Annotated in this window: 40 protein-coding genes, 1 tRNA gene and 1 other RNA gene; 23 read left to right on the top strand and 19 right to left on the bottom strand. The window is 57.3% G+C overall.

Annotated elements, in window-relative coordinates; translation table 11 throughout:
• On the top strand, positions 1–668 hold a 668-nt coding region (locus tag KHU33_RS13005), incomplete at its 5' end, for a porin (protein WP_211463502.1).
• Between the two features lie 74 nt (positions 669–742).
• Here the strand turns inward: KHU33_RS13005 and KHU33_RS13000 are convergent.
• Positions 743–829: transfer RNA gene (locus KHU33_RS13000), tRNA-Leu, on the bottom strand.
• A 99-nt stretch (positions 830–928) separates the two neighbouring features.
• A complete protein-coding gene (locus tag KHU33_RS12995) occupies positions 929–2,647 on the bottom strand; it encodes an ArnT family glycosyltransferase (RefSeq protein ID WP_211463500.1) in 1,719 nt (572 codons plus the stop codon).
• A gap of 64 nt (positions 2,648–2,711) precedes the next feature.
• Here KHU33_RS12995 and KHU33_RS12990 point away from each other — a divergent pair, with 64 nt between their 5' ends.
• On the top strand, positions 2,712–2,873 hold the full coding sequence (locus tag KHU33_RS12990; protein WP_211463498.1) for a hypothetical protein: 162 nt from the start codon (positions 2,712–2,714) through the stop codon (positions 2,871–2,873).
• 8 nt (positions 2,874–2,881) lie between these two features.
• Here the strand turns inward: KHU33_RS12990 and KHU33_RS12985 are convergent, their stop codons facing one another.
• The 4 genes from KHU33_RS12985 to trxA form a co-directional block, all read right to left on the bottom strand.
• Positions 2,882–3,151: a type B 50S ribosomal protein L31 gene (locus tag KHU33_RS12985; RefSeq protein WP_144742400.1), complete on the bottom strand. Its 270-nt coding sequence runs from the start codon at positions 3,149–3,151 to the stop codon at positions 2,882–2,884.
• Positions 3,152–3,318: 167 nt separating this feature from the next.
• The gene (gene tcuC / locus KHU33_RS12980) at positions 3,319–4,605 is read right to left on the bottom strand and encodes an MFS transporter (protein ID WP_211463496.1); all 1,287 of its coding nucleotides are present in this window, start codon (positions 4,603–4,605) and stop codon (positions 3,319–3,321) included.
• Positions 4,606–4,787: 182 nt separating this feature from the next.
• A complete protein-coding gene (gene rho / locus KHU33_RS12975; RefSeq protein WP_061532391.1) occupies positions 4,788–6,050 on the bottom strand; it encodes a transcription termination factor Rho in 1,263 nt (420 codons plus the stop codon).
• A 104-nt stretch (positions 6,051–6,154) separates the two neighbouring features.
• Positions 6,155–6,481 (bottom strand): thioredoxin TrxA, encoded by a 327-nt coding sequence (gene trxA, locus KHU33_RS12970; RefSeq protein ID WP_211463494.1) that lies wholly within the window; start codon positions 6,479–6,481, stop codon positions 6,155–6,157.
• A 326-nt stretch (positions 6,482–6,807) separates the two neighbouring features.
• Here trxA and KHU33_RS12965 point away from each other — a divergent pair, with 326 nt between their 5' ends.
• Both KHU33_RS12965 and KHU33_RS12960 read left to right on the top strand, forming a co-directional pair.
• The gene (locus tag KHU33_RS12965; protein WP_211463492.1) at positions 6,808–9,579 is read left to right on the top strand and encodes a PD-(D/E)XK nuclease family protein; all 2,772 of its coding nucleotides are present in this window, start codon (positions 6,808–6,810) and stop codon (positions 9,577–9,579) included.
• Positions 9,576–12,884 (top strand): UvrD-helicase domain-containing protein, encoded by a 3,309-nt coding sequence (locus KHU33_RS12960; RefSeq protein WP_211463490.1) that lies wholly within the window; start codon positions 9,576–9,578, stop codon positions 12,882–12,884. Before KHU33_RS12965 ends, KHU33_RS12960 begins: the two co-directional genes overlap by 4 nt.
• 64 nt (positions 12,885–12,948) lie before the next feature.
• On the opposite strand, the gene KHU33_RS12955 is transcribed toward KHU33_RS12960, so the two are convergent.
• The 4 genes from KHU33_RS12955 to KHU33_RS12940 form a co-directional block, all read right to left on the bottom strand.
• Complete coding sequence (locus tag KHU33_RS12955) at positions 12,949–13,692, bottom strand: amino acid ABC transporter permease (RefSeq protein WP_211463488.1); 744 nt, start codon at positions 13,690–13,692, stop codon at positions 12,949–12,951.
• 165 nt (positions 13,693–13,857) lie between these two features.
• Complete coding sequence (locus KHU33_RS12950; protein ID WP_211463486.1) at positions 13,858–14,652, bottom strand: basic amino acid ABC transporter substrate-binding protein; 795 nt, start codon at positions 14,650–14,652, stop codon at positions 13,858–13,860.
• 45 nt (positions 14,653–14,697) lie between these two features.
• Positions 14,698–15,483 carry a basic amino acid ABC transporter substrate-binding protein gene (locus tag KHU33_RS12945; protein WP_211463478.1) on the bottom strand — a complete coding sequence of 262 codons (786 nt, stop codon included), beginning with the start codon at positions 15,481–15,483 and terminating at the stop codon, positions 14,698–14,700.
• Between the two features lie 15 nt (positions 15,484–15,498).
• On the bottom strand, positions 15,499–16,278 hold the full coding sequence (locus KHU33_RS12940; RefSeq protein WP_211463476.1) for a basic amino acid ABC transporter substrate-binding protein: 780 nt from the start codon (positions 16,276–16,278) through the stop codon (positions 15,499–15,501).
• A 486-nt stretch (positions 16,279–16,764) separates the two neighbouring features.
• Between KHU33_RS12940 and KHU33_RS12935 the strand changes: the two genes are divergently transcribed.
• The 7 genes from KHU33_RS12935 (at position 16,765) to KHU33_RS12905 (ending at position 24,208) form a co-directional block, all read left to right on the top strand.
• Entirely contained in the window at positions 16,765–17,535 is a 771-nt protein-coding gene (locus KHU33_RS12935) for an enoyl-CoA hydratase/isomerase family protein (RefSeq protein WP_211463474.1), read from the top strand.
• Positions 17,536–17,599: 64 nt separating this feature from the next.
• Entirely contained in the window at positions 17,600–18,661 is a 1,062-nt protein-coding gene (locus KHU33_RS12930; RefSeq protein WP_211463472.1) for an ABC transporter substrate-binding protein, read from the top strand.
• Between the two features lie 12 nt (positions 18,662–18,673).
• Positions 18,674–19,726: an ABC transporter ATP-binding protein gene (locus tag KHU33_RS12925; RefSeq protein ID WP_211463470.1), complete on the top strand. Its 1,053-nt coding sequence runs from the start codon at positions 18,674–18,676 to the stop codon at positions 19,724–19,726.
• Between the two features lie 14 nt (positions 19,727–19,740).
• Positions 19,741–21,465: an ABC transporter permease subunit gene (locus tag KHU33_RS12920; protein ID WP_211463468.1), complete on the top strand. Its 1,725-nt coding sequence runs from the start codon at positions 19,741–19,743 to the stop codon at positions 21,463–21,465.
• Between the two features lie 38 nt (positions 21,466–21,503).
• Positions 21,504–23,099, top strand: a complete 1,596-nt coding sequence (locus KHU33_RS12915; RefSeq protein WP_211463460.1) for an AMP-binding protein — start codon at positions 21,504–21,506, stop codon at positions 23,097–23,099.
• A gap of 128 nt (positions 23,100–23,227) precedes the next feature.
• A complete protein-coding gene (locus KHU33_RS12910) occupies positions 23,228–24,040 on the top strand; it encodes an IclR family transcriptional regulator (protein WP_211463510.1) in 813 nt (270 codons plus the stop codon).
• A 3-nt stretch (positions 24,041–24,043) separates the two neighbouring features.
• The gene (locus tag KHU33_RS12905) at positions 24,044–24,208 is read left to right on the top strand and encodes an NAD(P)-binding domain-containing protein (RefSeq protein ID WP_230414238.1); all 165 of its coding nucleotides are present in this window, start codon (positions 24,044–24,046) and stop codon (positions 24,206–24,208) included.
• Positions 24,209–24,232: 24 nt separating this feature from the next.
• Here the strand turns inward: KHU33_RS12905 and KHU33_RS12900 are convergent, their stop codons facing one another.
• Positions 24,233–25,306, bottom strand: a complete 1,074-nt coding sequence (locus tag KHU33_RS12900) for a substrate-binding domain-containing protein (protein ID WP_211463458.1) — start codon at positions 25,304–25,306, stop codon at positions 24,233–24,235.
• A gap of 155 nt (positions 25,307–25,461) precedes the next feature.
• Between KHU33_RS12900 and KHU33_RS12895 the strand changes: the two genes are divergently transcribed.
• The 6 genes from KHU33_RS12895 to KHU33_RS12870 all read left to right on the top strand — a co-directional run bounded on the left by KHU33_RS12895 (position 25,462) and on the right by KHU33_RS12870 (position 33,436).
• The gene (locus KHU33_RS12895) at positions 25,462–27,099 is read left to right on the top strand and encodes an OFA family MFS transporter (protein ID WP_211463456.1); all 1,638 of its coding nucleotides are present in this window, start codon (positions 25,462–25,464) and stop codon (positions 27,097–27,099) included.
• 227 nt (positions 27,100–27,326) lie between these two features.
• Entirely contained in the window at positions 27,327–27,848 is a 522-nt protein-coding gene (locus KHU33_RS12890; protein ID WP_407928279.1) for a formate dehydrogenase subunit gamma, read from the top strand.
• Positions 27,845–29,398, top strand: a complete 1,554-nt coding sequence (locus tag KHU33_RS12885) for a formate dehydrogenase beta subunit (RefSeq protein WP_211463454.1) — start codon at positions 27,845–27,847, stop codon at positions 29,396–29,398. Before KHU33_RS12890 ends, KHU33_RS12885 begins: the two co-directional genes overlap by 4 nt.
• A gap of 54 nt (positions 29,399–29,452) precedes the next feature.
• Positions 29,453–32,320: a formate dehydrogenase subunit alpha gene (gene fdhF, locus KHU33_RS12880; protein WP_211463452.1), complete on the top strand. Its 2,868-nt coding sequence runs from the start codon at positions 29,453–29,455 to the stop codon at positions 32,318–32,320.
• A 17-nt stretch (positions 32,321–32,337) separates the two neighbouring features.
• Entirely contained in the window at positions 32,338–33,153 is an 816-nt protein-coding gene (gene fdhD / locus KHU33_RS12875) for a formate dehydrogenase accessory sulfurtransferase FdhD (protein ID WP_211463450.1), read from the top strand.
• A 58-nt stretch (positions 33,154–33,211) separates the two neighbouring features.
• Entirely contained in the window at positions 33,212–33,436 is a 225-nt protein-coding gene (locus tag KHU33_RS12870) for a formate dehydrogenase subunit delta (RefSeq protein WP_211463448.1), read from the top strand.
• Positions 33,437–33,449: 13 nt separating this feature from the next.
• Here KHU33_RS12870 and KHU33_RS12865 read toward each other — a convergent pair whose 3' ends face one another.
• Entirely contained in the window at positions 33,450–34,655 is a 1,206-nt protein-coding gene (locus KHU33_RS12865; RefSeq protein ID WP_211463446.1) for a lactonase family protein, read from the bottom strand.
• Positions 34,656–34,889: 234 nt separating this feature from the next.
• Between KHU33_RS12865 and KHU33_RS12860 the strand changes: the two genes are divergently transcribed.
• The 5 genes from KHU33_RS12860 (at position 34,890) to KHU33_RS12840 (ending at position 37,108) form a co-directional block, all read left to right on the top strand.
• Complete coding sequence (locus KHU33_RS12860) at positions 34,890–35,399, top strand: FUSC family protein (RefSeq protein ID WP_211463444.1); 510 nt, start codon at positions 34,890–34,892, stop codon at positions 35,397–35,399.
• Between the two features lie 342 nt (positions 35,400–35,741).
• Positions 35,742–35,969 carry a DUF904 domain-containing protein gene (locus KHU33_RS12855; RefSeq protein WP_211463442.1) on the top strand — a complete coding sequence of 76 codons (228 nt, stop codon included), beginning with the start codon at positions 35,742–35,744 and terminating at the stop codon, positions 35,967–35,969.
• Positions 35,966–36,277: a cell division protein ZapA gene (locus KHU33_RS12850; RefSeq protein ID WP_211463441.1), complete on the top strand. Its 312-nt coding sequence runs from the start codon at positions 35,966–35,968 to the stop codon at positions 36,275–36,277. The genes KHU33_RS12855 and KHU33_RS12850 overlap by 4 nt, the downstream gene beginning before the upstream one ends.
• 89 nt (positions 36,278–36,366) lie before the next feature.
• Positions 36,367–36,547: non-coding RNA, 6S RNA (gene ssrS / locus KHU33_RS12845), on the top strand.
• Between the two features lie 96 nt (positions 36,548–36,643).
• A complete protein-coding gene (locus tag KHU33_RS12840) occupies positions 36,644–37,108 on the top strand; it encodes an EVE domain-containing protein (protein WP_211463439.1) in 465 nt (154 codons plus the stop codon).
• On the opposite strand, the gene KHU33_RS12835 is transcribed toward KHU33_RS12840, so the two are convergent.
• From KHU33_RS12835 to KHU33_RS12820, 4 genes are all read right to left on the bottom strand, one after another.
• Entirely contained in the window at positions 37,095–38,684 is a 1,590-nt protein-coding gene (locus KHU33_RS12835) for a malonate--CoA ligase (protein ID WP_211463437.1), read from the bottom strand. The two genes, KHU33_RS12840 and KHU33_RS12835, sit on opposite strands and share 14 nt — an antisense overlap.
• A gap of 82 nt (positions 38,685–38,766) precedes the next feature.
• A complete protein-coding gene (gene lgt, locus KHU33_RS12830) occupies positions 38,767–39,600 on the bottom strand; it encodes a prolipoprotein diacylglyceryl transferase (protein WP_211463435.1) in 834 nt (277 codons plus the stop codon).
• Positions 39,601–39,606: 6 nt separating this feature from the next.
• On the bottom strand, positions 39,607–40,497 hold the full coding sequence (locus tag KHU33_RS12825; protein WP_211463433.1) for a LysR substrate-binding domain-containing protein: 891 nt from the start codon (positions 40,495–40,497) through the stop codon (positions 39,607–39,609).
• Positions 40,498–40,602: 105 nt separating this feature from the next.
• Positions 40,603–40,893: a TIGR04438 family Trp-rich protein gene (locus KHU33_RS12820; RefSeq protein WP_230414237.1), complete on the bottom strand. Its 291-nt coding sequence runs from the start codon at positions 40,891–40,893 to the stop codon at positions 40,603–40,605.
• Between the two features lie 124 nt (positions 40,894–41,017).
• Between KHU33_RS12820 and KHU33_RS12815 the strand changes: the two genes are divergently transcribed.
• The gene (locus tag KHU33_RS12815; RefSeq protein WP_211463431.1) at positions 41,018–41,329 is read left to right on the top strand and encodes a c-type cytochrome; all 312 of its coding nucleotides are present in this window, start codon (positions 41,018–41,020) and stop codon (positions 41,327–41,329) included.
• Positions 41,330–41,623: 294 nt separating this feature from the next.
• Here the strand turns inward: KHU33_RS12815 and KHU33_RS12810 are convergent, their stop codons facing one another.
• The 3 genes from KHU33_RS12810 to KHU33_RS12800 all read right to left on the bottom strand — a co-directional run.
• A complete protein-coding gene (locus tag KHU33_RS12810; protein WP_211463429.1) occupies positions 41,624–43,270 on the bottom strand; it encodes a tetratricopeptide repeat protein in 1,647 nt (548 codons plus the stop codon).
• Positions 43,267–44,796 carry a tetratricopeptide repeat protein gene (locus tag KHU33_RS12805; RefSeq protein WP_211463421.1) on the bottom strand — a complete coding sequence of 510 codons (1,530 nt, stop codon included), beginning with the start codon at positions 44,794–44,796 and terminating at the stop codon, positions 43,267–43,269. The genes KHU33_RS12810 and KHU33_RS12805 overlap by 4 nt, the downstream gene beginning before the upstream one ends.
• Positions 44,797–44,872: 76 nt before the next feature.
• A partial coding sequence (locus tag KHU33_RS12800) for a phospholipase D-like domain-containing protein (RefSeq protein WP_211463419.1) occupies positions 44,873–46,722 on the bottom strand: 1,850 nt, incomplete at its 5' end.

The raw sequence follows: 46,722 nt of genomic DNA, 5'->3' as shown, positions 1-46,722 counted from the left end.
CCAATGAGCCGTTTGGCTGGGCCAATGTCTACGAATCGGGCTTCATCTACGACAACTACACCGGCGGCAACCGCTGGGATAATTCCTTGATGTATCAGCACAAGGCTGGGCCGCTCTCTGGCTCGCTGATGTACGGCTTCGGCGAGCAGGCCGGCGCCAACCGCAATGGCAGCAAAGCGGGCGGCAGCCTCGCGTATGAGTTTGGACAGGCAAGCGTCAGCGCCGGCTACCAGCAGACGCACGACATCAACGGCGTGGCCGATCACAAGGTATGGAGCGCTGGCGGCTTCTATCCGATAGGCGCGCTAAAGCTCTTTCTGAGTTATCTCAATCACCGCAGCAAGCTGACGCCGCAAAAAAACGATGTCTGGGCGACCGGCGCTTCCTATGCGGCGACGCCGGCGGTAGAGCTGTATGGCGGCTTTTACTATGACCGCCAGCGTGCACAATCGGGCAGCAAACGCACCGTAGTCAGCATGTTCAACTACAAGCTGTCGAAGCGCAGCAATGTCTATCTGCAAGCCGATTACAGCAAGATCGATGCAGGCTATGCCAGCAACGTCTTTGACGTTTATGCCTTCCCAATCAGCAAAGACGCCAGCGGCGCCACGACCGATTTCATCAAGTCGCGCAGCAGCGTGATGGTCGGCATGCGTCACCAGTTCTGATCTCGGTTTGCATTCGAAATTAATTGCACGGAGCAAAACAAAAAGGCCTCCATTTCTGGAAGCCTTATGTCTGTTGGTGCCGAGAGCCGGAATCGAACCGGCACGCTGTCTCCAGCGCGGGATTTTGAGTCCCGTGCGTCTACCTATTCCGCCATCTCGGCAACGCGTCCGCTATTATGACTGATTTCTTAGGTGCGATCAATAGCCTTTGTGTATGAATTCGTTTTTCTCTGAGTACATCGCCTGCCATCAGGCTAGGACTAATTACCGACCCGCTGGTACAGGCGGAAGCGCTCATCGCGGTCCGAAGGCCGGCGGCCGGTCCACAGCAGTTTCCACTCGCCTTTGAATTCGCGCCAGATCGCATCGTCGGATTTGACCGAGATATTGTCTTGATACAGCAGGAAATCGCAATGCGGCTGACCGTATGCCGCAAACGGGATGTCGCCGAAATAGGCAAACGATGCGCGCTGCGCCGGGCCGACGTTGGTGTCCACGCATTGTTTGACGGCTGGCAAGTGTTGATGGATTTGCGCGGCTACGCCGGCGTAGCTCTTGCTGTAGTTGAACCATGGCAGCCACAGCGTCGCCAGTAGCAACCAGCACAGAATTACACCACCGGAGGACAGCACAATGGCACGCCATAGTACCGTGGGCCGGCGCGACAGGCGCCAGTTCACCAGCAATATCCAGAATACCGAGCCGAGTAGCGCAATCACCAGCGCGATCAGATTGAACTCCGGCTTGAAACCGGGCGCCAGCTTGTAGACGTTCTTGGCGAGTTGCGCCGGCCAACCGCTTTCCTTGGCGATCCAGGCCAGCCAGAAAAATGCGGCGCAAGCGGTCAGGGTCATTACCGAGAACCAGTCGACCGCATTGATGGCGCCGCGTTTCATGGTCGGCAAACCGAATGCAGCCAGGATTGCAAGCGGCGGCAGCAAAGGCAGCAAGATGTATTCTTCCGGATGCGGATTCAGCAACAGCATGATCGTCAGGCTGATGAAAAATGCCAGCGGCAAGGCAATATGCAGCGTCGAGCGCTGTTCGCGCCAAGCATACACGGCCCAGCCGGCGAACGGCCAGGCTGGCCAGGCAAACCAGATGCCGTATTTAAAGTAATACGATAATGCGGTCCAGGTAGGCCAGCTGAGTTGCCGCAGATTGAAATCTTCCCAAACCGTGAAACGATTCATGCCATTTGGCAGGAATGCGCAACTGGCGGCAAACCAGACAGCAGCAACTGCAATTGTCACGGGCAAGGTGATCAGCAGCAGATCCCTGGCAATGGCTTTTTCCCGCATCAAGGCTAACACTAGCAGACCGCTCAGCAAAGCCAGTGGTAGCACCCAGCCGCGCGTCAGGATCAACAGACCAAAGGTCAGCCCAAGCAACGCCGCGCTGCGCAGGCTGCGTGCTTCAAACAGCCGCACCGCTGCATAAATGGCGAAAGCCGCCAGTGAAATCTGCAGGCTCTTGGCGATAGGCTCATGGCTTGGCAGTAATAGGCCAAGGCTGCCGAGATAAATCAGAAATGCGCTATCCGCCAGAGTGCGACCGAAATCCCTTGGTTCGGGCTGGCCGCCGAATGCCAGCCGTAAAGGCTGTGCCTCGGCGCGCCGCCCCAACAAGTAGGTGGCGTACCAGACCGACAGCGAGCCGACCAGGAAAAATCCTACTGCTGACAATCGGCCGGCGAGCGGATCGCCCAGCAGCCAGCCGAATAATTTGATGCAAATCGCGCCTATCCAGTAAGTCAGCGGGCTTTCGCCGGGCATGGGCAGGCCGACGATGTTCGGCGCCAGCCAGTCGGCGATGCCGCCATGCGCCATGGTCCAGGCGATGCCGAAGCTGGAAGCGTCTTCATTTTTCCAAGGATCGCGCCCGATCAGGCCGGGCAGGATATACAGCAATCCAAGCGCCCACAGGCCCCAGCGTGGCAGTGCGCTGGTGGCGGAGGCGGGAAGGCGGACGGGCTTCATCACAATGGCGTTTGTTCAATGTTGAATTGCTGGGTATTGTGCCGGATAGCAGGGTACTTCGCTATTGCTGAGCGTAGTTTTTGTGCTTGATATTCTCAAGCAAACACACATTCTTTTACGATTTATCAAAGAGCTGGCGGCAATGCGGCGCCGGGCGCAGGATTCTGCCTATGCTGCCAATCCCGATAAACAAAAAAAGGCAGCCGCAGCTGCCTTTTTAAACTGACGATCGAATTAAGTATTTGCGATCGAAGTCTTGGAGCCGACAGCGCCGAATTTCTTACGGAACTTGTCAACGCGGCCAGCGGTGTCGACGATTTTGTGTTGACCGGTGTAGAACGGATGCGATTCCGACGAAACTTCAATCTTCACCAAAGGATATTCTTTACCTTCGTGCGTGATGTTTTCGCGAGTCTGGATAGTTGAACGAGTGATGAACTTGAAATCGTTCGATACGTCGTGGAACAGAACTTCGCGGTAATTTGGGTGAATGCCGTCTTTCATAATTGCCTCAATTGAGTGGTAGCCAATCAATCACTTCGTCGGTCGTCTTGCTTCTTGACCCGATTGTCGATCACTTGCCGGGGGTGGAAAACCGTAAATTATACAATAAAATCGGCCGCTAACTGGAAAAAATGAATGAAATCAGTGCCTTGGGGCCGATTCCGGTTTTATGCCGGTACAGGCTTTTGATTGCCGGCTTTACGGTGCAAATATAATGTTGCAAATAGGCCACATACTGCCGCAGCAGTCATCCACATGCCAGGCGCGCCCTTGTCGCCGGTGTATTCAATCAGGCCGGTGGCGATGGCTGGCGTAAAGCCGCCAAAAATCGCGGTTGCCAGGCTGTAAGCCAGGGAAAAGCCGGCAGTGCGCACTTCGACCGGCATGATTTCGGTCAGAGCCACCACCATCGCGCCGTTATAGCTGGCGTACAGGAATGACAGCCAGAGTTCGACCATCAGCATCTTTTGGAAGGTCGGATCGGCTACCAGCCACGACAAGGCCGGATAGGCGGTGAGGATGGTGAGGACGGTAAATGCCAGCAGCAGCGGCTTGCGGCCGATGCGGTCGGACAGGGCGCCCATCACCGGCAGCCAGATGAAGTTCGAAATGCCGACGCAGAAGGTAACCACCAGCGCGTCAATGGTGCTGAGTTTCAATACGCTCTTGCCGAAAGTCGGCGTGTAGACGGTGATCAGATAGAACGAGACAGTCGTCATCGAGACCAGCATCATGCCGGCAATCACCAAGCCCCAGTTATCGACCATGGAGCGCAGGATTTCACGCACAGCGGGTTTGTGCTTGCGCGCCATGAACTCCTCGGTTTCCTGCAGCGAGCGGCGAATCACAAACAGCACCGGCACAATCATGCAGCCGACAAAGAACGGAATGCGCCAGCCCCAGTCGGCGATTTGCGCAGGCTGCAGCCACACTTGCAGGCCGAAACCGAGGGCTGCGGCGACAATGATTGCGACCTGCTGACTGGCCGATTGCCAACTAACGTAGAAGCCTTTATTGCCCGGCGTTGCCATTTCCGACAGATAGACCGAGACGCCGCCCAACTCAACTCCCGCCGAAAAGCCTTGCAGCAGGCGGCCGATCAATACCAGCAGTGGCGCTGCATAGCCGATGCTGGCGTAACCAGGGACGAAGGCAATCAGCATGGTGCCGAGCGCCATCAGCGCCAGGGTGGTGATCAGGCCCTTGCGGCGGCCGACCCGGTCGACATACGCGCCCAGGATGATGGCGCCTAAAGGGCGCATCAGAAAGCCTGCGCCGAAAGTCATGAAAGTCAGCATCAGCGAGGCAAATTCATCGCCGGCCGGGAAAAAGGTTTTTGAAATGTAGGTCGCGTAAAAGCCGAACAGGAAAAAATCGAACATCTCCATGAAGTTACCGCTGGTAACCCGCAGAACTGTGCCGAATTTCGATGGGCTGGATTGAGTTGTCGCCATGATGTGCCGTTGCGAAAAATGGAGGTTCGCAAGGATAGCATTTAACCAGTGCGCTTGTTGATCCAGCGGTTTCCAGTAGCCGATGCCAGCCTGCATACGAAAAAAAGTCCGATCCATTTGCATGGATCAGACTTTTTCGGTTGCCGGTTGAGATGGTCGTCAGCCGGCATATGCAACTTTGATCAGCCGCCGCGTCGCATCATGTCGAAGAATTCGGCGTTGTTCTTGGTTGACTTCATCTTGTCGAGGATGAACTCCATCGCTTCGATTTCATCCATGCTGTACAGCAGCTTGCGCAGCACCCAGATTTTTTGCAGCTGATCAGGCTTGATCAGCAATTCTTCGCGGCGGGTGCCGGATTTGTTCAGGTTGATCGCTGGGTACACGCGCTTCTCGGCGAGGCGGCGTTCCAGATGTACTTCCATGTTGCCGGTACCCTTGAACTCTTCGTAGATCACGTCATCCATGCGGCTGCCGGTTTCGATCAGGGCGGTAGCGATGATGGTCAGCGAACCGCCTTCTTCGATGTTACGGGCGGCGCCGAAGAAACGCTTCGGACGTTGCAGCGCGTTAGCATCGACACCACCGGTCAGCACCTTGCCGGAAGCCGGAATCACGGTGTTGTAAGCGCGCGCCAGACGGGTAATCGAATCCAGCAGGATCACCACGTCCTTTTTCATTTCCACCAGGCGCTTGGCTTTTTCCAGCACCATTTCGGCAACCTGGACGTGACGCGTAGCCGGTTCGTCGAAAGTGGAGGCAACCACTTCGCCGCGCACCGAGCGCTGCATTTCGGTCACTTCTTCCGGACGTTCGTCGATCAGCAGCACGATCATCACGGTGTCAGGATGGTTGGTCGTGATGGCATGCGCAATGTGTTGCAGCATGACCGATTTACCCGACTTCGGCGAAGCTACCAGCAGACCGCGCTGGCCCTTGCCGATAGGCGCGATCATGTCGATGATGCGGCCGGTGATGTTTTCTTCGCCGCGCATGTCGCGTTCCAGCGGCAGCGGCTTGTTCGGGTGCAGCGGCGTCAGGTTTTCAAACAGGATGCGGTGTTTCGACGCTTCCGGCGATTCGCCGTTGACCTTGTCGACCTTGACCAATGCGAAATAGCGTTCGCCGTCTTTCGGCGTACGCACTTCACCTTCGATCGAATCGCCGGTATGCAGGTTGAAGCGGCGGATTTGCGAAGGCGAGATATAAATGTCGTCGGTGGACGCCATGTAGCTGGCGTCGGGCGAGCGCAGGAAGCCAAAGCCGTCAGGCAGGACTTCGAGGGCGCCATCGCCAAAAATCTGTTCTCCTGATTTCGCGCGCTTTTTCAGGATCGCGAACATCAGTTCTTGTTTGCGCAAACGCGCTGCGTTATCGATGTCCAGGCCGATTGCCATTTCTAGCAGGGCGGAGACGTGTAACGCCTTTAATTCAGATAAATGCATAGGTATGAGTGTCCCGGGATGGGAAATATTGGGTGGGGGAGGGAACTGCGTGGTGTAGTTAGTAAAACACAAGCGGCGATGCGGGCGCACCGCCGCGGTTGTTATTAGATATTGCTGTCGATGAACGACGTCAGCTGACCCTTGGCCAGCGCACCGACTTTTTGTGCCGCAGGAACGCCGTTCTTGAACAGGATCAGGGTAGGAATGCCGCGGATGCCGTGCTTGGCAGGTACTGCCTGGTTGGCGTCAACGTCCAGCTTGACGATCTGCAGCTTGTCGCCGTATTCCTTGGCAACTTCTTCCAGGATCGGGGCAATCATCTTGCATGGACCGCACCATTCGGCCCAGAAATCGACTAGGACCGGTTTGTCGGATTTGAGTACATCTGCGTCAAAAGATGCGTCGGTAGTATGTTTAATATGTTCGCTCATGGTTTCCTCAGTGTGAGGGAAAAAGAATCAATGTGTGCCAAGACGACTTACCATTCCTGCTTGGTGGTTGCCAGCGGCGTTCCCTATTCTATTGAATAACTGGGGATGCCGTGCGCGAATTCAAGTTTCTGTGGGTGCGGTAAGAGGTGTTGCGGCGGGATATTCGCTAAATCATAACCGATTTTAATAAAAAGTGTGGCTCATGTAATTATTTTGATCTTGTTTTTTCAGGGCCTCGCATAAAATGACAGGTAATCTGTTGCAAAAATGCGAGATCGTCCATTCCCGGCGCAGAACAGCCGGACCCGTTCCCCTCAGTGAGCCACATGCCATTAGAGTCCATACAAATTGTGCCTTCTGCCAACTTCTGGCCGGATGCAGCACGCGCCTTGCTGGCCACCTGCCGTCGAGCCAGCGGTGATCCGGGGCAGCGTGATTTTGCACATTGGCGTGTGATGCTGCCAACCTTCGCCCATGCGCAGCCGTTGAAAGCGGCCATGAGCGCGGAGCTAGGTGGAATTTTCATACCACCGCAATTCTTTACCTTGTCAGGCTGGCTGGCGACCTTGCCGCCGCTGCCCAATGTGTTGCCGGCCAGCGAGCGCTTGATGCGCTTGTATGCCGAATTGCGCCAGCACGGCTGGCTGAAAAAATTATTTACCGCGCGCCGCAATACCGATCTGCTGCCGCTGGCGCAAACACTGTTAGCGTTATCAGACGAGTTGACGCAAGCCTTGCTGCCGGCGTTGCATGCCGGCGGTGCAGGCGATCCTGCCGGCGATCCGGAGCAACGCTGGCAAAGCGCGCTGGAACAGCTGTCGCCGGATGCGCGCAAATTATTGTCGGATGAAACGCAACTGGTGTGGTCGATCTGGAAAAGCCAGCTGGATGCCGACGATGCGATCGCGGCGCGCTTCGCGCAAATGCAGCAGGTGGCGGCAAGCGCCGGCCAGCCGATGGGTTGGATCAGTTCGGTCGCACCAGAGCCGTTGGAACAAGCTTTTCTCGACGCCTACGCCAGGCGTCAGCAAGTGCTGACGATCACGCTCGATTGGCGTGCGCAAGCACTGCAACCGACCTATGCGCAGGCCTGGCCGGAAATGGTGGAAGCGGTGAAAGCGGTGGAAGCGTCGACCGATGAAGAGAGCCGCGATGTCACCGCTGCCGATCATGCGTTGCCGGCGGAGCTGGCACTTTGTGCAGCCGGCAGCGTCGAGGACGAAGCGGTGCAAGGCGCGCAAATGGTGATCGACTGGCTGCAGTCAGGCAAAACCAATCTGGCGATTGTGGCGCAGGATCGGGTTGTGGCGCGGCGCATTCGCGCCTTGCTGGAGCGCGCGCAGATTCATGTGGCCGACGAAACCGGCTGGAAATTGTCGACCACGCGTGCGGCGTCTGCCATCGCCGCCTGGTTCGATGTGGTCACCGCGCGCGGCGAAACCACGGCCCTGCTCGATTTGCTGAAATCGCCGTTTGTATTGAACGAAGCGCCCAGCGATCTGCTGCACGATGCGCAGGATAGTGTCGCCAACAAGTCGGCGCTGGTGATGAAAATAGAGTTGCTGCTGCGGCGCGCCAATGTGCTGGGTGAATGGCGCACCGTGATCAATGCCTTGAATCCGGCGCCGGCAGAGCAAAAGACGGTGAGCTTGCTGGCACAGCAGGCAGCACTGTTCAGCGGCCGCAAGAATCTGCGCGACTGGATCGCCACCACTGCATCGGCACTCGATACCTTAGGCGTCAGCTCGGCGCTCAGCGCGGATTCGGCTGGTCAGCAGATCTTGCAGATGTTGCAGAATATTGCGCCGCCGGGTAACGATTTTGCGGCGTTATTTTCCTTTTCGGAATGGCGCGCGCTGGTTAATCTGCAGCTCGACGATACCAGCTTCATCAGCGCCATCGATGATCGCCGGGTGGTGATGCTGCCGCTGAACGGCGCACGCTTGCGCAGTTTCGATGCGGTGCTGATGGTCGGCGCCGACGCCGATCACCTGCCGTCGCAGCCGCAAGAGACGCTGTTCTTTGCCAATACCGTGCGGCGCGAACTGGGGCTGGCGACACGCGAAAGCCGCCAGCGCCAGCAATTGCGCGACGTGGTCGAACTGCTGGCGATGAATCCGCGGGTGGTGTTGTCCTGGCAGGCGCACAAGGATGGCGAACCGAATCCGGTCAGCCCCTGGATCCAGCGTTTGCAACTGACCTTGGCGCGCGCTGCCGCACCCGCGTTGGAAGAACGGCGGGCGACGATTGCTGCGCGCAGCTTGCAAGCCACACCGTCGCTGATGCCTGCGCCGGCGGCGCCGCAGCTGACGCCAACCCGCCTGACGGCCAGCGCCTACAACAGTTTTATCGCCTGTCCGTATCAGTTTTTTGCCAGACGCATGTTGGGTTTGGCCTCGTTGGATGAATTATCCGACTTGCCGGAAAAGCGCGACTACGGCGGCTGGCTGCATGAAATCCTGGAGACTTATCACGAAACCCTGCGCGACCAGCCATGCCCGGCGGATCAGCGGGAATCGTTGCTGATCGATATTTCGAAAAAAATATTCGGCAACGTCATCGCCAAAAATGCCGCAGCTCTCGGTTATTACTCGCGCTGGCAGAAAGTGATCGCTGCGTATGTGGTCTGGGCCAATGAACACGAAGCCCAGGGCTGGCGTTTCGTATTCGGCGAACAGGCTTATGAAAAAACGATGCCGATACCAGCGCTGGATCGCGAGCTGACGCTGCATGGCCGGATTGACCGGATCGACGAGAACTACGCCGGCGCACGCGCGGTGCTTGACTACAAGACCAACAACCTGGTCGCGCTGAATAAAAAACTGAAAGACCATGAAGATCATCAACTGGCGTTCTACGGTTTGTTGTCAGACCGCCCGGTTGCGGCGGCGCACTACGTGGCCTTGGAAACCACCAAAGACAAGGTCGGCGACGTGAGCGCACCCGACTATGACGAAGCGCAGCGCGCTCTGGCCGCGCAGATTACCGTCAATGTGCAAGCAATTGCGCGCGGTGTCGGCCTGCCCGCCAACGGTGTTGCATCGGTTTGCCAGTATTGCGATGTACGTGGCTTGTGTCGCAAGGGAGCGTGGGAATGAACGAAGCCATTCAAACTCCCGTACCGAGCGCTTACCGGATGAACGGCGCGGTAGTCGACGCCCAAAGTTTTACCAATGCCGCCTGCGATCCCCAGCATTCGGTGGTAGTGGAAGCCTGCGCCGGCAGCGGCAAAACCTGGTTGCTGGTGGCGCGCATGTTGCGCCTGTTGCTGGCCGGCGCCGCGCCGTCGGAGTTGCTGGCGATTACCTTCACCCGCAAGGCTGCACAAGAAATGCGCGAACGGCTGCTGGAGTTGCTGCACGACCTGGCCTTGCAACCGGATGCAAAGGTCCGCAACCTGCTATTGGAGCGCGGCATCGCGCCGCAAGAACTGATGCAAGTGCTGCCGTCTGCGCGCAACCTGTATGAACGGGTGCTGGCCAGTCCGCAAAGTCTGTCCATCGATACCTTCCATAGCTGGTTCGCCCGCCTGCTGCAAATTGCACCGCTGGCTTCCGGCGTGCCGCACGGCTACGCATTGACGGAAAAGACCAGCGAATTGCTGGCTGACGCTTATCTGCGTTTCATGCAATCGCTGAATGAAGAAGAGAACGATCAGATCAAGCAGGATTTGCTGGCGCTGTATCAGCTGGCCGGCGATTTCAGCACCAGAAAATTGCTGAATGCTTTCATCGATAAGCGTGCCGAATGGTGGGCCGTGATCCAGCAGGGCGTGGATGCGCCGTTGGAATGGCTGCGCGAACTGTGTGGCGAAGATGCTGAAGTCGACGCCCGCCTGTCCTTGTGGGACGATGAGAAATTCCTGTCTCAAATCAAGCAAATCGCCTGGTTGCTGGGACAGGGCTCGGCGACCAACCAGAAGCGCGCAACCGCGATTGAAATGGCGCTGACGGCAGGCGCAGCGGCGGAAAATTTCGACGCTCTCTGTCATCAGTTTTTTGACGATGCAGGAAAACCGCGTAGCAACGGCAAGGCCAAGGATTTACTGAAAGTGCTGGAAAACAGCCTGGGCGGCAATGCCCTCGATGCCTTCGACGCGCAATTCGTGGCGACCGGCGAAGCGCTCAAGTTGCTGCGCAAACGCAGCCACGAACGCACCGTGCTCAGTTTGAACCAGCATCTGTTCAGTATCGGCAACGCCTATCTGGAGTGTTATCAAGCGCTCAAGGCAGAGCAGCGCGTGTTCGATTTCGCAGATCTGGAATGGCAGGCCTATCGCTTGCTGACCAATCCCGACAGCGCCGCCTATCTGCAAAGTCGGCTCGACAGCCGCTACAAACATATCCTGCTGGATGAATTTCAAGACACCAACCCGCTGCAATGGAGCATCGTGCGGGCCTGGCTGAGCGCCTACGGCGAAGACGCCGGCCAGCCCAGCGTGTTTGTGGTGGGCGATCCGAAGCAATCGATTTACCGCTTTCGCCGCGCCGAGCCGCGGGTGTTCGAAGCTGCGCGCAAGTTATTGCAAGAGCAGGGCGCGACGGTATTGCAAGCCAATCAGACCAGGCGCAACGCCAGCGCGATTGTGGAAGTATTGAACGTCAGCTTCTGCGCCAACCCGCTGTTTTCCGCGCAAACCACCTTGGGCGAAGTTGGCGGCGAGGTCTGGCGTTTGCCTTTGATCCAGCAAGTGGATGACGAGGCAGAAGAACCAGCGCAGGGTTTGCGTAATCCATTGACGACTGCGCGTGAAGAGTCGGAAGATGCGCGCCGCCGCGATGAAGGCAAGCAGCTGGCGCAAGCTTTGTGGCGCGCCCGGCAAGAACTCACGGTGCGCCAGGAACATGGCAGCCGCGTGTTGCGCTGGTCGGATGTGATGCTGCTGGTAAAAAAGCGCAGCCATCTGGGCGCCTACGAAAGCGCGTTGCGCGAGGCCGGCATACCGTTCATGTCCGACAAGCGCGGCGGTTTGCTGGAGTCGCTGGAAATTTCCGATCTGATTGCCTTGCTGACATTCCTGATCACGCCGGACGACGCGCGCGCATTGGGCCATGTGTTGAAATCGCCGATCTTCGGCGCCAGCGACGACGATCTGATCGCCCTGGCGCAACGCAGCGAGCGCGGCTGGTGGGCGCGCTTGCGAGCTGCTTCGGCGGATCAAAGCGCCGCACCCGCGCTGCAACGCGCAACTGTATTGCTGGAAGAATGGCTGCAAGCAGCGCCGCGTTTGGCGGTGCACGATCTGCTCGACGTGATTTTGCATCGCGGGCAATTGCTGGCGCGTTACGCACAAGCGGCGACGCCTTTGTCGCGCAGCCAGGCCATCGGCAACATAGAAACCTTCGTCGAGCTGGCGCTGAACATGGATGCCGGCCGCTATCCCAGCTTGCCGAAATTTATCGATGCCTTGCGCGGCTTGCAAAACGCCGCCGGCGGCGACGCCCCTGACGAAGCCAGCATCGACGCCGCCACCGATGCGGTGCGAATCCTGACGGTACATAGCGCCAAAGGGCTGGAAGCGCCGGTAGTGGTGCTGCTCGATGCGAATCACAGCAAGCCGGCACGCGACGATTACGGCATCCTGTGCGACTGGCCGCAGGATGCGGAGGCGCCGCAGCATTTTTCCGCTTTCGGCAGCAGCGCTGAGCGCGGCGCCGCGCGCGATCGCTTGTTTGAGGCGGAAGAAGGTTTCAAGACACAAGAGGATTGGAACTTGCTGTACGTTGCCGCTACTCGCGCCAAACAATTGCTGATCATTAGCGGGGTGGCCGGCAGGAGCGGCGGCATCACGGATGACAGCTGGTATGCGCGGCTTGAACAGGTGCCTGAAGCCGGCTTCGATACCGTCGCGGAACATGCCGCCGCTGCCGACGGCGCACAAATATTTGAGCAAGAGATCTTTGATCCCCCGCAATTGCCGCCGCCGGCGGTCGCCGTTGCCGCGACTTTCAATAGCCAGGCGATAGCTGAGGGCATCGCTTTGCACGGCTTGCTGGAAAGAGTGACCCAGCATGGGCAATGGCCGGTAATGCTGCCGGACGCCGCGACGATTGCGCGCTGGCTGCCCTGTCCGCCAGCGTTGGCGAAACTGGTCAGGCAACAAGCGCAGACCATTCTGGCGCAAGCCGAACTGGAGCATTTCTTTAATCCGGCCATGCACCTGCACGCCCGCAATGAAATGGAAATTATCGTTGGCGGTACTGTGCTGCGTTTCGACCGGGTGGTGATCTTCGAGGACGAGGTGTGGATCCTGGATTACAAGCGCAATCTGCTCGACAGCGAGCGTGCGGCTTATACCGCGCAGTTGCGCAGTTATCGGCAGGCGGCGCAGGCGGTGTTCGCGGATAAACGCCTACGCACGGCTCTGCTGACTGTAGATGGGCGTTTGTCGGAAGTCGACTAGATATTAAAAAACCCTTATTTCCTGAATGAAAATAAGGGTTTCTCAGATGATGGCTAGCGTGCAATCAACGATGGTGCGGCGCCGCGTATTTTTTTTCCAGCCGCCCAACCAGCGTCGCCAGGATCATGGTCATGGCGAAATAGACCACCGAAATCGTGATGTACGGTTCCCAGTAACGCGAATAGGCGCCGGCCACGGTCCTTGCCGCGTAAGCCAGCTCGGCCAGGCCGATGGCCGATACCAGCGACGAATCCTTGAGCAGGGTGATGGCTTCGTTGCCGAGCGGCGGCAGCATGCGGCGAAACGCTTGCGGCAGCACCACGTAACGCATGGTCAGCTTATAACCCATGCCGAGGCTGGATGCAGCATACGTCTGGCCGCGATCGATCGACTGGATGCCGGCACGGAAAATCTCTGAAATGTAGGCGCCGGCATTCAACGACAAAGCCACGATACCGGAGATGAACGCGCCGTAATCCTGCTTGATGGTGCGCGCCAGCTCGCCGGAGATCAGCAGGCCGTTGTCTTGATGGATCAGCACCGGCATCACGGCAAAGTGGATCAGCAGGATCTGTACGAACAGCGGCGTGCCGCGAAAGAACGCGACATAGAAGCTGGCCAGCCCCTTCAACGCGCGGAACGGCCATTTCCATGGCCCGTGCTTGACGTCGGCCAGACGCAGCATGCCCAGCAACAAGCCCAGGATGGTGCCGATGACGATACTGATCACGGCGACCTGCAGCGTCATGAAGAAGCCTTTGACGAATAGCGGCGCGTAGCCTTGTATGATGCTCCAGCGAAAATCCATAAGTGTTATTGAGAAGAGACGATGTGACGGGCTGAGTGGACGCGTAATCCGGCTGCCTGGCTATCCGGATTACACAAGAAGATACTAAAAATTAGCGCAAAATTATACCGTAGTTGCCGCAGACCGCCAAAAACAGACGGTCTGCGGGGGATCACTTACTTGCCGTTACTTACCGTTGCCGAAATATTTTTCGCTGATCTTGGCAAAACTGCCGTCGGCCTTGACATCGGCCAGGCCCTGATTGACCTTGGCCAGCAGTTCGGTATTGCCTTTGCGTACGGCGATGCCATAATATTCTTTCGGAAAACCGGCATCGGCCACCACCCGGAAGCTGGCGGACGCATTGTTGGTGATGTAGTTCTTCACCACCGCATCGTCGGCCACCACGGCGTCGACGCCGCCGCTTTCGAGTTCTTTCAAGGCCAGCGTGGTTGAATCGAAGCGCTTGATGCAGGGGTTGTTCTTGCCCACCAGGTTTTGCACGACTTCGTCGCCGGTGGTGGCGCTTTGCACGCCGATTTTCATGGCTTTCAGGTCATTGAACTGCTTGACCGAGGTATTGCTTTTGGGGACGGCGATCAACTGGCTGGCTTCGAAGTACGGCGCAGAAAAATCCACAGTCTGCTTGCGTTCATCGGTAATCGTGATGGCTGAAATCAGCAGGTCGCGATCACCCTGCGCCAGGAAATTGAAGATGCCTTCGAATGGCGTCGGGACGAATTTCACTTCGATGCCGATTTTTGCCGCGATCGCTTTCATCAAATCGATATCGAAGCCGGCCACTTCCTTCTTTTCGTTTTCGGCGGAAAACGGCGCGTAAGCCGATTCAACCCCGACCACGTACAGGCTTTGCTTGGCGGCAGCCGCCGGCGCTTCTTCTGTTTTACTGCAGGCGCCAATTGCCAGCAGGCTCATGCTCAGAGCGCACAGCGGCAGATAGCGGCTTAACATTTTTTTCATGGTGTTCTCGCAAAAATAAATCGGGTAGTGAGCTTGCGATCGAAATTATATTTTCTCGTCGGCGAAATATTTCTTGTATATCCGGTCTTGTGTCCCGTCCGCCTTGATTTGTTCCAGCCCGTGGTTGAGCTTGGCCAGCAGTTCGGCGTTGCCCTTCTTGACTGCGATGCCGTAGTACTCCTTAGGGAAACCCGGATCGTTGACGATGCGGAAATTCTTGCCTGGATTGTTTTTCACAAAATTGGTGACGACGCCATTGTCGCCAACCACGGCGTCGACGCCGCCGCCTTCCAGTTCTTGAAACGCCAGCGGCATCGATTCGAAGCGCTTGACGCTGGGGCTGTTTTTGCCGACCAGGTTTTGTGCCGCTTCATCGGCAGTGGTGGCGCTCTGGACGCCGATTTTCATCGCTTTCAGATCGTCGAATTTGGCGACCTTCGAATTCGGCGGCAGCACAATCAACTGCTTGGCGACGAAGTAGGGTTCGGAGAAATCCATGGTTTGACGGCGCTGGTCGTTGATCGTGATGGTGGAGATCAGGATGTCGCGATCGCCCTGGGCCAGCGCGTTGAACAAGCCGTCGAATGGCGTATTGACGATTTTGATCTTGATGCCTGCTTTGTCGGCCACGGCTTGCATGATCTCGACATCGAAGCCGACCAGTTCTTTTTGTTCATTCTCGGAAGCGAAGGGAGCGTAAGCGCCATCGGCGCCGACCACGTATTCGGTGTTGCCTGCAGTCGCCGCGGCATGGCTGTCCTGCTTGCCGCATCCCGCCAGAACGGCAAGCGCGCAAACAAATACGAGAGCCGGCAGATATCGTTGTTTCATATTTTCTCCCGGCTGTTATTTGGACGTCTCGGCAAAATACTTGGCGTAGATCTTGTCGTAGGTACCGTCGGCCTTGATTGCCGCCAGTCCCTTGTTGACCTTGGCCAGCAGCTCCGCGTTACCCTTCTTGACCGCAATGCCGTAATACTCTTTAGGGAAGGTCGGATCGGAGATGAAACGGAAACCTTCGGATGGATTGTTCTTGACGTAGTTCTTGACCACGCCATTGTCGGACACCACCGCTTCGACGCCGCCGCCTTCCAACTCCTTCATCACCAGCGTTGCCGATTCCAGGCGTTTGATGTTGGGATTACTCTTGCCCAGCTCTTTTTGCACGATCTCATCGCCGGTGGTAGCGCTTTGCACGCCCACCTTCATGCTCTTCAAGTCGGCAAATTTTGTGACGGTGGAATTTTTCGGCACCACGATCAGTTGATTAGCTTCGAAATAGGGTTCGGAGAAATCGACGGTCTGCTTGCGTTCGTCGGTAATTGTGATGGCCGAGGCCAGCAGATCGCGGTCGCCTTGCGCCAGGAAGTTGAAGATGCCTTCAAACGGCGTGTTGACGAACTTGATCTTGAAGCCGCCCTTGTCGGCGATGGCGTGCATGACGTCGACATCAAAGCCGACGATTTCCTTTTGTTCATTCTGATACTCGAACGGCGCAAAAGTCGCTTCGGCGCCAACCAGGTATTCGGTCGGCGCAGATGCTGCAGCCGTTTTCGGTTCCTGCTTGCCGCAAGCTGTCAGCGACAGAGCAAGTACGCACAGACCCAGATTGAAAATGCGTTTCATTGAGTTTCTCCTGTAAAAATCGGTCGAGTGTTCTAGCTCGCATCGCAATCAAAACCCATCGCTCAAGAACGGTAGCCGCTGGCGGCATTCCGGCGTAAGTAAAAGATTGCGATGTTGGCAATATTGTTTGGAATAAGCCGCTATTTTAGATTCATCTAAGCAAATAACAACGATTTATATAGTAAAGAGTGTTGTTCGATACCGACCTAGTAGAGCGCCAGGGCACAGACGGGCTACGACTGCATCACTTGATCAGGCGGGCTTACCTGAATATCAGCATCACATCCTCAAGATCTTCCGATAACTCCGGCAGTCCTGCCATGCACCAAGCCTGAATATTTGCATGCTGCAGCGCACGGTTTTAGCGCACGAATGCACCGCCTTTCCCTACGTAAAAACCTCTTGTGCCATGCGCATAGACAGGCACGCATATTGCATCGATACTTTATATTGAAATAAAATATTAATTATTGCATAGGAATAGTTATGGCAAAGCATATCATTTTGGAAGCAAACGGAAACGTTGGCGTGGTCACCTTGAATCGCCCAGAAAAGCTCAATGCCTGGAATACCGACATGCGCAACGAGATCATTGCTGCACTGACGAATTTCAACGCCGATCCGGCCGTTGGCGCCATCGTCATGACGGGCGCCGGCGAACGCGCATTCTGCGCAGGGCAGGACCTGGAAGAGGCGCATGGCTTCGATCCTGCCCGCGTGAACGAATGGATGAGCGAATGGGAAAACTACTATGCCGTGCTGCGTGGCTTGTCGAAGCCGCTGGTCATTGCGCTTAACGGCACCGCTGCCGGCTCCGCATTCCAGGTTGCGTTGCTGGGCGATATCCGCGTCGGTCACGCCGGTTCGCGCATGGGGCAGCCGGAAATAAATGCAGGCATTCCGAGTGTGACCGGTCCGTGGATCATGAAGCAGATGCTGGGGTTGTCGCGCACGATAGAACTGACGCTGACCGGACGCATGATGGAAGCAGAAGAGTGCCATCGGATCGGTCTGATTCATCATCTGGTCGCCGCCGATCAAGTCATGCCCAAAGCGATGGAGATTGCCCGCGATCTGGCAGCGAAGCCGCCGGTAGCGATGCGCCTGGATAAGCAGCGTTTCTGCGAAATGTCCGAATCCGGTTTTCACGAAGCCATCAGCGCCGGCCGCCGGATCCAGGTGGAGGCGTACAGCACGGGCGAACCGGCACGCATGATGGAAGAGTTTTTCCGCAAACGCGGGCGCAGCATCGCGTAATTAGATTTCCGCAGAAGGTTGTCTCAATGAACGTCTTTGCATTTCTATCGCATAGGGAGGTCGTATGAAAAACCGTTTCGATACCACACGCCGTGGGATGCTGAAGCTTGCCGGAGGACTGGCTGTCGCCGGCGCGTTCCCGGCTACAGTGTTCGGCCAGAACAAACAGATCGTGGTCGCCGATCCCGGCGGTCCTTACACCGCAGCATATCGAAAGGCTTTTTACGACCCGTTTGAAAAGGCCACCGGCATTCGTGTCATCAATGTGGCGCGCGAGGCGCAACCTGTGGCGCAGTTGACGGCGATGGTGAAGACGAAGAATTTCGTGTGGGACGTCACAACCCTGACCGTGGCACAGGATATTCCCATCCTGGAAGAAGCCGGTTTGCTTGAGCCGCTGGGATTAAAGGTCAGCGAATTTTCGAACATGCTGGCGGAATCGGTTGCACCAAACTTCATGGGTGTCGACGTCTATTCGACCGTGCTGGCATACCGCAGCGACAAGTACGGCAAAAATCCACCGTCCAGCTGGGCCGATTTCTGGAATGTAGAAAAATTTCCGGGGCGCCGGGCATTGCGCCGTAACGCCATCGACACGCTGGAACAGGCCTTGATGGCCGATGGCGTCTCCATCGATAAACTCTACCCGCTGGATCTGGACCGGGCGTTCAAGAGTCTCGATCGCATCAAGCCGCATGTCGCGGTGTGGTGGACCAGCGGCGCGCAGGCGATGCAGCTGATTCAGTCCGGCGAGGTCGACATGATTTCGACCTGGAATGCGCGTGCGCAAACCGCCATCGAAGGCGGCGCGCCAGTCGCCATCGTCTGGAATCAGGGACTGTATTCGATCGAGGGCTGGGGTGTGCCGAAGGGAACGCCACGCGCCGAAGAGGCCAAGGCGTTCGTCAAATTCTGCGCAGATGCCGCGCGCCAAGCGGCCTTTACCGACACCTTGGCATACGGCCCCACCAATCTCAATGCCTATCAAAACATTCCAGCCAAACGCGCCGCGATTTTGCCGACCTCTGCAGCCAACCTGAAACTCATGCGCGCACCAAGCGCGCAGTGGTGGCACAAGAACCGCAATCTGGCGTCGGATCGATTCAACGCATGGTTACTTTCGTAAGCGGGCAGGAAAATGGTCGCCAGATTAGAAACAATTGGACTTGGCAAGCGCTATCAGGACGTCACCGCGCTGTCGCCTACCGATCTGCAGGTTCAGGATGGGGAGTTCCTGACCCTGCTTGGCCCCTCAGGTTCCGGCAAGACCACGCTGCTGCAAATCATCGCTGGGCTGGTCGAACCAAGCGACGGCAAGTTGCTGATCGATGGTAAAGACGCCACCCGCAAGGCTGCCGGTGAACGCGGCATAGGCATGGTGTTTCAAAGCTATGCCTTGTTCCCTCACATGACCGTGTGGGACAACGTCGCCTATCCATTGCGCATGCGTAAAGAGGGGAGAGCGGCGATGGATGCCGCGGTCAAGGAGGCGTTGGAAATGGTGCAGATGGGCGCTTACGCCCATCGCCTGCCGCGCGAATTGTCCGGCGGCCAGCAACAGCGTATCGCGCTGGCGCGCTGCTTCGTCTACAAGCCCTCGGTGATCCTGCTGGACGAACCGCTGGGCGCGCTGGACAAGAAATTACGCGAGCACATGCAATCCGAAATCCGCCGCCTGCACAAGGATTTGGGAGCCACCTTCATTTACGTCACCCATGACCAGGAGGAGGCGCTCAATCTTTCCGATCGTATCTGCCTGATGAATCAATCGAAGATAGAGCAGATAGGTACGCCGCAAGCCATGTATGACCAGCCTGCCACCGTGTTCTCGGCGCAATTCATCGGTTACTCGAACTTGCTGGAAGGAACGTTGGAACAAGGTGCGGCTGGGTTCGATATCTTGCGCAACGGCCGTTTCGCATTGCCTGTGATGCCGCAAGATGCCAGCCAGTCGGCGGCCCGGACGCTGGTCGTAAGGCCGGAAAACGCACGGCTGGCGAATACCGAATCAGCCTATCTGCGCGGACGCGTCAACGAAGTCGTATTCGCCGGATCCGATATCCGTGTACTCATCGACATCGGCGAAGCGGAGCCATTCTTGCTGCGTTGCGGCCGCCGCGAAGCACCCGCCGTCGGCGATATCGTCGGCGTCAGCTGGCAGTGTGAACTGACTACCGTCGTTGCCGCCTGACAGGAGCCGCCATCATGCATAATTCCTCAAGCCGCAAGCTGATCAAGGCCATGCTGCCGGCGTTGCCGTCTATCGTATTCCTGCTATGTTTTTTTGGCGCGCCGGTCTACGAGATCTTGCAAACCGGCGCCTACAACGCCGATGGCAAGCTGAGTCTGGCGCAGTTCCATCGTATCAGCGGCGATATCGTGTATGCGAAGGTATTGTGGACCACCTTCAAGATATCGCTGCTGACTGCGCTGTTTGCGGTCGGACTCGGCTTTCCGGTCGCCTACTTCCTGAGCCAGATCAGCGACCGCCGTCGCGGTAAATGGATGATCTGGCTGTTGATTCCGTTCTGGACCAGTTACCTGGTGAAGACTTTTGCCTGGATTCTGGTGCTGTCCAAAACCGGTGTACTTGCCTCGATCGCGATGGGGCTTGGCCTGGTCGATGATCCGCAAGCCCTGGCGCCGTCCTTGAACGGGGTGATGATCGGTATGGTGCATGCGATGTTGCCGTTGGCAGTGATGAACATGTTGCCGATCATGCGCGGCGTTAATGCGCAATTGCTGCAGGCTGCGGAAACTCTGGGCGCCAATCGCACAGTTGCCTTTTTTTCGGTGTTCCTGCCGCTGGCGGCGCCGGGCATGGCTGCCGCCGGTTTGCTGGTATTCATCACCAGCCTGGGTTTCTTCATCTTGCCGGCTCTGCTCGGCACGCCGCAGGAAACCATGGTCGCGCAGTTGGTGATTTCGGCGATTAATGAGTTATTCAATTTGCCGTTTGCCGCCGCCTTGTCAACGGTCTTGCTGGTCTGTGCGATTGCTGTATTTATCTTGTACGACAAGCTGGTTGGCTTATCCTCATTGAGCGGCGAGTCACGACCTGCGGTGCGCAACAAGAATTTACCTGGCATGAACGGTTTCCTGATCGTCGTCGGCAGAACATTGGGACGCGCTTATGGCGCACTGGGGCCGTTAAGCGCCAATGTTCGCGGCCTGAAAATATATACGTTGCTGCTGATCGGATTGTTATCGCTGCCGATTCTGGTGGTACTGCCGATTGCGTTCACCGATTCTCCGTTCCTGGCCTTTCCACCCAAAGGCTTCAGCCTGCGCTGGTTCTCCTCGTTCATGTTCTCTCCGGTCTGGCAATCGGCATTGCTGCGTTCGTTCGGTGTGGCGGTGGTAACTGCGCTTGCCGCCACCGCTCTGGGTCTGGGCGCCGCACTGTCGCTGACGCGCTTGCCGGCTGCCTGGACCAAGCCCATGTTCGCGGTTTTCCTGGCGCCGCTGATCGTGCCGCGCATCGTGATTGCGGTCGGCTTGTTCTATCTCTTTGCGCGTCTCGGGCTGGTCGGCACTAATCTCGGACTGGCGATCGGCCATACCGTATTGGCGATTCCCTATGTGGTTGTGACAATGGTAGCTGCGCTCAAGCGCTTCGACTGGCGCCTCGACGATGCCGGCCGCATCCTCGGCGCGTCAGCATTGGCGCGGCTGCGCACGATACAGCTGCCGATGATGATAGGCAGCGTGGCGGCAGCATTGCAGATTGCTTTCATCATTTCGTTTGACGAATTGACGATTGCCATTTTCGTCAGCGGCGGTCTCACCAATACATTGCCGAAACAGATGTGGGATGACATGACTTTGCAAGTCAATCCGACGCTGGCCGCGGTATCGCTGGTCATGGTGGCGGTGATTGGGCTGCTGGTATTGATCCCGACATTCTTCAAACGGGCTGAGCAGGCATGAAGTCCTGCGCCCATCATTTTTCTAATCAAGACGTTCACATGCACAACTATTCCGCATATTTTCCTGTTCGTTCACCTCGCGATAATCTCGACGTCGTGCCGCTGCTGCATGATGGTCTTATACAGGGGGGACCACGCACGCTGCTCGATTTTAATGGCACCAGGACATCGTTCGACGACATGGCCAAACGCGTCGGCGCGATGCAAGCCTGGCTGGACGCCAAAGGTATATCTCGAGGCGATCGGGTGGCGCTGATGCTGGAAAACGGCCTGGATCACATCGCGCTGATATACGCGCTGATGCTGAGCGGCGTGGTGTGGGTGCCGGTCAATACGCGCCTGAAAGGAGCGGGTATCGACTATCTGCTCGGCCATTGCAAGCCAACGTTGTTCGTCGCGCAACGTGAGTTTGCCGAGGTCCTGTCGGATCTGCCGGATTTGCAGTCCCGCCTGGTCTGGCTCGAAGAGGTGCAGCGAATGGTGCAACAGATGCCGGCCGAAGACCGGCGGCTGCAGGCGGCAGCGGTCAGCGCCGATGATACTTTGTGCCTGATCTATACCTCCGGCACCACCGGTGCGCCGAAGGGAGTGGTGTTCACCCATCGCATGATGCGGATTGCCAGCGAAGCGACCTTGATCGTTTCCGGCGCCGGCGCAGGTGACCGCATGTTCGTCTGGGAGCCGCTCTGTCATATCGGCGGCGCGCAGATGATGCTGGTGCCGTTTCTGCAGCAAGTCGAATTGCACATAGTCGAACGTTTTTCGGCGAGCCGCTTCTGGCAACAGATAGAAACTTCGCAAGCTACCCACTTGCACTATCTGGGCGGGATCCTGGACATACTGATGCAGCTGCCGCAGCAACCCGCCAGTCATACCTTGCGCGTGGCCTGGGGCGCCGGCGTGTCGGTAAAAGCGTGGGATGCGGTGATCGCGCGTTTGCAACTGGATCTGCGCGAATGTTATGGCATGACCGAAGGATCCAGCTTCACCACCGTCAACACCAGCGGAAAGCCGGGTTCCATCGGACGCGCGCTGCCTTGGCTTAAGGTCGAACTGCTGGACGACCATGATCAGCCGGTAGCCATCGGCGATATTGGACAAATCGTGGTGTCGAGCGCGATCGATGCTACCTTCTTGCCGCAATACCTGGACAATCCGGAGGCAAGCGCGGCTGCAGTTCGGGATGGAAAGTTGTACACGGGCGATTCTGCGCGCATGGATCCGGAAGGGGATTTGTATTTTGTCGGTCGTCGCACCGACAGCATGCGCGTGCGCGGAGAAAACGTATCGGCGTGGGAAATCGAGCGTGTTTTCGTCACCCACCCGGCGGTCGCCGCGGCCGCTGCCGTTGGCATCGACAGCGCAATCGGCGAACAGGAAATCATGCTGTACGTGCAATTCAAGCCCGGCTCCGACGTACTGTTCAGCGATCTCGCACAATGGGCGCAATCCAGGCTTGCCAGCTACCAGATGCCGCGCTATTTTCTAAAAACCGGCTCGTTCGAATTGACATTGAGCGAACGAATTAAAAAGCATTTGCTGCCACGTAGTATCGAATCGGCATGGGACCGTCGCGTCCAACAGTCCTCGACAAACAACGACGTGACATTCCAGATAGCTCAAAGAAGCCAATGAACAGCGATAATAGAGCCTTTCCTCAACCAAAAGGCCAGTCTGCCATGCAGGCGGCCATTGACCCTATGAGCGCAAACGAAGGCAAAGCTGTTGGTACACGTAAGAAAAAAGCAGGCAAGGAAACGACAATGGCAAAAGCCGCTGCTGCTCCAAGCGCCGAGGTTGCGGGTGCCAGCGCTGTCGACTCCCCGCTATACGTGAATTCGGTAGAAAAAGGAATGCGCGTTCTGATGGCGTTCGATGGCCAGCAACGGCAACTTTCATTGTCGCAAATTGCCGCGCTCACAGGCTTCGATCTCAGCGCGGCGCAACGCTTCACGTACACGTTGACAGTATTGGGTTACCTGGACAAGGACGAAGAAAGCCGCAAATACGAGCTTTCACCGAAGCTACTCGATTTCGCCTATCACTACTTGTCATCCAGTGAGCTGGTCACTCGGGCGACACCCTATTTGCAGCAACTGAGCCAGGAAACCGAGGAAACCATCAATCTGACAATACTTGAAGGCACCGATGTCGTTTTCGTCCAACGTATCGTCAGTCGTCATGTTCTGAATCCGACCGTGGTCACCGGAACCCGTATCCCGGCATATTGCACTGCACCCGGACTGGCATTGTTGTCAACCATGAGTGACGAAGAAGTCGATGCGATATTGGCCGCTTCCGAGCTACGGCAGCATACCCCGTTTACGATAGTTGATCCGAAGAAAATCAAGCTACGGCTGGTCACTTTCCGCGAGCAAGGATATGCCCACATCAAGGAAGAATATTTCCTCGGTGACGTGTCGACCGCAGCAGCAGTTAAGGATGCCCGTGGCCGCGGTATCGGCGCCGTCAACGTTGCAGTGACGAAGGCGCGTTGGGGCGCCGATAGCGATGAAAGCCGCTACGCCAGTCTGGTGATGTCGGCGGCTCGCGCCATTTCGGTACAGAGGAAGTAAGCGATGACTATGCGGCGGCAGCCCGATATTACCTTCATCGGCGGCGGCAATATGGCGGCCGCATTGATCAACGGATTCGTGAATCGCTTTACACCTGCGGCAAATATCAGCGTCATAGATGTCAATCCCGCAACCGATCGCAGCCGTGAGCTCGGTGACGCCTGCTGACGAGGATCGCCGAATACAACTGCGTTAGCATCCCGGAAAAGCTTTGGACAACGACAAAATCTCGCCGGTGGCGCTGCCGTCATAGCCGCTGAGCTGATTGACTATTTCGCGAAACGAGGCGGATTGCAAGATGCCGATGACTTGCTGCATCAGCGGATCTTTCATGGCGCTGGTCGACAGGGCAAAGAAATAGCGCTCACGGATCAGCGGGATGAAATCCAGGCCGAAACGCTGGGCCGCGGTCTGGACGCCGAAGCCGACGTCGGCCATGCCGCTGGCGATAAAGGCGGCAATGGCGGAATGCGTGAATTCGGCAGTCTCAAAGCCTTCGATGGCGGTTGTCGGCAGTGCCTGCCTGGACAGCATCAGTTCCAGCAGCATGCGGGTGCCGGAGCCCGGTTGGCGGTTGACAAAAAGCACACCTGGCCGGCCCAGATCGGCTAAGCCGGCGATGTTCTTCGGATTGCCCGGCGCCACCATCAAGCCTTGATTGCGCACTGCCAGATGAATCAAGCTGTGCTTATTTTTGTCCAGCCAATGGCTGTAGCTGGCCACTGACGCATCTTCGAACTCTCCCAAGGGCACGTGAAAGCCGGCCAGGTCGCATTCTTGCCGCGCCAGCGCCGCCACGGCATCGGCACTGTTGCGATAGCGCAACTCCACCGGCAGGTGCAGCTCATTCAGTTGGTGCAGCAGTGCAGCCACGGCAAAGCCATGGCTGGCGTTCAGACGTATCACCGGCGACTGGCGGCTCACCGTTTTGCTCAACTCGCCTTCCAGCTCGGAAGCGAGGGTTTCCAATGTCGGCGACAAACGCGCCGCGATGCGCCGATCGGCCCAGATCAGTTTTTCCGCCAGCGGCAGCAAGCGGCTGCCGCGGCCGCGGCCGGTTTCTATCAATGGATGGCCGAACATGTGCTCGGCCTCGCGCAGCAGGCCCCATGCATGGCGATAAGAACTGCCCGTTTGTTTGGCGGCATTGGCAATCGAGCCGGTTTCCTGGATTGCGGTGAGTAATGTCAATAACACAGCGGTATCCAGCGGCTGCTCAGCGTCGCGTGAGATTTCCCAGTGCGGCTTGATTTTGACTTTATACATTATGCAAAATATAGCCTATTGAGAAGGTGCGTTGCCAGTGATATTTTTCATGGCGATAGGGCAAATATAAGAATATGAGAATTTTTTTATATAAAAACCTATATGTAGGTAATTACCTATGGTACATATAAGCTTTTTTATTTCCAGGGGGAAATGTGGGATTTTTAGATAAAGAACGGACCATTGCAGGTCCCGGCTTCAACCGTTGGCTGGTGCCGCCGGCGGCGTTGGCAATTCATCTATGTATCGGCATGGCTTACGGTTTTTCAGTGTTCTGGCTGCCGCTGTCGAAGGCAATCGGGATCAAGGAATCGCTGGCCTGCTCCAAGGATATGAGTTTCCTTGCATCAATATTCGCAAGTACTTGCGACTGGAAGATTTCGATGCTCGGCTGGATCTACACGATGTTCTTCGTACTGCTGGGGGCATCGGCTGCCATCTGGGGCGGCTGGCTGGAGCACGTCGGCCCGCGCAAGGCCGGTTTTGTCGCCGCATTGTGCTGGTGCGGCGGTTTGCTGATTTCGGCCTTAGGCGTTTATCACCACCAGATCTGGCTGATGTGGCTAGGCTCCGGCTTGATTGGCGGCATCGGCCTGGGACTCGGTTACATTTCCCCGGTATCGACCTTGATCAAGTGGTTTCCCGATCGGCGCGGCATGGCGACCGGCATGGCGATCATGGGTGTTGGCGGCGGCGCGCTGATCGGCAGTCCGCTGGCCGACAAGCTGATGAAGCATTTTGCTTCCGACACCTCGGTCGGCGTCTGGCAGACCTTCGTGGTCATGGCTGCGATCTATTTTGTGTTCATGATGGCCGGCGCCTTCGGTTATCGGATTCCGCCTAGCGGCTGGAAACCGGCTGGCTGGACGCCGCCTGTAACCAGCGGCAACGCCATGATCACCCAGAATCACGTACACGCCAGCAAGGTCTGGGGCATTCCGCAATTCTGGCTGATTTGGCTGGTGCTGTGCTTGAACGTGTCGGCCGGTATCGGCGTGATCGGCATGGCGTCGCCCATGCTGCAAGAAGTGTTCGGCGGCCATCTGCTCGGCGCCAGCACCAAGTTTACCGAATTGTCGCTTGAGCAAAAAGGCGCGATTGCGGCGATTGCCGCCGGCTTTACCGGCTTGATCAGTCTGTTCAACATCGGCGGCCGCTTCGTCTGGGCATCCTGCTCGGACTATATCGGACGCAAGATGACGTATGTGGTGTTCTTTGTCCTCGGCTTCGTGTTGTACGTCAGCCTGCCTTGGTCTGGTGCAACCGGCAGCGTGGCCTTGTTCGTGATCGCGGTTTGCCTGATTCTGTCGATGTATGGCGGCGGCTTCGCAACCGTACCAGCCTATCTGGCCGACATGTTCGGCACCCAGATGGTGGGCGCGATCCATGGCCGCCTGCTGACTGCCTGGGCGACTGCCGGCATCCTCGGGCCGGTGGTGGTGAACTACATGCGCGAATATCAAATCTCGCTAGGCATGCCGCGTGAGTCCGTCTACAACACCACGATGTATATCCTGGCCGGCATGCTGGCGCTGGGCTTGCTGTGCAACCTGATGATGAAACCGATTGCTGAAAAACATTTCATGACGCCGGAAGAGCTGGCGCGTGAAAAGCAACTGGCGCATGAGCAGGCTTCGGTCAATGGCGGGGCGGTACTGGCGCCTGAAGTGATGGCGCGCATCGGCAGCGGGGGCAACCCGCTGGCGCTGTGGCTGTCGTGGGCGGCGGTGATTATTCCTTTGGCTTGGGGGATCTCGATCACTTTGCAAAAGTCTGCAGTATTGTTTAAGTAATGCTTAAGTAACGCATGACGGGACAGGGTAAGGAAAGCCGGCACAGGTGAGCACCCTGTCCCAAGCAGGCAAGATGTAGTCGGAAAAGTACAATCGGTAAAAGTATTATCAGATTAGTGTAGGGACTCAGGACGCACCGTTGTGCGCCGATCAAGGTGCATGGTTTCACAATAAGAACATCCAATCTGCGCACCTTTTGTAATACCGAATCCCGGTAGGAGACTGTCGTGAAGATGCACATCAAGCAAGGATCTCAAGTTTCGCAAGCAGCAGCGCTGGACCCATCTGTCGACCTCGATCAGGTCAAAACCCTTATTCAAAAATACCAGGCCTTGCCCGGCGCCATGCTGCCGGTCTTGCATGCGATCCAGGATGCGCTCGGCTACATACCGTCGTCGACGGTGCCTTTGATTGCGGACCAGCTGAATCTGTCGCGCGCCGAAGTGCATGGCGTAATCAGCTTCTATCACCATTTCCGCCAGCAGCCGGCGGGGCGTCACATCGTGCAGTTGTGCCGTGCCGAAGCTTGCCAGGCAGTTGGTGCAGACGCGCTGGCGGAACATGCCAAGGCCGCGCTCGGCTGCGATTTCCATGGCACCAGCAGCGATGGCCAGTTTACGCTGGAGCCGGTGTATTGCCTGGGGCAATGCGCTTGCGGACCGAATATGCAGATCGACGACGATTTGCACGCACGCGTCAGCAACGACAAATTCAACCGGCTGGTGCGGGCCAAGCGAGGTGCGTTATGAGCGCCGCTATTACCGTCTACGTGCCGCGCGATTCCACCGCGCTCGCCCTCGGCGCCGAGCAAGTCGCCGCAGCAATTGCGCAACAGGCACAGCAGCGCGGATTGGCCATCAATCTGGTGCGCAACGGTTCACGCGGCATGTTCTGGCTGGAGCCGCTGGTTGAAGTGGCGACCGCCGCCGGCCGCGTCGGCTACGGGCCGGTCGAGCCGGACGATGTCGCGGGTCTGTTCGACGCTGATTTCCTGGCTGGCGGCCAGCATCGCCTGGCCCTGGGGATGGTCGAAGAAATTCCCTATTTGAAAAAACAAGAGCGACTCACCTTCGCCCGGGTCGGCGTTACCGATCCGCTCTCGCTCGACGATTACCTGGCGCATGAAGGTTATCTCGGTTTGCAAAAAGCCTTGGCCATGCAGAGCGCCGACATCGTGCAAGAAGTGCTGGATTCCGGCTTACGCGGGCGTGGCGGTGCGGCTTTCCCGACCGGCGTCAAATGGAAAACCGTGCTGGGCGCGCAGAGTCAGAAAAAGTACATCGTCTGCAATGCCGACGAAGGCGATTCCGGCACATTTTCCGACCGCATGGTGATGGAAGACGACCCCTTTGTCCTGATCGAAGGGATGACCATTGCCGGCCTGGCGGTCAACGCCAACTACGGTTATATCTACGTCCGTTCGGAATATCCGCATGCGATTGCCGCGCTGAACCAGGCAATCAGCACGGCCAACAGCCGGCATTATCTGGGCGAGAATATTCTTGGCTCAAGCCATACTTTCCATCTGGAAGTCCGCAAGGGCGCCGGCGCTTACATCTGCGGCGAGGAAACCGCCTTGCTCGAAAGCCTGGAAGGCAAACGCGGCGTGGTGCGCGCCAAACCGCCGCTGCCGGCCATTGAGGGTTTGTTCGGCCAGCCGACCGTGATCAACAATGTGATCTCGCTGGCCTCGGTGCCGATCATCCTGGCGCGCGGTGCGGCCTTCTATAAAAATTACGGCGTGGGGCGTTCGCTCGGCACTCTGCCGATGCAGCTGGCAGGCAATATCCGTCGTGGCGGCCTGGTCGAAAAGGCGTTCGGCGTGACCTTGCGCGAACTGCTGATGGACTTTGGCGGCGGCACTGCCAGCGGCAAGCCGATACGCGCAGTGCAGGTAGGCGGCCCGCTCGGACCGTATCTGCCGGAATCGCTGTTCGACACCAAGCTCGATTACGAAGCCTTCGCCGCTGTCGGCGGCATGCTGGGCCACGGCGGCATCGTGGTGTTCGACGATAGCGTCGACATGGCCAGGCAAGCCCGCTATGCGATGCAATTCTGCGCAATTGAATCCTGCGGCAAATGCACGCCTTGCCGCATCGGTTCGACGCGCGGCGTGGAAGTGATCGACAAGATCGTCGCCGGGCAAACACAGCAAATCCATTTGTTGAGGGATCTGTGCGACACCATGGTCAACGGTTCCTTGTGCGCGATGGGCAGCATGACGCCGTTGCCGGTGTTGTCGGCACTCGACCATTTTCCCGAAGATTTCGCCGGCGGCCCAGTCGATAAAGCCGCCTGACAGCAACCTGTACAACCAACACCACCCACGTTCCATCGGAACCAGGAGCATGTGATGAATCAGCTTAACGAACTCGACTACGGCACACCTGCCAAGCAAGCCGAGCAATTGGTAACACTGGAAATCGACGGCGTCAACGTCGACGTCGCGGCCGGCACTTCGGTGATGCGCGCCGCCGTGGAAGCTGGCATCAACGTCCCCAAATTATGCGCCACCGATAGCCTGGAACCGTTTGGTTCTTGCCGCCTGTGTCTGGTGGAAATCGAAGGGCGCAGAGGCTATCCGGCATCGTGCACCACGCCGTGCGAAGCGGGCATGAAGGTCAAGACGCAGACGCCGAAGCTGGCCGACATCCGGCGCGGCGTGATGGAGCTGTATATTTCCGACCATCCGCTGGATTGCCTGACTTGCCCTACCAACGGCAATTGCGAATTGCAGGACATGGCGGGCGTGACCGGCTTGCGTGAAGTCCGCTACGGCTACGACGGCGAAAATCATTTGAAGATGAAAAAGGATGAATCGAATCCTTACTTCACTTACGATCCCTCCAAATGCATAGTCTGCAACCGCTGCGTGCGCGCTTGCGAAGAAACCCAAGGCACGTTTGCACTGACCATCAATGGCCGGGGTTTTGAATCGCGCGTATCGGCAGGGCAGATGGAGAGTTTCATGGAGTCGGAGTGCGTGTCTTGCGGCGCTTGCGTGCAAGCCTGCCCGACTGCGACCCTGACCGAAAAGACCGTGATCATGCTGGGTCAGGCTGAGCATAGCGTTACCACCACCTGCGCCTATTGCGGCGTCGGCTGCTCGTTCAAGGCCGAGATGAAGGGCAATCAAGTGGTGCGCATGGTGCCGCACAAGGATGGCCAGGCTAACCACGGCCACTCCTGCGTCAAAGGCCGCTTTGCCTGGGGTTACGCAACCCACAAGGACCGGATCACCAAGCCGATGATACGCAGCAAGATCAGCGATCCCTGGCGTGAAGTGTCGTGGGACGAAGCGCTGACTTATGCCGCCAGCGAATTCCGCCGCATCCAGGTCAAGCACGGCAAGGATTCAATCGGCGGCATCACTTCTTCACGCTGCACCAATGAAGAAACCTATCTGGTGCAAAAGCTGGTGCGTGCTGCTTTCGGCAACAATAATGTCGATACCTGTGCCCGCGTTTGTCACTCACCAACCGGCTACGGCTTGAAGCAAACGCTGGGCGAATCGGCCGGCACCCAGACTTTCGATTCAGTCATGAAGTCGGACGTGATCATGGTCATCGGCGCCAATCCGGCTGCTGCACATCCGGTGTTTGCCTCGCAAATGAAGCGCCGTTTGCGCCAGGGCGCCAAGTTGATCGTGATCGATCCGCGCACCACAGAAATGGTGAAGTCGCCGCATGTCCAAGCCGATTACCATCTCAAGCTGCGGCCCGGCACCAACGTTGCCCTGATCACCGCGCTGGCGCACGTGATCCTGTCGGAAGGATTGCAGAAAGAAGATTTCGTCGCCGAACGTTGCGACCAGAAATCGTACGCCGACTGGAAGGAATTCGTACTGAAGCCGGAGAATTCGCCGGAAGCGATGGAAGCCATCACCGGCATACCGGCAGCAGAGATGCGCGGTGCGGCACGTTTGTTTGCTACCGCGGGCAATGGCGCGATCTATTACGGCCTCGGCGTCACTGAACATGCGCAAGGTTCGACCATGGTGATCGGTATCGCCAACCTGGCGATGGCGACAGGTAACGTTGGCCGCGAAGGCGTCGGCGTCAACCCCTTGCGCGGTCAGAACAATGTCCAGGGTTCCTGCGACATGGGTTCGTTCCCGCATGAATTGCCAGGGTATCGCCATGTTTCGGACAGTACCGTGCGCGGCGAGTTTGAACAAGCCTGGGGCGTTACCTTGAGTCCCGAGCCGGGTTTGCGGATTCCGAATATGTTCGACGCCGCGCTCGACGGCAGTTTCATGGGCCTGTATTGCGAAGGCGAGGACATCGTGCAGTCGGACCCGAACACCCAGCAAGTCACCGCCGCATTGGCCGCGATGGAATGCATCGTGGTGCAAGATCTGTTCCTCAACGAGACTGCCAAATATGCCCACGTATTCCTGCCAGGATCGTCGTTCCTGGAAAAGGACGGCACGTTCACCAATGCCGAACGGCGCATCTCGCGGGTGCGCAAAGTGATGCCGGCCAAGGGCGGCAAATCGGATTGGGAAGTCACGGTAGCCTTGTCCGAAGCCCTCGGTTATCCGATGAACTACCAGCATCCGTCGCAGATCATGGATGAGATCGCCGCACTGACGCCGACTTTCCATGGCGTCAGCTACGCCAGGCTGGAACAACTGGGCAGCATCCAGTGGCCATGCAACGACGCCGCGCCGGATGGCACGCCTATCATGCACATCAAGCAGTTTGTGCGCGGCAAGGGCAAGTTCATCAATACCCAATACTTCGCCACCGATGAAAAGGTCACGCAGAAATTCCCCTTGATCCTGACCACCGGCCGCATCTTGTCGCAATATAATGTCGGCGCTCAGACCAGGCGTACCGAGAATGTCGAATGGCATAGCGAAGACCGGCTGGAGATCCATCCGCATGACGCCGAGGACAGAGGCATCAAGGATGACGATTGGGTCGGCATCGAATCGCGCGCCGGGCAGACCGTGCTGCGCGCTACGGTGACTGAAAGAGTGCAGCCGGGCGTGGTCTACACCACCTTCCATTTCCCGGAATCGGGTGCTAATGTGATTACCACCGATAATTCCGACTGGGCGACCAATTGTCCCGAATACAAGGTCACTGCGGTGCAGGTTATGCCGGTCAGCCAGCCGTCCGCATGGCAAAAGCAGTTCAGCCGCTTCACCGAGCAGCAGCTGAAACTGTTGCAAGGGCAGACGGAGCACGCGGCTGAGGCAGCAGTCAGCAAATAACAGCGCAGAGGAAAAGCATGGTCATACCCGAATACGCCAGCAGCACCGAAGTCGAAGTAGAGCAATGGCGTAACGGCGCCGTCAGCAAGAGTCGCGACGTAGTTGCGGAAGAGGTGCCGGTGGCGCTGGAATACAACGGCATTTCGCACGCCGTGATGATGGCGTCGCCGGCCGACCTGGAAGATTTTGCCCTGGGCTTTTCCTTGACAGAAGGGATCCTGCAGGATCGCAGCGAGCTGTTCGATTGCGAGGTAGTCAGCGCGGCCGACGGCATCCAGGTGCAGATGCAGATTGCCACCGAACGCTTTGTCGCGCTCAAGGAAAAACGGCGCAACCTGACCGGCCGTACCGGCTGCGGCCTGTGTGGCGCAGAAACCTTGCAGCAGGCGGTGCGCAAGCCGGCGCCGGTGATTTCCGATGCACGGTTTTCGGCGGCCGCTATTTACGCGGCGATGGCCACCATGCAGCAACTACAGCAATTGCAGCAGGTGACCGGCGCAACTCATGCCGCTGCGTGGCTGCAGGTGGACGGCGAGATTGCCTTGGTGCGGGAAGATGTCGGCCGCCATAACGCCCTCGATAAACTGATCGGGGCCTTGGCGCAAAGAAATCCGCCGCAGGATTTTTCCAGCGGCGCAGTCTTGATCACCAGCCGCGCCAGTTATGAAATGGTGCAAAAAGCGGCGAGTATGGGATGCGGCTTTGTCGTTGCGGTGTCGGCGCCGACGGCGCTGGCGATCCGTCTGGCTGAACAGGCTAACGTGACCTTGCTGGGTTTCGTGCGGCAACCCGGTCATGTGGTGTATGCGCATCCACAACGCGTATTGCCGTGAATCTGATCAAACCCCCAGCCACCCCAACCACAGAATTGCAGCAGAAAGGGTAAGTCATATGAATTTGGAACACCTGGTGAAGATGGCGAATCAGATCGGTTCATTTTTCGAATCCATGCCCGACCGCCAGCAAGCCATGGCAGATCTCGCCAGCCACTTGAAGCGCAGCTGGGAGCCGCGCATGCGGCGCGAATTGCTGACGTATATCGACGAGCAGGGCGGGGCCGACCTCAAACCCATTGTGCTGGAGGCGATTCACCTGCACGCCAGCACCCTGCAGTAAACGCTGAGCGCGCTCAGCGCACAAACACCATCTGCGAAGGGCTGCCCAACCCGGTATACCTGTCGATGAAGTGCAGCTTGCCGCTGTGCTTGTCGATGGCGAACTGGGTGATATTGTCGCTGCGCTGATTCAACGCGTAGATATAACGCCCCTGCGGTTCGATCACGATGCTGCGCGGATAATCGCCGCGAGTCCATGTTTCTTCCACCCAGCTGAGCTTGCCTTGCGCGCCGATGGCGAACTGGACAATGCTGTTGTGCAAGCGATTCGCCACATACAGGAAGCGGCCGTCGTGGCTTAAGGTCAGCCCGGATGCAAAACTGGTTCCCTGATAATTTTTCGGCAAGCTTGAGATGGTTTGCTGTTCTTGCAAAGTCCCGCTGGACTGGTCGAAGTGATAGAGCGTCAGGGTTGAAGCCTCTTCATTGATCAGGTAGACATATCTGCCGTTCGGATGAAACACAAAATGGCGCGGGCCGGCACCCGCCGACGAGGCTTTGATGAAGGCCGGCGTATTAGGCGCCAAGCTGCCGTTGCTCTGGTCAAAGCGCCATTGATAGATGCGGTCCAGCCCGAGATCGGTCGAAAACACAAATTTGCCGTTGGGGTCGCTGGCGATCATATGCGCATGCGGGGCGTCATGGCCGCTAGCGGCAAAGCTGCCGATGGGCGCAGCCTCCGGCCGTGCAGCTCCGGCCGGACCGGCGCTTTGCTGCACCGATGCCGCCGGCAACAAACTGCCGTCCTCAGCCACCGGAAAAGAGGCCACTGAGCCGCTGCCGTAATTGGCAGCCAGCAGATAGTTCTGCTTTGGCGTCAACGCCACATACACCGGCATCTTGCCTTGCGCATCCTGCTGATTCAGCAAAGTCAACGAACCATCGGCCCGGTTCACGGCATACGCCGCCAATACGCCGTGCTGGCTGTCTTTGTAATTGGCCACTTCACTTGCCACGTACAGCGTTTTTCCGGCGCCATCGAGACTGAGCTGGGCGGCGTTCGGCAAGTTGCTGACAACTTTCACTCGGCTCAGTGCGCCTGACTGGCTATCCACTTTAAACAGGTAGACGCCTTCGCCATTGGGGTTGTATGTCCCGACATAGGCGAACAGGGCGGGCGGCGGGGTTTCGGCTCTTAGCGGCATGCTGGTCATGGTGAGTAGTGCGATGGAGAGCGCCATTCTTTTGGATAGGCGGAATAGAGCCGGTTGAATCTGCATATTTTCTCCGATAGCCGGACTTGCTGCGCCGGCATTTCTTGTCAGATTATTGCGATCAATGAATATAGGGTCATCTAGATTGAATGGCAATACGTAAAATTTACAGCCGCCTTGGGCAACGCCTGCGAGCTGCCCAATATTGGCGCGCAAAGTGGAGCGCAAAGCACCGAAATGTAGGGGGCATTCAGGTTCTCGGCTAAAATGGCGCTCGCATTGTGGACTCTAAAGGCCGGGATGGACTTTCAATTCATTAGCCCCAGGAAAAATGCCCTGGTTTATCTGATCAAGATCCTGACGGGCTGCTTGATCACTTGGTACGGACTGCGCGCCTTGGGTTTGGAAGAGCCGTACTGGGCCATGATTTCCCTCATCATCGTGACCGAGCCGGATGTCAACCTGGCCAAGGCAAATTTCCGCGCCCGTCTGATCAATACCTTGAACGGTTGCGTGGTTGCTTGCCTCGCGCTGGTGCTGTTCGGTCCTGGATTTTTTTCCTTGCTGGTTGCTTTGGCAACATCGGTGCTGGTGGCCATGCTGTTGCAAAACTATCCTGCCAACTGGCGTCTGGGGCCGGCGACCGTGGTGATTCTGATGTCCGCCGCGATAGGCGGTAAAGGCCTGCATCAGGAGTTGGAGTATGCTTTGTTGCGCGTCGGTGAAGTCATCGCTGGCAGTACCGTGGCATTATTGCAGTCATTGGCGTATTCCTATGCACTCAAGCGACTGGCGCCCAGCACTAGCTGATGGCCGGCTGCGAGTTTCATTGATCGAATCTATTCGAATCTATTGACGTAATTTCCTTAGCAACACGAGGGCCTGTTGACATACAATTTGGGAGATGCGTTCAAACCAAAGCGTGTGCTGGCAAGGCGCGTGGCTTGCAAGGGGTGGCCCCCTTGCAAGCCATGCAACGCCGCCAGCGCACGCTTTGGTTTGAACCCCGAGGGAACGAGCCGTAGGCGCCGCATGCCGGTGTTGCAGCTCCTTGCCGTAGTGCCGCTACGTCGCGTCGCTGCGCCTAGGCCTGCAACGCCTACGTCACGTTCGCACTCCCAAATTGTATGTCGACAGGCCCTTAGTGACAAAATGATTTCAGAATTCCATCAATTATCAGAAAAAATCGGCAAGCTGGCCGAACTGACGCACGCTTTGCGTCGGGAAAATGCCGAACTGCGTCAGCGCGCAACCGCTTTGCAGAGTGAAAACGAAGAGTTGAAACAACGCATCGGCGAAGCGCATCAGCGGGTTGCCGCGCTGCTTGAGAAATTTCCGGCGCTGCCGCAAGAACTGTCGCAAGATCAGGAGCTTACATGAGCCAGTTAAGCGTCAACATCATGGGCCAGCCGTATACCCTGGCGTGCAAAGAAGGCGAAGAGAAGGCATTGCAGGAAGCCGTGATTTATCTGGACGGTAAAATGACCGCGATCCGCGACGCCGGAAAAATTCGCGGCAATGATCGCATCGCCGTCATCGCCGCGCTTGGCATCGCCGCCGAATTATTGAGCAGCAAAGCGCCTTCCGGTCCGCTATCCGATCTGACAGTGTCTGAAGTAAAACAGAATATCGCGGCGATGCACACGGTGCTGGATGAAGCCCTGGCGGCGCAGGAAGATTTGTTCTGATCTCCCTGGCTAAGCATGCTGCTGGCCGCGCCGCAGCAAAAACTTTCGCCAAAAGGGGTTTGACTTGGGAATCGTTTGGAGTAGACTAACGTCTCCTGCCGTGTTCGCGATTGTCATAAAATCCTTGAACCATTTATACGCAACGGCTGCGGAATTTTGTTCGATAGGTGTGAGCGTCGCTAGTCCGATGAGCCCGAAATTGAACTAACTGCGGCCAACTTGAATCGCTTTGGTTCAGGATGCCGACAAAGCGGCACAGGCGGGACTTGATCCTAAAGCGGTTGCATGTATGTGCAGCCGCTTTTTTTTGTTTCAGCGACTTATTTCAGTGATTTTTCCCCAGGTTATTTCTGACACCGAGATGAAATGCATTATTGGCTAATGAAATCCGAGCCGGACGACGCCAGCATCGACGACGTGCTGGCGATGCCGGAGCAGACCATTGCATGGTATGGCGTGCGCAATTATCAAGCGCGCAATTTCATGCGCGATGCGATGCAGGTCGGCGACGGCGTGCTGTTCTATCACTCCGGTTGCGCCGTGCCAGGGATCGCCGGCCTGGCTGAGGTGGCGAGTACGCCTTATCCTGACGCCACGCAGTTTGATCCGAAGAGTAAATATTTCGACGCCAAGGCCGAGCGCGAAAACCCGCGCTGGATGCTGGTGGATGTACGCGCCTTGAAAAAAACGCGCCTGATCGCCTTGCCGGAATTACGGCAACAGGAAGCGCTGGCCGATATGCAGATCCTGCGCCGCGGCAACCGGCTTTCGATCACCCCGGTCAGCGCCGCCGAATGGCGGCACATCACCGGCAAGCTTATGAAGGCGTGACGCCGCCTGCGGCAGGGGTGGCAAGCGCGGCATAAGTTGCATAGTGCTCGCGCAATACATTCTTTTGCACTTTGCCCATGGTGTTGCGCGGCAGTTCCTCGGCGAAGAACACCTGCTTGGGCACCTTGAAATTGGCAATCGAGGTTTTCATCAAGGCGATCACGTCCGCGGTTGTCAGTTTTGCTTCCGGCCGTTTCACGATCACCGCCGTCACCGCTTCGCCGAAATCGACATGCGGAATGCCGATCACCGCCGATTCCAGCACGCCATCGATTTCATCTATCACGCTCTCGATTTCCTTCGGATAGACGTTATAACCGCCGGAAATGATCAGATCCTTGCTGCGACCGACGATCGCCAGGTAACCTTCGCTATCGAATTTGCCGACGTCGCCGGTCTTGAAATAACCGTCGGCCGTGAATTCCTCTGCGGTCTTTTCCGGCATGCGCCAGTAACCCTGGAATACATTCGGCCCCTTGACCTGGATATTGCCGATTTCACCGGCTTCACAAGCCGTACTGCAAGCAGTGTCGCCACCATCGCCATCGCTTTTGATCAAGCGCACCGAGACCCCCGGCAGCGGCAGGCCGACGGTGCCGCCGCGCCGCTCCCGCGCATACGGATTGGAAGTCAGCATGGCGGTTTCGCTCATGCCGTAGCGCTCCAGAATGGTGTGGCCGGTACGTTCGGCAAATTCGGCAAAGGTATCAGCCAGCAAGGGCGCCGAGCCGGACACAAACAGGCGCATGTTGCGGCAGGTATTGCGATCGAATTCGCTGCTTGCCAACAGCCGCACATAATAGGTCGGCACGCCCATGAAAATGGTACTGCGCGGCAGCTGGCGGCAGACTTCTTTGGCCTCGAATTTCGGCAGGAAAATCATCTTGCTGCCGTTCAGCAGCGCGCCGTTGGCGGCTACCAGCAAGCCGTGAATGTGGAACAGCGGCAAGGCATGCAGCAAGACATCATCTGCTTGCCAATGCCAGTATTGCTGCAACACTTGGGCGTTCGAGGCGATATTGCCATGCGAAAGCATGGCGCCCTTGCTGCGGCCGGTGGTGCCTGAGGTATACAAGATGACGGCCAGATCGTCGGCCTGTTTTTCAACTGTCTCGAACTGGTCCGGGTGATGCATGGCGCGCGCCAGCAGCGAGCCGGAATTGCGGCGCCCATTACCGCTTTCATCCAGAGTAAACAGATGGCGGGTGCCGGCCTTGAAGGCAATTTGCGCCACCCAGCCGAAATTCTGCGGCGAGCAGACGAATACCGCCGGTTCTGCATCGCCGATGAAATACGCGATTTCCGCAGCACGGTAGGCGGTGTTCAGCGGCAGATAGACGAAACCGGCGCGCAGGGTCGCCAGATAAAGTATCAACGCCTCCGCCGATTTTTCGACCTGCACGGCAATCCGCGCGCCGCTCGGCAGATCCAGGCTGCTGAACAGGTTGGCGATCCTGGCGGAAGCGCGTTCGATGTCGCCCCAGGTATAGTACTGGCCGTCTTGGGTTTCGATGCAGCAAGCGGTTTTGTCGGCAGGAAAGCGCGACGCGAAAAGGGCGTAAAGATTGGCTGTCATGGGCAACACGGAGAAAGTATGCAGAAGGTATGTGGAAGGCGTTCGCCCGGCCATCGTCAGGCGGCAGGACGAACGCTGTGGTTCAGGTAGGAGATTTGCTGGCGGCCGCGCCGGCGTACTGGCGCGGATTTCTATAGGCGATGATCAGCAGCACGATGCCCAGCACGATCATCGGCACCGACAGCATCTGGCCGGCGGAAATAGTGATGCCGCCGAACGTCACGTTATAGTCCGGCACGCGGAAATATTCGGTGAAGAAACGGGCGCAGCCATACAGCAGCGAGAACATGCCGGCCACCGCCATGCGCGGCCGCGGTTTGCGCGAAAACAGCCAAAGGATGATGAACAGCAGTACGCCGTCCACCAGCATTTGATAAATCGGCGAAGGATGGCGCGGCAGGCTGTCGACATTCGGCCAGATCATGGCCCATGGCAGCGACGGATCGGAAACTACCCGGCCCGGCAGTTCGCCGTTGATGAAATTGCCGAGGCGGCCGGCGGCGTAGCCGAGCGGCACCATGGGCGCGATGAAATCCATGATGTCCATCAGCTTGCGGCCAGCCTTGCGGCCCCACCACGCCATGGCGATCATGACGCCGATGAAGCCGCCGTGGAACGACATGCCGCCTTTCCAGACTGCGATGATTTCGGCTGGATGGGAAAAATAATAGGCTGGATCGTAAAAGAACACCTGTCCCAGGCGGCCGCCGATCACTACCCCCAGCACGCCATAGAACAGCATATCGTCGATATCCTCTTTTTTCCAGCCGGCGGCGGCAATATGCGGTTGCTTGATCCTGATGCGGCCGATCCAGATGAACTGGATGAAAGCCAGCAGATACATCAGGCCGTACCAGCGCACATGGAGTGGGCCGAGAGAAAAGGCGATCGGATCGGGCAGGGGATGAATCAGCATGTTTTGTTACTTTCTCAATAATTCCAAAAAGGCTTGCAGTACCGGTGAAACATTATCGCGGCGCCAGGCCAGACCGGTCTCGACCAGCGGCGTCTGGTCTTGCAGTTCGCGATAATCGACCCCAGGGCGTTGCAGGTTCGACACCGATTGTGGCACAAGCGCGATCCCCATGCCAGCCGACACCAGGCCGACGATGGTTTGCATCTGGATCGCTTCCTGGCCGATATGCGGGGTGATGCCGGCGGCGCGGAAGCAGCCCAGGATGGTATCGTGAAAACCGGGCGAGATACGGCGCGGGAAAATAATCAAGGGCATCTCGGCCAGCGCACTCAAGGCGATCTTGCCCTTGCTGCGCAACACCTTGAGTCCGCTGGGCGCCGCCAGGATCAGCGGTTCCGACAACACCGGCTGATAATCCAGCGCCAGTTTAGCCTTGTCCGGCAGCGGTGGAATCAGCAGGCCGGCATCGATCCGGCCTTCCATCAATTGCGCCAGCTGCAGATCGCTGGTGGCTTCCTGTAAATCGATCTGCACCTGCGGATAGGCTTCACGGAAAGCGCGCAGCAAAGGCGGCAAGATACTGTAATCGGCAGTCGAGACAAACGACAGCGTCAGCAAGCCGGATTCGCCGGAAGCGGCGCGCCGCACCAGGTCGGGCAGGGTGGCCGCCTGCTGCAGCAAGCGTTGTGCTTCCGGCAGCAGCGCCAGCCCGGCCGGCGTCAGCGCAACGCTGCGTTTGGTGCGCGCGAACAAGGGCGTGCCAAGATTGGCTTCGAGCGCCTGGATTGCCTGCGATAGCGGCGGTTGCGTCATATGCAACCGTAGTGCGGCGCGACCGAAATGCTTTTCTTCGGCAACCGCGACGAAATAGCGCAGTTGTCGCAGCTCTAGGTTCATAAATTCGTCATATGCCCGTATCTAATAAAAAAAGCCGGGGAGGCGCCGGCTTTTGATGTTGCGCAACGATTAACTTTCTACGCGTTTCAGCAGCCGGAAGGACGCTTATCGCTTATGTTTTTCGAAAGTTTTCTTGACCCGTTCCTGTCTGGTTTTTTCGATTTCTTCATGCGCTTTTCGTTTGTCCAGGCCGAACATCCGCTCCAGAAATTCAAACCAGATAAAGGCCACCGCCATCAAGCCGGCGATCCACCACCAGGATATGCCGCCAAACGGGCCAATCTCGAAGTATTTTAACGCTATTAACGAAACGATAATGATGATCAATGGCATGGTATTTCCTTCTTCTCCCTTTTGCTTTGCGGAAAGCATAGGGCGAAAGATGGCAGTGGTCAACGCATGTTTGATCTGATACGTTGATCTGATATGTCAAATCCCAGATGTATGTAGGTGTTTCCGGGATATGAGAGAATGCGGACGGGCAGGTAAAATGGTGTCACTTTTTTTGACGGAGATAAGAATGAAACGTTTGTTGATCTGTGCATTGCTGGCAGCAATGGCTTCAGGTTCCGCTCTGGCCGATGCCGGTCTGGATCTGGCAAAATCGAAGAACTGCATGGCTTGTCACTCGGTGCAAAACAAGGTGGTCGGCCCGGCATACAAAGACGTTGCAGCGAAATTCGCCGCTCAAAAAGGCGCTGAAGACATGCTGGTGCAAAAAGTCATGAAGGGCAGCACAGGCACCTGGGGCGCAATCCCGATGCCGGCCAATCCGCAAGTGACCGAGGCCGAAGCGCATACGCTGGTGAAATGGATTTTGTCGCAGAAGTGATGGCGCAAGCAGGGAGCGCAAGTGGTAATGGCGTAAAAACTTTGCGTCAGTCTGTTATCGAAGTGCCCATCGTTACTGGTGGGCATTTTTGTTATGGAGTTCCTACGGGGAACAAGTCAAGAACAGATGAGCTTGTCCTCGGAATCGATACAAGATCAGATTCCGACGTACCAGCCGATTTGTGCGCAGCTCGGCCAATCACTTGCTCGGAGAGGCGGGCGGCGGCGTCATTTTACCGATAGCGACAATCTCTTCTTCGATGCCCTTACGCATTGTCAAGTGCTGGAAGACGATTCATGCGCTGGCCGCCTCTATCAGTTGCCAGGTCACCAGATGGCTATCTACCGCTATCAGCCAATCTTTATCCGGTTCCGGGAAACGCTGTCCCTGCACTACAGCGGCCTGCCGCCAGCGCCAGTTCACCAGGGATTTCAGCGGATGCTCTGCCGGTATCGTCGGTTGCCAGACGCCGCTGTGCGGACACGGCTCGGCGCCGTTGCACAAGGTCATCGCGGCCGGATTAACCAGCGCCACGCGCCACAGGCCGCCAAGCAGTTGGGCCGGCAATGCCCGTGGCGGCACTTGTTGCGGGACGCCCATGTAATGCCACATGATGCGGCCGTCATTCTGGGTCAGGCCGGCGCGCAGGTCGGCAAACGGTTCGCCGCGCGCATACTGTTGCGGAACCTGGTCTCGATCCCAGAGGCGATGCTCCTGGGTACGTGGACTGAGCAGTTGCGGCAGCCAGTAGCCACTGAAGCGAGCGGTGGTGCTTTCGTATTGCGACGTGACTTGTCTGCCGTCGCTTGTTTCGGCAGCCAGCGGCATGGCCTCTTTCGGCAGCACCCAGCCTTGCGGAATGTGGGCGCGGCCGGAAAGATTGGCCCCCGGCGTGGCTGCCGGCGGCGGTGGTGCTGGCATGACCGGCTTGGCGGCGTTGATCAGGGATTCGATCTTGCTGTCCCATTGGGGGAGTGTTGCGGGGGGCAGCGGCAGGATCTTATCGAGATTGGGGAAACGCAGATCGGGGTTATGGTAAAGGGCTGCTCCTAAAGCGCGGTAACGGTCAGAACGGGCTGTGTCGATAAAATTGTGAGTGAGTGGTTGTATATCGTCAAAGCTGGAGGAAAGAAAATTTGCACATTCTTCGCACCCCATTTTGACGCCTTCATGCAGGACTCTGAGGGCACGGCCATTGTCTTCATTTAGTTCAGCTCGTGTTCCAATAATGGTTGTACCAAGCTCTAAGGCCGCTTTACCATAGCCCTGCGCAAAAGCACATTCCAGCATTTTTAGTCCTATTTTACGGTTCCCCCAGAATCCTTCGTGTGGGTTGTCGTAAGTAGCACTGAGCGCCTTTCCCAAGAAGGTCTGTGCACTGGGACTGCCCTTATCCGCCGCCAACTCCCAAAATCCATAGGCACGGCTCATATCGCCGGTGACACCCGCGCTGTTTTGGTGGAAGCTGCCCATCAGATCAAAGGCCGCCGGAATGCCCAGCAGCATTCCTTGCTCCACGATTTGCACCGCTCGCTCTGGATTGGCAGCGACTTCGTAAGGCGCAAAGCCATCGCCATTAATCAGCACCCCCGCCAAATTCATCATGGCTTTCCAGTGCTTCTTGTTCGCGGCTTGCTGCCACAGTTCTACTGCTTTCGGGTAGTTGCGCTGCTTCGGCGGCAAATCACGGCTGGTAATACGCAAACCTTCCTGAAACCAGGCTTCCGCCTGGGCATCTATAGGCGGCACATTGTTCACTTCGTACTGACAAATAAAATCTTTGCGGTGCGGATCGAAGGTTTTTAAGGCCATATTGCGCGGCAAGGTCGGTTTCATAGAACAGGCATTCAGCGTGACCGTGACAAGCAAAAAACACAGCATCGAGCGGCAGAAACCGAGGCATGGGCTGCCCTTATGCTCAAGTGCGGGAAGACGATTCATGCGCTGGCCGCCTCTATCAATTGCCAGGTCACCAGATGGCTATCTACCGCTATCAGCCAATCTTTATCCGGTTCCGGGAAACGCTGCCCCTGCACTACAGCGGCCTGCCGCCAGCGCCAGTTCACCAGCGATTTGAGCGGGTGTTCCGCCGCCAGCGTCGGTTGCCAGACGCCGCTGTGCGGACACGGCTTGGCGCCGTTGCACAAGGTCATCGCGGCCGGATTGGCCTGCGCCACGCGCCACAGGCCGCCAAGCAGTTGGGCCGGCAATGCCCGTGGCGGCACTTGTTGCGGGAGGCCCATGTAATGCCACATGATGCGGCCGTCATTCTGGGTTAGGCCGGCGCGCAGGTCGGCAAACGGTTCGCCGCGCGCATACTGTTGCGGAATCTGGTCTCGATCCCAGAGGCGATGCTCTTGGGTACGTGGACTGAGCAGTTGCGGCAGCCAGTAGCCACTGAAGCGAGCGGTGGTGCTTTCATATTGCGACGTGACTCGTCTGCCATCGCTTGTTTCAGCAGCCAGCGGCATGGCCTCTTTGGGTAATACCCAGCCTTGCGGAATGTGGGCGCGGCCGGAAAGATTGGCACCGGGCGTGGCTGCCGGCGGTGGTGGCGCTGGCATGACCGGCTTGGCGGCGTTGATCAGGGATTCGATCTTGCTGTCCCATTGGGGGAGTGTTGCGGGAGGCAGCGGCAGGATCTTATCGAGGTTGGGGAAACGCAGATCGGGGTTGTGGTAAAGCGCGTCGCCTAAGGCGCTGTAGCGTTCGGAGCGGGCGGTGTCGATGAAATTGCTTGTGAGTGGCGACATGCTGCCGAAATTTGACGAAAGAGAATTTGCACATTCCTCGCATCCCATTTTGACGCCTTCGTGAAAGACTTTAAGTGCGCGAACGTAATTCTTATCTATTACATTTAATGTCAAGCCAAGCTCTAAGGCCCCTTTGCCGTAGCCCTGCGCAAAAGCACATTCCAGCATTTTTCGTCCTACTTCCCGGTTCCCCCAGAACCCTTCTTGCGGGTTGTCATAGGATGCATCAAGTGCTCTCCCTAAAAACGTCTGCGCACTCGGGCTGCCCTTATCCGCCGCCAATTCCCACAAGCCATAGGCACGGCTCATATCGCCGGTGACACCCGCGCCGTTTTGATGGAAACTACCCATCAGGTCAAAGGCGGCCGGAATACCCAGCTGCATTCCTTGCTCTACAATTTGCACCGCGCGTTCCGGATCGGCAGCGACTTCGTAAGGCGCAAAGCCATCGCCATTAATGAGCACCCCCGCCAAGTTCATCATCGCTTTCCAGTGCTTCTTGTTCGCGGCTTGCTGCCACAGTTCTACCGCTTTCGGGTAGTTGCGCTGCTTCGGCGGCAAATCGCGGCTGGTCATGCGCAAACCTTCCTGAAACCAGGCTTCCGCCTGGGCGTCAATCGGCGGCACATTGTCAACCTCGTACTGACAAGTAAAATCTTTGCGGTGTGGATCGAAGGTTTTTAAAGCCATATTGCGCGGTAAAGTGGTTTTCATAGAGCAGGCATTCAAAGTAAAGGTGGCGAGTAAAAGGCAGATCATCAAATGGTTTAAGCGGTGCATTTTTTTGTCCTTAACCGTGCCGGAACGTGACTTCGCGCAGGTCGCGGAAGGGAATTAAATGACCGATGATCGGCTGGTTGTCTGGCATGGCTTTTGAATTATTTCGCATCAACTCTTGCCAATCCTTAAACGCACTAGCAATTGCTTTCTCGCTACCGTCCCCTCCATTTGTTTTTTGAAATCCCTCGGCATGCTGCCCCCACACCCGCTTGCGCAGTTCAGCGGCCTTGGCTGCATCATCGGTCGTCATATTGATTTCACTGTCGCCCGCCATGCTGCGCACATTCATGTTGGCGCTGCCCAGCGTGATGAACGAATCGTCAATCACCATGAGTTTGCTGTGGATGTAGACTTGCCGGTAATTGGAGACTTGCTTAGGCAAAGGGCGGCCATTGTTGCGGGTGATCAGCCGTGCCAGCAGCACTTTGAGCCCCAATGCTTCGATCTCGCCCGTAGTCGGATTTTTGACGGGTTCCTGTATTCGTTCCGAGGTTTGCAGCAGCGGGCCTTTGATCGGCGTCAAGCCCGGTTCCGCCATCTGCTGTTCCGGGCTGAGCTTGTTCCAGTAGGCAACGTCGGCATCGTATTTTTTCTGGGCAGCCTCGATCACGCTTTGCTGCCCTGCGGGCTTCCTGGGATCGACTCCGGCCATGCTGTGGCCTTCGCCGAGACTTTTCACAGTGTCATAGGTGCGCGGCACCATGCCATCGTCTTCCGGCTGGGGAATCACCACAAACAGATGCAGCAGCTTGCACTCGCACGATTTTTTCCCCGCATCGAGCGACCATTGCGTAAAGTTGGCGCGCATCTTTTTAAGATGCCGCACCCAGCGCTCATAAAAGAAATACTGGTTTTCTATATACAGATAATTACGCGCCAGACCCGTCGCCTGGAAGTAGGCGCTCTTGATGGTTTTATCGCCTTCTTCCGGTTGCGTGCGCACAATCTGTATCGTGGAGCCGCGCGCCGTGGTCGGCAGGCTGGGGGGGACTGCCTTGCTTTCTCCCTGGTGCGGCTGGCCCTTGGCGCGTAACCATGCGCTTAAGAAGTTGTGATGCACATCCCGCAATGCCGGGCCTTGAATACGGCTGACATAATCATGCAACGGATCACGGCTGACCGGATGGGCATTGCCAAGCGCTTTAGCCGTGGCGGACTTCAGCCCCCAGTCGGTCTCTCGCAATGGCGTGTCAAACAAATGCTCCGGCGTATCCCAGTAGTCGCTGGTGGAATTGAGGCCCATGACATACCCGACTGCCTGTTTGCCGCCCAGATGGGCATAGTCGATCCGGATCGTTTTTTGGTGATGGGTGCCATTCTTGACAATCAAGTCGTGCTCATTGATCAAACCGCCATGGCTTGCTGCCACGGTGCTGGGCATATCTTCCGGGCTGGCCGGGTCTTTCAGATGACTCAGAATCGCACTGGGGTTGCCTTTGCGGAATTTGACTTCCAGATTGGCGATCTTGCCGAACAAGGCATCGCGCCACCATTGCACGCAAAAATCCTGGCGCAATTGTTCGGGACTGCGGGAATCGCGGCCCAGCACCGGCGGCGGCTGATAATAGACCCCGGCAGCAGCGGCATCTTCGGCGCTGGTGGCGGGGGCGTTGATGAGATAACCTTTACGCTGGTCGCCGGTGTAGCCAACCAGGTTGTTCTGTATATAACTAGGTAAATGGTCATGCCAAACCAGCAGGCGCACTTTGATGCCGCGCGCAGCAGCATCCGACAGCATGCTGCCGTACACCCAGCCGCGCGGCCACGCGCTATTTTTCTTCCGGATCAATTCCATGCCGGGATCGAATCCCCAGCAAATCAGATCGATCGTGCTTTGGGCGGCGGCGATATTGTTGGCAA

Origin of the sequence: Collimonas silvisoli, from assembly GCF_018305005.1 — a bacterium.
Taxonomy (GTDB): Bacteria; Pseudomonadota; Gammaproteobacteria; order Burkholderiales; family Burkholderiaceae_D; genus Collimonas; species Collimonas silvisoli.
Note: the sequence above shows the minus strand (reverse complement) of the source record. Positions and strands in the feature narration are given on the sequence as shown.

Coding starts and splice junctions, on each gene's coding strand:
- KHU33_RS12950 (WP_211463486.1), bottom strand. CDS start 14,652: ATGAAAAAAATGTTAAGCCGCTATCTGCCGCTGTGCGCTCTGAGCATG.
- trxA (WP_211463494.1), bottom strand. CDS start 6,481: ATGAGCGAACATATTAAACATACTACCGACGCATCTTTTGACGCAGAT.
- KHU33_RS12900 (WP_211463458.1), bottom strand. CDS start 25,306: ATGTATAAAGTCAAAATCAAGCCGCACTGGGAAATCTCACGCGACGCT.
- KHU33_RS12995 (WP_211463500.1), bottom strand. CDS start 2,647: ATGAAGCCCGTCCGCCTTCCCGCCTCCGCCACCAGCGCACTGCCACGC.
- KHU33_RS12835 (WP_211463437.1), bottom strand. CDS start 38,684: ATGACAGCCAATCTTTACGCCCTTTTCGCGTCGCGCTTTCCTGCCGAC.
- KHU33_RS12910 (WP_211463510.1), top strand. CDS start 23,228: ATGGCAAAAGCCGCTGCTGCTCCAAGCGCCGAGGTTGCGGGTGCCAGC.
- rho (WP_061532391.1), bottom strand. CDS start 6,050: ATGCATTTATCTGAATTAAAGGCGTTACACGTCTCCGCCCTGCTAGAA.
- KHU33_RS12805 (WP_211463421.1), bottom strand. CDS start 44,796: ATGAAAACCACTTTACCGCGCAATATGGCTTTAAAAACCTTCGATCCA.
- KHU33_RS12885 (WP_211463454.1), top strand. CDS start 27,845: ATGAGCGCCGCTATTACCGTCTACGTGCCGCGCGATTCCACCGCGCTC.
- KHU33_RS12935 (WP_211463474.1), top strand. CDS start 16,765: ATGGCAAAGCATATCATTTTGGAAGCAAACGGAAACGTTGGCGTGGTC.
- KHU33_RS12855 (WP_211463442.1), top strand. CDS start 35,742: ATGATTTCAGAATTCCATCAATTATCAGAAAAAATCGGCAAGCTGGCC.
- KHU33_RS12810 (WP_211463429.1), bottom strand. CDS start 43,270: ATGAATCGTCTTCCCGCACTTGAGCATAAGGGCAGCCCATGCCTCGGT.
- KHU33_RS12925 (WP_211463470.1), top strand. CDS start 18,674: ATGGTCGCCAGATTAGAAACAATTGGACTTGGCAAGCGCTATCAGGAC.
- KHU33_RS12905 (WP_230414238.1), top strand. CDS start 24,044: ATGACTATGCGGCGGCAGCCCGATATTACCTTCATCGGCGGCGGCAAT.
- KHU33_RS12940 (WP_211463476.1), bottom strand. CDS start 16,278: ATGAAACGCATTTTCAATCTGGGTCTGTGCGTACTTGCTCTGTCGCTG.
- KHU33_RS12920 (WP_211463468.1), top strand. CDS start 19,741: ATGCATAATTCCTCAAGCCGCAAGCTGATCAAGGCCATGCTGCCGGCG.
- KHU33_RS12850 (WP_211463441.1), top strand. CDS start 35,966: ATGAGCCAGTTAAGCGTCAACATCATGGGCCAGCCGTATACCCTGGCG.
- KHU33_RS12825 (WP_211463433.1), bottom strand. CDS start 40,497: ATGAACCTAGAGCTGCGACAACTGCGCTATTTCGTCGCGGTTGCCGAA.
- KHU33_RS12870 (WP_211463448.1), top strand. CDS start 33,212: ATGAATTTGGAACACCTGGTGAAGATGGCGAATCAGATCGGTTCATTT.
- KHU33_RS12865 (WP_211463446.1), bottom strand. CDS start 34,655: ATGCAGATTCAACCGGCTCTATTCCGCCTATCCAAAAGAATGGCGCTC.
- KHU33_RS12960 (WP_211463490.1), top strand. CDS start 9,576: ATGAACGAAGCCATTCAAACTCCCGTACCGAGCGCTTACCGGATGAAC.
- KHU33_RS12955 (WP_211463488.1), bottom strand. CDS start 13,692: ATGGATTTTCGCTGGAGCATCATACAAGGCTACGCGCCGCTATTCGTC.
- KHU33_RS12860 (WP_211463444.1), top strand. CDS start 34,890: ATGGACTTTCAATTCATTAGCCCCAGGAAAAATGCCCTGGTTTATCTG.
- fdhD (WP_211463450.1), top strand. CDS start 32,338: ATGGTCATACCCGAATACGCCAGCAGCACCGAAGTCGAAGTAGAGCAA.
- KHU33_RS12815 (WP_211463431.1), top strand. CDS start 41,018: ATGAAACGTTTGTTGATCTGTGCATTGCTGGCAGCAATGGCTTCAGGT.
- KHU33_RS12965 (WP_211463492.1), top strand. CDS start 6,808: ATGCCATTAGAGTCCATACAAATTGTGCCTTCTGCCAACTTCTGGCCG.
- fdhF (WP_211463452.1), top strand. CDS start 29,453: ATGAATCAGCTTAACGAACTCGACTACGGCACACCTGCCAAGCAAGCC.
- KHU33_RS12985 (WP_144742400.1), bottom strand. CDS start 3,151: ATGAAAGACGGCATTCACCCAAATTACCGCGAAGTTCTGTTCCACGAC.
- KHU33_RS12945 (WP_211463478.1), bottom strand. CDS start 15,483: ATGAAACAACGATATCTGCCGGCTCTCGTATTTGTTTGCGCGCTTGCC.
- KHU33_RS12930 (WP_211463472.1), top strand. CDS start 17,600: ATGAAAAACCGTTTCGATACCACACGCCGTGGGATGCTGAAGCTTGCC.
- lgt (WP_211463435.1), bottom strand. CDS start 39,600: ATGCTGATTCATCCCCTGCCCGATCCGATCGCCTTTTCTCTCGGCCCA.
- tcuC (WP_211463496.1), bottom strand. CDS start 4,605: ATGGCGACAACTCAATCCAGCCCATCGAAATTCGGCACAGTTCTGCGG.
- KHU33_RS12840 (WP_211463439.1), top strand. CDS start 36,644: ATGCATTATTGGCTAATGAAATCCGAGCCGGACGACGCCAGCATCGAC.
- KHU33_RS12915 (WP_211463460.1), top strand. CDS start 21,504: ATGCACAACTATTCCGCATATTTTCCTGTTCGTTCACCTCGCGATAAT.